The sequence below is a fragment of the Dyadobacter koreensis genome (assembly GCF_900108855.1).
Classification (GTDB): Bacteria; Bacteroidota; Bacteroidia; order Cytophagales; family Spirosomataceae; genus Dyadobacter; species Dyadobacter koreensis.
On record NZ_FNXY01000011.1, the window covers coordinates 115343 to 173013 of the forward strand.

At 40.9% G+C, this 57671-nt stretch carries 54 protein-coding genes and 1 tRNA gene (1 of these 55 cut by a window edge); 26 read left to right on the forward strand and 29 right to left on the reverse strand.

What is annotated here, in order from left to right:
* Positions 1-584, forward strand: the 3' portion of a protein-coding gene (pgl, locus tag BMY70_RS28980; protein WP_090341691.1) for a 6-phosphogluconolactonase. The gene continues 145 nt to the left of window position 1, outside the view; the window shows 584 of its 729 coding nt (coding positions 146-729); its start codon lies beyond the left edge, outside the window; it ends in the stop codon at positions 582-584.
* 140 nt (positions 585-724) lie between these two features.
* A complete protein-coding gene (locus tag BMY70_RS28985; RefSeq protein ID WP_090341692.1) occupies positions 725-2065 on the forward strand; it encodes a sigma-54-dependent transcriptional regulator in 1341 nt (446 codons plus the stop codon).
* Between the two features lie 88 nt (positions 2066-2153).
* Here the strand turns inward: BMY70_RS28985 and BMY70_RS28990 are convergent, their stop codons facing one another.
* From BMY70_RS28990 to BMY70_RS29005, 4 genes are all read right to left on the reverse strand, one after another.
* Positions 2154-2834 carry a hypothetical protein gene (locus BMY70_RS28990; protein WP_090341695.1) on the reverse strand — a complete coding sequence of 227 codons (681 nt, stop codon included), beginning with the start codon at positions 2832-2834 and terminating at the stop codon, positions 2154-2156.
* An 11-nt stretch (positions 2835-2845) separates the two neighbouring features.
* Positions 2846-3226, reverse strand: coding sequence for a GntR family transcriptional regulator (locus BMY70_RS28995; protein WP_090341697.1), 381 nt, complete (start codon positions 3224-3226; stop codon positions 2846-2848).
* 11 nt (positions 3227-3237) lie between these two features.
* Complete coding sequence (locus BMY70_RS29000) at positions 3238-4008, reverse strand: hypothetical protein (protein ID WP_090341699.1); 771 nt, start codon at positions 4006-4008, stop codon at positions 3238-3240.
* A 93-nt stretch (positions 4009-4101) separates the two neighbouring features.
* Positions 4102-4941: an ABC transporter ATP-binding protein gene (locus tag BMY70_RS29005; protein WP_090341701.1), complete on the reverse strand. Its 840-nt coding sequence runs from the start codon at positions 4939-4941 to the stop codon at positions 4102-4104.
* Positions 4942-5511: 570 nt separating this feature from the next.
* On the opposite strand from BMY70_RS29005, the gene BMY70_RS29010 reads away from it, so the two are divergent.
* Positions 5512-6147 carry a peroxiredoxin gene (locus BMY70_RS29010; protein WP_090341703.1) on the forward strand — a complete coding sequence of 212 codons (636 nt, stop codon included), beginning with the start codon at positions 5512-5514 and terminating at the stop codon, positions 6145-6147.
* Positions 6148-6234: 87 nt separating this feature from the next.
* Here the strand turns inward: BMY70_RS29010 and BMY70_RS29015 are convergent, their stop codons facing one another.
* Positions 6235-6996 carry a DUF6962 family protein gene (locus BMY70_RS29015; protein ID WP_090341705.1) on the reverse strand — a complete coding sequence of 254 codons (762 nt, stop codon included), beginning with the start codon at positions 6994-6996 and terminating at the stop codon, positions 6235-6237.
* Positions 6997-7317: 321 nt separating this feature from the next.
* On the opposite strand from BMY70_RS29015, the gene BMY70_RS29020 reads away from it, so the two are divergent.
* Both BMY70_RS29020 and BMY70_RS29025 read left to right on the forward strand, forming a co-directional pair.
* Positions 7318-9834: a TonB-dependent receptor gene (locus tag BMY70_RS29020; RefSeq protein ID WP_090341707.1), complete on the forward strand. Its 2517-nt coding sequence runs from the start codon at positions 7318-7320 to the stop codon at positions 9832-9834.
* A gap of 166 nt (positions 9835-10000) precedes the next feature.
* Positions 10001-10705 carry an MCP four helix bundle domain-containing protein gene (locus tag BMY70_RS29025; RefSeq protein ID WP_090341709.1) on the forward strand — a complete coding sequence of 235 codons (705 nt, stop codon included), beginning with the start codon at positions 10001-10003 and terminating at the stop codon, positions 10703-10705.
* 53 nt (positions 10706-10758) lie between these two features.
* Here BMY70_RS29025 and BMY70_RS29030 read toward each other — a convergent pair whose 3' ends face one another.
* Positions 10759-11310 (reverse strand): hypothetical protein, encoded by a 552-nt coding sequence (locus BMY70_RS29030; RefSeq protein WP_090341711.1) that lies wholly within the window; start codon positions 11308-11310, stop codon positions 10759-10761.
* 248 nt (positions 11311-11558) lie between these two features.
* On the opposite strand from BMY70_RS29030, the gene htpG reads away from it, so the two are divergent.
* The gene (gene htpG, locus BMY70_RS29035) at positions 11559-13397 is read left to right on the forward strand and encodes a molecular chaperone HtpG (RefSeq protein WP_090341713.1); all 1839 of its coding nucleotides are present in this window, start codon (positions 11559-11561) and stop codon (positions 13395-13397) included.
* A gap of 69 nt (positions 13398-13466) precedes the next feature.
* Here htpG and BMY70_RS29040 read toward each other — a convergent pair whose 3' ends face one another.
* The 4 genes from BMY70_RS29040 to rho form a co-directional block, all read right to left on the reverse strand.
* The gene (locus tag BMY70_RS29040; protein ID WP_090341715.1) at positions 13467-14000 is read right to left on the reverse strand and encodes a helix-hairpin-helix domain-containing protein; all 534 of its coding nucleotides are present in this window, start codon (positions 13998-14000) and stop codon (positions 13467-13469) included.
* 42 nt (positions 14001-14042) lie between these two features.
* The gene (locus tag BMY70_RS29045; protein ID WP_090341717.1) at positions 14043-14564 is read right to left on the reverse strand and encodes a helix-hairpin-helix domain-containing protein; all 522 of its coding nucleotides are present in this window, start codon (positions 14562-14564) and stop codon (positions 14043-14045) included.
* Positions 14565-14593: 29 nt separating this feature from the next.
* Positions 14594-15496 carry an OmpA family protein gene (locus BMY70_RS29050; RefSeq protein ID WP_090341719.1) on the reverse strand — a complete coding sequence of 301 codons (903 nt, stop codon included), beginning with the start codon at positions 15494-15496 and terminating at the stop codon, positions 14594-14596.
* A gap of 133 nt (positions 15497-15629) precedes the next feature.
* Complete coding sequence (rho, locus tag BMY70_RS29055; protein ID WP_090341721.1) at positions 15630-17543, reverse strand: transcription termination factor Rho; 1914 nt, start codon at positions 17541-17543, stop codon at positions 15630-15632.
* Positions 17544-18000: 457 nt separating this feature from the next.
* On the opposite strand from rho, the gene BMY70_RS29060 reads away from it, so the two are divergent.
* Genes BMY70_RS29060 through lptC form a run of 3 tightly spaced genes read left to right on the forward strand, consistent with a single transcriptional unit; the run spans position 18001 to position 20612 of the window.
* A complete protein-coding gene (locus tag BMY70_RS29060; RefSeq protein WP_090341723.1) occupies positions 18001-18723 on the forward strand; it encodes a type III pantothenate kinase in 723 nt (240 codons plus the stop codon).
* Positions 18707-20008, forward strand: a complete 1302-nt coding sequence (gene bamG / locus BMY70_RS29065; protein ID WP_229209821.1) for a BamG family beta-barrel-assembly machinery protein — start codon at positions 18707-18709, stop codon at positions 20006-20008. Before BMY70_RS29060 ends, bamG begins: the two co-directional genes overlap by 17 nt.
* 19 nt (positions 20009-20027) lie before the next feature.
* Positions 20028-20612 carry an LPS export ABC transporter periplasmic protein LptC gene (gene lptC, locus BMY70_RS29070; protein ID WP_229209822.1) on the forward strand — a complete coding sequence of 195 codons (585 nt, stop codon included), beginning with the start codon at positions 20028-20030 and terminating at the stop codon, positions 20610-20612.
* Here the strand turns inward: lptC and BMY70_RS29075 are convergent.
* The 11 genes from BMY70_RS29075 to BMY70_RS29125 all read right to left on the reverse strand — a co-directional run bounded on the left by BMY70_RS29075 (position 20609) and on the right by BMY70_RS29125 (position 30269).
* Positions 20609-21022 (reverse strand): c-type cytochrome, encoded by a 414-nt coding sequence (locus BMY70_RS29075; RefSeq protein ID WP_090341727.1) that lies wholly within the window; start codon positions 21020-21022, stop codon positions 20609-20611. The two genes, lptC and BMY70_RS29075, sit on opposite strands and share 4 nt — an antisense overlap.
* A 23-nt stretch (positions 21023-21045) precedes the next feature.
* The gene (locus BMY70_RS29080; RefSeq protein WP_090342024.1) at positions 21046-21711 is read right to left on the reverse strand and encodes an SCO family protein; all 666 of its coding nucleotides are present in this window, start codon (positions 21709-21711) and stop codon (positions 21046-21048) included.
* Positions 21712-21716: 5 nt separating this feature from the next.
* Entirely contained in the window at positions 21717-22148 is a 432-nt protein-coding gene (locus BMY70_RS29085; protein ID WP_090341729.1) for a viral A-type inclusion protein, read from the reverse strand.
* Positions 22149-22175: 27 nt separating this feature from the next.
* Complete coding sequence (gene recN / locus BMY70_RS29090) at positions 22176-23831, reverse strand: DNA repair protein RecN (protein ID WP_090341731.1); 1656 nt, start codon at positions 23829-23831, stop codon at positions 22176-22178.
* A 155-nt stretch (positions 23832-23986) separates the two neighbouring features.
* On the reverse strand, positions 23987-24217 hold the full coding sequence (locus BMY70_RS29095) for a hypothetical protein (protein ID WP_090341733.1): 231 nt from the start codon (positions 24215-24217) through the stop codon (positions 23987-23989).
* A 37-nt stretch (positions 24218-24254) separates the two neighbouring features.
* Positions 24255-25178, reverse strand: a complete 924-nt coding sequence (gene porD / locus BMY70_RS29100) for a type IX secretion system protein PorD (RefSeq protein ID WP_229209823.1) — start codon at positions 25176-25178, stop codon at positions 24255-24257.
* The gene (gene coaBC / locus BMY70_RS29105) at positions 25175-26383 is read right to left on the reverse strand and encodes a bifunctional phosphopantothenoylcysteine decarboxylase/phosphopantothenate--cysteine ligase CoaBC (RefSeq protein ID WP_090341735.1); all 1209 of its coding nucleotides are present in this window, start codon (positions 26381-26383) and stop codon (positions 25175-25177) included. The genes porD and coaBC overlap by 4 nt, the downstream gene beginning before the upstream one ends.
* Before the next feature lie 125 nt (positions 26384-26508).
* Positions 26509-26820, reverse strand: a complete 312-nt coding sequence (locus BMY70_RS29110) for a DNA-directed RNA polymerase subunit omega (protein ID WP_090341736.1) — start codon at positions 26818-26820, stop codon at positions 26509-26511.
* 55 nt (positions 26821-26875) lie between these two features.
* Entirely contained in the window at positions 26876-27799 is a 924-nt protein-coding gene (locus tag BMY70_RS29115; RefSeq protein ID WP_090341738.1) for an outer membrane protein assembly factor BamD, read from the reverse strand.
* A 75-nt stretch (positions 27800-27874) separates the two neighbouring features.
* Positions 27875-28489: a T9SS type A sorting domain-containing protein gene (locus BMY70_RS29120; RefSeq protein ID WP_090341740.1), complete on the reverse strand. Its 615-nt coding sequence runs from the start codon at positions 28487-28489 to the stop codon at positions 27875-27877.
* A gap of 172 nt (positions 28490-28661) precedes the next feature.
* Positions 28662-30269 (reverse strand): OstA-like protein, encoded by a 1608-nt coding sequence (locus tag BMY70_RS29125; RefSeq protein WP_090341742.1) that lies wholly within the window; start codon positions 30267-30269, stop codon positions 28662-28664.
* 117 nt (positions 30270-30386) lie between these two features.
* On the opposite strand from BMY70_RS29125, the gene tilS reads away from it, so the two are divergent.
* The 10 genes from tilS to BMY70_RS29175 all read left to right on the forward strand — a co-directional run bounded on the left by tilS (position 30387) and on the right by BMY70_RS29175 (position 38898).
* Positions 30387-31736, forward strand: coding sequence for a tRNA lysidine(34) synthetase TilS (gene tilS / locus BMY70_RS29130; RefSeq protein WP_090341744.1), 1350 nt, complete (start codon positions 30387-30389; stop codon positions 31734-31736).
* A 172-nt stretch (positions 31737-31908) separates the two neighbouring features.
* Positions 31909-31996: transfer RNA gene (locus tag BMY70_RS29135), tRNA-Ser, on the forward strand.
* A gap of 248 nt (positions 31997-32244) precedes the next feature.
* Entirely contained in the window at positions 32245-33459 is a 1215-nt protein-coding gene (locus tag BMY70_RS29140; RefSeq protein ID WP_090341746.1) for a site-specific integrase, read from the forward strand.
* A 166-nt stretch (positions 33460-33625) separates the two neighbouring features.
* Positions 33626-34078 carry a hypothetical protein gene (locus tag BMY70_RS29145; RefSeq protein ID WP_143072167.1) on the forward strand — a complete coding sequence of 151 codons (453 nt, stop codon included), beginning with the start codon at positions 33626-33628 and terminating at the stop codon, positions 34076-34078.
* Positions 34068-34586 (forward strand): hypothetical protein, encoded by a 519-nt coding sequence (locus BMY70_RS29150; RefSeq protein ID WP_090341750.1) that lies wholly within the window; start codon positions 34068-34070, stop codon positions 34584-34586. The genes BMY70_RS29145 and BMY70_RS29150 overlap by 11 nt, the downstream gene beginning before the upstream one ends.
* A 336-nt stretch (positions 34587-34922) precedes the next feature.
* A complete protein-coding gene (locus BMY70_RS29155; RefSeq protein ID WP_090341753.1) occupies positions 34923-35459 on the forward strand; it encodes an Arm DNA-binding domain-containing protein in 537 nt (178 codons plus the stop codon).
* Complete coding sequence (locus tag BMY70_RS29160; protein WP_090341757.1) at positions 35459-35653, forward strand: site-specific integrase; 195 nt, start codon at positions 35459-35461, stop codon at positions 35651-35653. The genes BMY70_RS29155 and BMY70_RS29160 overlap by 1 nt, the downstream gene beginning before the upstream one ends.
* A 78-nt stretch (positions 35654-35731) precedes the next feature.
* Positions 35732-36112: a hypothetical protein gene (locus BMY70_RS29165; protein WP_090341759.1), complete on the forward strand. Its 381-nt coding sequence runs from the start codon at positions 35732-35734 to the stop codon at positions 36110-36112.
* 213 nt (positions 36113-36325) lie between these two features.
* Entirely contained in the window at positions 36326-38272 is a 1947-nt protein-coding gene (locus BMY70_RS29170) for an LTA synthase family protein (protein WP_090341761.1), read from the forward strand.
* 11 nt (positions 38273-38283) lie between these two features.
* Positions 38284-38898: an HD domain-containing protein gene (locus BMY70_RS29175; RefSeq protein ID WP_177197155.1), complete on the forward strand. Its 615-nt coding sequence runs from the start codon at positions 38284-38286 to the stop codon at positions 38896-38898.
* Here the strand turns inward: BMY70_RS29175 and BMY70_RS29180 are convergent.
* The 5 genes from BMY70_RS29180 to BMY70_RS31040 form a co-directional block, all read right to left on the reverse strand.
* Positions 38892-39569: a phosphatase PAP2 family protein gene (locus BMY70_RS29180; protein ID WP_090341765.1), complete on the reverse strand. Its 678-nt coding sequence runs from the start codon at positions 39567-39569 to the stop codon at positions 38892-38894. The two genes, BMY70_RS29175 and BMY70_RS29180, sit on opposite strands and share 7 nt — an antisense overlap.
* A gap of 28 nt (positions 39570-39597) precedes the next feature.
* Positions 39598-42006, reverse strand: a complete 2409-nt coding sequence (locus tag BMY70_RS29185; RefSeq protein ID WP_090341767.1) for an outer membrane beta-barrel family protein — start codon at positions 42004-42006, stop codon at positions 39598-39600.
* 60 nt (positions 42007-42066) lie between these two features.
* Positions 42067-43338, reverse strand: a complete 1272-nt coding sequence (locus BMY70_RS29190) for a sensor histidine kinase (protein ID WP_177197156.1) — start codon at positions 43336-43338, stop codon at positions 42067-42069.
* Entirely contained in the window at positions 43335-44057 is a 723-nt protein-coding gene (locus tag BMY70_RS29195) for a response regulator transcription factor (RefSeq protein ID WP_310590664.1), read from the reverse strand. The genes BMY70_RS29190 and BMY70_RS29195 overlap by 4 nt, the downstream gene beginning before the upstream one ends.
* Before the next feature lie 341 nt (positions 44058-44398).
* On the reverse strand, positions 44399-44539 hold the full coding sequence (locus BMY70_RS31040; RefSeq protein ID WP_177197157.1) for a hypothetical protein: 141 nt from the start codon (positions 44537-44539) through the stop codon (positions 44399-44401).
* Between the two features lie 448 nt (positions 44540-44987).
* Here BMY70_RS31040 and BMY70_RS29205 point away from each other — a divergent pair, with 448 nt between their 5' ends.
* The 5 genes from BMY70_RS29205 (at position 44988) to BMY70_RS29225 (ending at position 52711) form a co-directional block, all read left to right on the forward strand.
* Positions 44988-48143 (forward strand): SusC/RagA family TonB-linked outer membrane protein, encoded by a 3156-nt coding sequence (locus BMY70_RS29205; protein WP_090341770.1) that lies wholly within the window; start codon positions 44988-44990, stop codon positions 48141-48143.
* An 11-nt stretch (positions 48144-48154) separates the two neighbouring features.
* A complete protein-coding gene (locus BMY70_RS29210) occupies positions 48155-49633 on the forward strand; it encodes a SusD/RagB family nutrient-binding outer membrane lipoprotein (RefSeq protein ID WP_090341772.1) in 1479 nt (492 codons plus the stop codon).
* A gap of 16 nt (positions 49634-49649) precedes the next feature.
* Complete coding sequence (locus BMY70_RS29215; protein ID WP_090341776.1) at positions 49650-50510, forward strand: glycerophosphodiester phosphodiesterase; 861 nt, start codon at positions 49650-49652, stop codon at positions 50508-50510.
* A 37-nt stretch (positions 50511-50547) separates the two neighbouring features.
* Positions 50548-52092 (forward strand): alkaline phosphatase family protein, encoded by a 1545-nt coding sequence (locus BMY70_RS29220; RefSeq protein WP_090341778.1) that lies wholly within the window; start codon positions 50548-50550, stop codon positions 52090-52092.
* Between the two features lie 313 nt (positions 52093-52405).
* The gene (locus tag BMY70_RS29225; RefSeq protein ID WP_090341781.1) at positions 52406-52711 is read left to right on the forward strand and encodes a hypothetical protein; all 306 of its coding nucleotides are present in this window, start codon (positions 52406-52408) and stop codon (positions 52709-52711) included.
* On the opposite strand, the gene BMY70_RS29230 is transcribed toward BMY70_RS29225, so the two are convergent.
* A complete protein-coding gene (locus tag BMY70_RS29230) occupies positions 52704-52937 on the reverse strand; it encodes a hypothetical protein (protein ID WP_090341784.1) in 234 nt (77 codons plus the stop codon). The genes BMY70_RS29225 and BMY70_RS29230 overlap by 8 nt on opposite strands.
* 164 nt (positions 52938-53101) lie before the next feature.
* On the opposite strand from BMY70_RS29230, the gene BMY70_RS29235 reads away from it, so the two are divergent.
* Complete coding sequence (locus tag BMY70_RS29235) at positions 53102-54004, forward strand: NAD-dependent epimerase/dehydratase family protein (RefSeq protein WP_090341787.1); 903 nt, start codon at positions 53102-53104, stop codon at positions 54002-54004.
* 281 nt (positions 54005-54285) lie between these two features.
* The gene (locus tag BMY70_RS31045) at positions 54286-54426 is read left to right on the forward strand and encodes a hypothetical protein (protein ID WP_177197158.1); all 141 of its coding nucleotides are present in this window, start codon (positions 54286-54288) and stop codon (positions 54424-54426) included.
* Between the two features lie 570 nt (positions 54427-54996).
* On the opposite strand, the gene BMY70_RS31050 is transcribed toward BMY70_RS31045, so the two are convergent.
* On the reverse strand, positions 54997-55161 hold the full coding sequence (locus BMY70_RS31050; protein WP_177197159.1) for a hypothetical protein: 165 nt from the start codon (positions 55159-55161) through the stop codon (positions 54997-54999).
* Between the two features lie 258 nt (positions 55162-55419).
* Entirely contained in the window at positions 55420-56535 is a 1116-nt protein-coding gene (locus BMY70_RS29245; protein WP_090341789.1) for an alpha/beta hydrolase-fold protein, read from the reverse strand.
* Positions 56536-57671 lie beyond the last annotated feature (1136 nt).

Sequence of the window (57671 nt, forward strand, 5' to 3'; positions counted from 1 at the left end):
ATACATTGCTTGCTGCTAAGCCATATAGCGAAAGCATTTCCTGGGAAAAAATTCATTTTTTTTGGGGTGACGAAAGAGCGGTACCTTTTGAAGATTCTCGTAATAATGCTAAAATGGCATACGATGAATTGCTGGACAAGGTAGGTGCAAAAGCAGAGAATATTCATGTAATGCAGACGGATGTCAGTGCGGAGGAATCTGCTGCTGCGTACGAAAAAATCTTGAAGCAATATTTTGACGGAGAAGAAACCACCTTCGATTTTGTATTACTTGGTATGGGCGATGATGGGCACACATTGTCATTATTTCCTGGAACATCTGTGATCCATGAAAAAGATGCTTGGGCAACTTCCTTCTTTTTACCTGCACAGGATATGTACCGTATCACTTTGACGGCACCGGTTGTTAATCATGCTGCATGTGTCGCATTTCTGGCAGTGGGATCAGGCAAGGCAGAAACTTTGAAACATGTTCTCGAGGGCGAATTTCAGCCGGATACTTACCCGTCGCAGGTGATCAAACCTTCAAAAGGTGAACTTCACTGGTTCATCGATGAAGCTGCTGCAAGTGCTCTGACCGCATAAAATTTTATTAATAAGAGTGAAAAGGGACAATTTCGATTCGATATTGTCCCTTTTTCTGTTTTGAAAAGAACGTTTGAATTTTATATGTGCTCAGTCAAATTACCCTTACATTTACAGTAACATTAGTCATAAGATAAAAATTGAAAACGATACTAATTATTGATGACGAAGAAAAGCTCCGCGCACTTTTAGCAAGGATTTTGAAGTCGGAGGGCTTTGACGTGATTGAAGCAGGAGATTGTAAAACAGGATTAAAAAGCGTTGAGCAGAATGATATAGACGTCGTTTTGTGTGACGTCAAGTTGCCCGATGGCAGTGGTGTTGACATGGTTTCCAAAATCAAACAAAAAAAACCGCAGCTTGAAGTGATTCTGTTGACTGCCTATGGAAACATTACAGACGGAGTTCAGGCGATGAAAAGCGGTGCATTTGATTATATCGTAAAAGGTGACGACAACGATAAAATCATTCCGCTTCTTCATCGTGCTATCGAAAAAGTACAATTACAGAAACGGGTTAAAGAACTGGAAAAACGGGTTGATGATAAGTTCTCATTTCAGGCCATTATTGGTAAGTCGAAGTCAATTCAGCAAGCAATCGACCTGGCTCAAAAGGTCGCTCCGAATGATACGAATGTACTTTTAACCGGAGAGACAGGAACCGGAAAGGAAGTTTTTGCACAAGGAATTCATTTGGCTAGCCAACGTTCGGGAAAAACTTTTGTGGCTCTGAATTGCAGTGCTTTTGGCAAAGATATTCTTGAAAGTGAGTTGTTCGGTTACAAACAAGGCGCATTTACAGGAGCCAATAAAGATAAAAAAGGCTTGATCGAAGAAGCAAATAACGGAACACTTTTTCTGGATGAAATTGGAGAGATGCCTTTGGAATTACAGGCAAAATTATTGCGTGTGCTGGAAACGAATGAATTTATCAAGCTAGGTGATACCAAACCAACAAAATCAAATTTTCGATTAATAGCCGCTACGAACAGGGATTTGAAAGTGGAGAGTGAAGAAAAACGTTTTCGATCGGATTTGTATTTTCGTTTGAATGTATTTCAGATCACACTCCCGCCTTTGCGGGAACGCGTTAAGGATATTGAGCCACTACTTCAATTTTTTGTTGCACAATTTTCTGCAAAAATGAATAAGAAAACGCTGACTTATTCGGATGAGTTTCTTAAAAAACTGGAAACATATAAGTGGGTGGGGAATATTCGTGAGTTGAAAAACGTCATTGAACGCGCCGTGATTTTAAGTGATGACCAGCTGGAAATTGATAGTCTGCCTTTTGAAATTCAGCAGTCTGAACCTACTGCTAAAAATGGCCAGCTTTCTGCTTTTTCAATGGAAAGTATAGAAAAATTACATATTCAGAAAGTGTTGAATTATGCGCGGGGCAACAAGGCGGAAACAGCGAGATTACTGGAAATCGGTATTGCCACGCTTTACAGAAAATTGGAAGAATACAATATTCATTAGATATCGGAAATATTTCAAGCTAAAATGAGGACCGGACGCAGATCAATTGATCCGCGTCCGGTCACATTTCATGGCTAATGGATTTTTGTTATTTTTTCATCAGTTTGTAAAACATATTTCCCGGCATTGTGACACGTGCCGCGCTGTCAATATCCATATTCAAAGAGCTGAAAATATCTTTCTCAACATTGAGCTCGCTTTTATCCTGAACTTTGATCTCCGTCTGACCCAATCTATTATTATCAGCGATTTTCAGCATAGCTTCTTTTTTGTATACCGCGGTAACCTGGCCGATATCAGTACTATCCAAAAGTGTGTAGCCTCCGCTGGCCTGTAATTTCAATTGAGTTGTTTTAAGCCCTTTGATTTTATAAGAAACGTCTGTTGAAATAACTTCTGCGAGATTAGTAACATCTATATGCACCGTCGGTCCATAATAAGGCACGTTGGTCTCGGTAAAATTATTTCGCTTCGGATATATCAAACTCACTTCAAGCGTATCACCATGCATTGTTGACTTGGCTTGTTTTGTGAATGTCGGGTGAATTTTCACATCATTCGTTTTCCCTGACTGAATTTCTACGAATCCATTCAAATTTCCTTCCAAAACGATCACACGAATCGGTTTTACCGTAGTAGAAATGTAGCCTGGTAACAGATCATCCGACTTCATTTTTTTATATTTTGCCTGTATTTCCAAATTACTCCCAAGCATCGCGATCAGTGTAATAAAGGTTATGACGATAAGAAGTTTATTGCTTGTTTTCATGTTAATTATAATTAAAGTGTTGCGGGATAAGCCGTTTCAATAAATGTTTTGTATCGCCGTTGCAATTCTTCAATACTGATGTCGAGCAAATAAAGTGTCCGGAAAAATTCTGGAAGTTCACTATCCAAAAATCTTTCTTTTCTGTATTCCCTGATTCGGCTCGTAGCTTGTTCGTCCGTAAAATAGCCGACTCCACGCTTATTGAAAATGATATTTTTTCCTTGCAGATATTCGTAAGTACGCATGACAGTATTTGGATTGACCTCCAGCGTCCCGGCCAAATCTCTGACCGAAGGAATTCTATCCCCGGGCGGCCATTTACCAAGCAGCAGCTGTTCACAGATATAATCTGCGATCTGCAAATAGATTGATTGTTTATCTTTAAATTCCATAATTCACCGGGTTAAATTTCCTTTTCTTTTAGTCTTACGAATGCGATGTACCAGAGCGCAAGGACGAAGAACACCAGAAATATTTTTATTAATAGAAAAGTGGATTGACTGTACTCAATTAGGAACATGGAATTCCTGCCCATTACGTTCCATTGCCCAAATGGTACAGCGCTGACAGACGGATCCTCGTTTGTAAAATTTCTAACGTATGTTCTGTTTATTAAAGAAAAGACAATCAATGCGGAAAAAAATACTGTGGCAGTTTTGATGTAGGCAGCTTTTTTGAAATAAATTGATCCTAAAAAACACACACTCTGAATGAGGAAAAATGTATATACCAAAAGCTGGATAAATGATGGATGGAATTTTTTGTTAATTATTCCCGGTATTTCTTTCTCCAAAATTTCCACAAACCAGATGTGCATACCAACATAGAGTGCAATTAGAGCTGTTGCAAATGTTAGATTTGCTGCCAGCGCTGCCAGATATTTTTCTGTTTGAGATGCGGGGATTAATATTGCATTTATCCCAGTATTTGAAGATGCATATTTATCAAAAACCAGACTTGTAAATAGGCTGGTGCAAAAGGTTATCATGAAATAAGCGAGCACATGGAAAACAATTGGGTCGAAGCCAAATTTTCTATAATCGATTACAGGGCTCATCATAATTAGCATAAGACCAAAAAGGACTCCGAAGATAAGCGCATTTCTTCTCCCATTCTCAGCGAAATCCAGTTTGAGAAGCAGCCAGTAGCGTTGAAAACTAAAAACCTGATTCATATAAGTAAGTTTTAATGTTAGACATGGGAGATGGTTTTGGGATAGATTTCAGGATCAGAAAACCCAAAATCAAAAGGAGTTGGATTAATATTTTCATGGCCTGTGAAAGATTTTTCTGATACGTGCGGGGTTGTTCATTACTGCGTTGAACAGGCGTTCCAGGTCAACACGGCTTTCTTCCTGTTCCCAATTTTCCATCACCACGGTATAGCCCTTCAGGGAAGGTTCCGAATAAAGCACTCGGTTATCATCTTCGGCAGTGACCAACGTCGTAAAGCGTAGCTTTTCACTTATTTCATCAAGACTGTGGTGCACAAGAATTTTGCTGTCATCCAAGATAATGATAGAATCAATAAGGTTGTCCAGATCCCGAACCTGGTGCGTGGATATAAGAATAATACGATGCGGGTCAAGAGCGGAGGAGACAACCTTACGAAACTGACTTTTTGAAGGAATATCAAGTCCGTTGGTAGGTTCATCCATGATCAAATGTTTGGTATTCGTAGCCAAACCAAAACTGATAAGAACTTTTTTCTTTTGTCCGTAAGAGAGGTCGGTGATCTTATTACCTTCCGGCATATCGAATTCCCTTAAATATTTTCTAAACTGGCTTTCATCGAAGTTAGGGTAGAAAGGAGAGAGCGTTTCTATGTATTTCTCAACCGTGACGGACGGTAGGTGAATTTCCTCAGGAATCAGAAAGAAATCCTGCAAAAAAGACGGTTGCCGTTTTCTTGGCTCACAACCGTCAATTTCAATTCTCCCTGCAATCGGATACAAAAGTCCAGCAATGTTTCTTAGCAGACTGGATTTCCCAGCTCCGTTTTTTCCCAGTAATCCATAAATATTTCCGGGATGGAGCTTAAGAGACAGATTTTCGAAGAGCAGTTTATTAGAACTATATCCAAATGATACTCCGTCTACGTGAATCATAAAATACTTATTTAGTGTTCTAGTGTAATAGTACACTTCAAATGTATGTTATTATTTTTTCAAACTCTAGCAATCAAAAAAAAAATAAAAAAAGAAGGCCTCTAAGCAGAGGCCCCCTTTAAGGATAACTTGTTGCATTTTAATCTTAATGAATCATATATAGGTTAATAATAATAAGATATGAGCCAAATATCAGGGAAGGGGCTCGACGCAAAGAGTTTTGAAAGTTCTTATTCTTATGTCCCAGGCACTTCTAAAATAAAATCTTATTCTTGTATCAAAGAAGCTATATTCCAATTAAAACGCTGTTAAACTAGCCTTAAAAGGAGGTTAAAATCATGGGATTTGTGGGGAAAAAAGGGAGTAAAGCTGCTGTTGTTCACAAGACTTTTGAAAAAAATGGGCTAAATAATTTTAAAACATTCTGGAACTAGCCTCTGTGTTTTAGTTTGTTAGAGGATTAATAAACCGTCAGGCGGAAAAACCGTTACAACTGTGAAACTATTTGACTAAATTTACGTTAAGTCTACAATATCAGTAGATTAGGCGTTTCATTTAAACCTTTAAGTTATGTCACTTCGATTAGGAGATATTGCCCCCGATTTTGAGGCAAATACCACACAAGGACCTATTAAATTTCATGAATGGCTGGGCGATAGCTGGGGATTATTATTTTCTCATCCGGCAGACTTTACACCTGTTTGTACAACGGAGCTAGGGAAAACTGCTCTTTTACAAGGGGAGTTTCAAAAACGTAATGTAAAAGTTTTGGCTGTTAGCGTTGATGATATCGATTCGCACAACCGCTGGATCCCGGACATTAACGAGGTAAATGATACAGAAGTTAACTTTCCAATCATTGCGGATGAAGGACGCAAAGTTGCTGAGTTATACGATATGATCCACCCGAACGCAAGCGAAAAAGCAACTGTTCGCTCGGTGTTCATTATCGGGCCTGACAAAAAGATAAAATTGACATTGACTTATCCAGCTTCTACAGGACGTAATTTTAATGAAATCCTTCGTGTAGTTGATTCTCTTCAATTGACTGCTAATTATTCAGTAGCGACACCTGCTGACTGGAAAGATGGGGAAGATGTAATTGTTGTTCCGGCGGTAAGTACGGAAGACGCTGAGAAGAAGTTTACAAAAGGCCTGCGTATCGTCAAACCATATCTTCGTTATACTCCACAGCCTAATAAGTAATCAAGAGAGCTTTCAATAACGCAAAATCCCCTGATCATCTCTTCTGTCAGACAGCGACGATCAGGGGATTTTCTTTGTATTTATTTTCTAATTCTCTTTCTCAACTTCCGACTTTTCAGTTTCTTCTTCCGCTTTTTCGATTACTTCAGGTTGTATAAATGGTTCGCCATAATAGGTCATATGTCTCGCTCCCTGATAATAATACCATATTGACAATCCCATCGGAATGTGACTTATGTCATTATAATTAAACCAGGGTCCAAAGCTGAATTTTAATGCATGGAATCCGGCAGCCACTGCGCCCAATGCGGTGGCAATAAAAATATTTACACTTCCAGGATCTTTCCTTTTCTTGTAAACATAAATTTCGATCATAAATAACATCAAAAACAAGCCATATACCGCATGGATTTCAACCACGATAAAATTCAGCGTTATAAAAGTTAAAACGAAGAACGTAGTTAGCTCGATGTAATTCAGATATCCCAGCCAGGATCCCCATTTGGGTTTAAGAAGTGGTTTTATATGCCATATTGCAGCTCTTTCAAACAGCGCGACAGCAATCATACTGGCGAACCACCCTGGAATTTTTCCTCTCTGCCCGGTAATATATAAGAAGCCATGTCCGAGAACTCCGCCGATAACCGTGGCAATTCCCATGAACAGGAAAAAATATTGAATCTGGCGGTACATTCTGTGCACGCGTCCGAGTCTTCCTAAATGTACAAAAGCATAAAAGCATACGATTGCCATCAATAGGCTGGATATCACAGTCGACGGTTCCAGAATGGTAATGCCAAACAATTTTATCTGATGTACTTTGTCGAAATCTATGGCAATCTCATTCATTGGGTGAAATTTCTTTTAGGAGTTAGTCCGGGTTGGTAATTTTTTTCAAAGTAACAACAAATGCAGGCTTGTTTGCAACATTCCAACCTTCGAATCACTCTTTATTAAAACTATGCCAATTGTGGAAAAATTGCTTACCAGCATTTCTTTGCTAATGGCTTCCGGAGAAAATGAAGTTTATCCGGTTAAAAGTGCCAGTCCGTAGATAAATTCCGGGCGCTGGTCTATTTCCAAAATTGTTGTGAGAAACATATTATTCCTTTGTATCAGGAAATGTGTTCGAAGATACGGCTCACCCTCATGACCATTAATCAATTCACCATGAACAAAATATTTGTAAAAAGTTTTAAAGTTACGATGCTGACAGGCGCATTGTTTCTTCAATCGCAATTTATTCAGGCACAGGCACCTATCGCTCCTGTTGCCGGGTCTGCTGTTGTCTCAACCCCAAAAGGTAATTCAAAAATTTCAGGTATCGTTTCAGATTCAGCCGCCGCAAAACCGGTAGAATTTGCGAGCGTTGCATTGGTTAACGCTTCGGACAACAAAGTGATCGACGGAACGGTAGCGGACGTTGATGGCAAATTTGAAATTACAAGCGTCGCACCAGGAAAATATAAACTGCTGATTTCATTTTTAGGTTTTAAAGACAAGTCTGTAAGTAATATCTCGGTTGAAAAAGGGAAAGATATAAATCTGGGTAAGATTCAAATGGCTGCCAACACGAAAACCCTAGACGAAGTGACGATCACGGGAGAAAAATCGATGGTTGAAGAGAAAGTTGATCGTTTGGTTTATAACGCAGAAAAAGACATTACTTCAAAAGGAGGTGATGCGTCAGATCTGCTTCGCAAAGTTCCGATGTTATCTGTCGACCTTGACGGAAATGTTTCTTTAAGAGGAAGTTCTAATATTCGCGTTTTAATTAACAATAAACCTTCCACTATCATTGCGAGTAATGTAGCTGATGCATTAAAGCAGATTCCTGCTGATATGATCAAATCAGTTGAAGTAATTACTTCTCCGTCAGCTAAATACGATGCGGAAGGTTCTGGAGGTATTATCAATATTATCACCAAGAAAAATAATCTGCAGGGATTGACTCTAAATGTCGATTCAGGCGTTGGTAACCGCGGTACGAACCTGGGTTTGAATGGTAGCTACCGTAAGGGGAAAATGGGCTTTACACTGGGCGGATTCGGTCGGGCTTTTTATAATAAAGCTACGTCGGAACTGGATCAGGAAACAAAATCAGGAAGTGATATTTTCGGAACAAAACAAAGTTCGGATGCTAAAGATCGTGGGCTGTTCGGTCAATATTCTTTGGGCTTTGATTATGATTTAGGGAAAAATCAGGCGCTCTCGGCCGGTGTTCGCTATGGAACCCGAAATTTTATACAGAAACAAAATCTGACCATCGACCAATTTTTGAATTCGGAGCTGACTTCAAATTCGCAGCGTAAGGTAGACCGCAAAGATCTATCAGGAACGGTGGACGTGAACGTCGACTACGTACGAACTTTTAAACCCCAGCAGGAATGGAGCTTTTCGACGCTTTACAGCAGAACAAATCTGACCAATAATTTCAATACAGACTTGCTGACGTCGAGTGGAAGTGTCGGAAGCAGATTGAAAAACGTAAATGAAAACTTTAATACGGAATTTACATTACAAACCGATTATCAAACACCTATCAAGAAAAATCAGCTTCTCGAATTTGGCGCAAAAGGAATTTTCCGGACTGTCAATAGTGAGTACAAGTATCTGATGGCTGGTGAATCCGGTGATTTTACGGTAAATCCGGATAATCCATCAGGCGCTTTGAATTATAATCAGAACGTTGCGGCAGGTTATGCATCCTACACGCTTACAACGAAAAATAAATACACATTCAAGTTAGGAACTCGGTATGAGTATACCGGCATCAATGCAGATATGGGAGCGGAGGGAAAAGTGAACATTCCAAGTTACGGAAATCTTGTTCCAAGCATTAACGTATCTAAAAACCTGACGGATGCAACAACGATCAAAGCTGCTTATAACCGTAGAATTCAGCGTCCGGGAATCCAACAACTAAATCCAAACGTTAACCTGGCGAATCCTCAAAGCATTAGTACGGGAAATCCGTTGCTTAATCCTGAATTGACGGATAATTTTGAAGTGGGGTTGAGTACCAATATCAAAAAAACATATCTGAATGTTTCTGCTTTTGCCCGCAATACAAATAATTCCATCACGCAGATCCGCACAACGGTTGATACCCTGGCCGGTGCAATTGTTACAACATTTGAGAATATCGGAAAGCAAAGTGCATACGGGATGAATGTTTTTGCCAATGTATATCTTACTTCAAAATGGACGATAAACGGAAGCATCGATCTTTTGCAATCGCACATGGAAGGCCAAACGGTTAATGAAGCGGGAGTTTCACAGCCGGTGAGTAATTCCGGTTTCAATTATGGCGGTCGTCTGATGTCTCAGTTGTCGCTTAAAAAGGGCTGGGGATTGCAGGCGTTTGGTTTTTACCGCGGAAGAGAAGTGCAGTTGCAGGGAACGAGAACCGGCTTTTATATGTATTCACTGGGTTTCAAAAAGGATTTTGCAAACAAGAAAGGAAGTATCGGCTTTGGAGCCGAAAACTTCCTGACTAAGGGTGTTAAATTTACTTCTGATTTGAAATCACCGATTCTCGCGCAGTCAAGTCAGACTCAGTTATATAACCGTAACTTCAAAATTACTTTCAGCTACTCAATTGGAAAAATGAGTTTTGATGCGCCAAAACGCAAGACGCGTTCGGTATCAAACTCGGATGTCAAAGGCGGTGGAGAAAACAATTAGAATGATCGGGTAATGGAAATTTTTTAAGGGCTAGCTTTTCGGCTAGTCCTTTTTATTTACAACTGTAACTGCTCAGATATTTCTGATTTACCCGCTGAATACAAGTTAATTTCGTTATTTTTATAATAAGTTAGTATATATTATAATTAAACAAAGTTAGCTAGTCATGAAATGGTCCTTTGTTATTCAGCAAAAATTGAAGGCGACTTTACTTCTTGGTGGAATTATGGTTGTAATTGTTTCAGGGACAATCGTTTCCCGCAGAAACATAAACGGAATTGACAAATCCTTCTCGTCCATTTATCAGGACCGGCTAATACCGGCGACAACAATCATTTATCTCACGGAAAACCTGTATGGAAAGCGTCTTTTACTGGAAAAATTTCTATTAACACCGCCCAGTGAAATGCGCAGTGAAAAAATAGCCGAATTGCTTTCTCAACATGACAAAAGTATCGATTCTTTGATACATTTGTTTGAAAAAACTTATCTGGTGGACCAGGAAGCCAATAGCTTGTCTGTTTTTAAAAACAGAGTTGATGAGTATGCGCTGTTAGAGAAGATGATACTTAATCTTTACAACTCAGGCCACCTGGAGGCGGGAAAGGAAATTTTTGAAGGGGCAGGTGCCAGGACTTTTCAGAGCACAATCAGTAATTTGAACGATCTGACAAAAATTCAATCTATTGTTGGAAAGGAACTGATCAAAGAATCGCAGGGAGATTTTGCGAGTTATGCCATGATTTCATTTCTGCAGGTCGGACTGGCAATTGTCATCGGATTGATCATTCTTGTATTTATTCAGAATTCTCGGACGGTAAACACACCAAAGGCGATGAAAGATAAGGGCCAGCATTTTCATTTGAATTGAAACAAAAATAGCCAGGAAATTTCCTGGCTATTTTTGTTTCAATGTATATACTCTTACTGACCAACCTTACGGCCCTTCAAAGTTTCACGCTGATTGTTCACCTGTTTCAACAAATCCTTATTTACAAAAAGACGGCTGCCATTTCCTGCCTGCAAATCAAACGTACGTTCCTTGTACGAGAATTTGTTGTTAGGCAATACATCAAGGAAGTAATTTTGACCGCTCAAATTAAACTGCATACCTTTTTTATCCTGCTGTGTATCGTCCCATGATACATTAATTGTTCCGCTTGCGGAGCCCAGAGAAACACCCGGAGTGAAGGGACGGACGTTGATCGTCTGAATACTTTTTCCGTTGCTGATACTGATCTGTCCTTCAGGATTTACTTTGATATCATTAGGGTCCGAGACTTCGCGACGGATCGTAATCGCTTTGTCATTGAAAAACTGAACCTTGCTCAATGGAATTCCTGCGCTTTCAAGATCACGACGCAAATCTTCTGTAAACACAGTGTAGTTAGTAAAAGGTATAGAATTCGTGGTGGTACAGGCTGATACGCCAACGAAAAGTGCCAGACCGGCAAAAAGTTTTTTAATTAGATTCATGGGTTGTAATTCGTGTTTCACTATTAACTAAGTCTCAAAATCTTCACGCTTCTTTTTCATGTAGAGAACGCAATATTACTAAAAAGCCTTGCACTAACCAACTCGAAATATACTTCTCTATTAATCGGAAAGCTGCTGACAATCTGTCAGACATGTCTGCTGATAATTCTTATTGGAACGCAAATTTTTATGTGGTATTGCAAAGCAGAAAATAATTCTAAAATATAAATTCAATAAACAGAAAAATTATGGAATCAGTGATTCAGGAAAAAGGAAATCTTAGCATTCACACCGAAAACATATTTCCGATTATTAAAAAATTCCTTTACTCGGACCACGAAATATTTTTGAGAGAATTAGTTTCAAACGCTGTCGATGCAAGCCAGAAAATTAAAAAGCTTGCTTCTTATGGCGAATTTAACGGAGAGCTGGGAGACCTGAAAGTGACTGTGAAATTGGATAAAGAGGCCAAGACAATCACTATCAGCGATAATGGTATCGGTATGACTGCCGATGAAATAAAAAAATATATCAATCAGATTGCTTTTTCCGGAGCCACTGAATTTGTTGAAAAATATAAAGACAAAGGTGAAGATGGAAAAGGCGACAAGGGAATTATCGGTCATTTCGGTCTTGGATTTTACTCTGCTTACATGGTGGCGGATAATGTTGAGATCATCACAAAATCTTACAAAGAAGGTTCGGAAGCTGTTCGCTGGATATGTGACGGATCGACAGAATATGAATTGACATCGGCGGAAAAGGCGGAACGTGGGTCAGATATTATTCTTCATGTAGCAGCTGACTCTGAAGAATTTTTGGATGAAAACAGGTTAAGAGGAATTCTTGAAAAATACGGTAAATTCCTTCCAATTCAGATTGAATTTGAAGATAAGGTGATCAATAATCCGAGTCCGATCTGGACAAAAAATCCTTCGGATCTGACAGATGAAGATTATCTTTCTTTCTACAAAGAACTTTATCCGTTCAGCGAAGATCCATTGTTCTGGATTCATTTGAATGTTGATTATCCTTTCAATCTGACGGGTGTTCTTTATTTCCCGAAACTGAAAAACGATTTCCAGGGGCAGCGTGAAAAAATTCAGCTTTACAGTCGTCAGGTATTTATTACGGATGAAGTAAAAGATATTGTTCCTGATTTCCTTCAATTATTGCATGGTGTGATCGATTCTCCGGACATTCCGTTGAACGTTTCTAGAAGTTATCTTCAGGCAGATGGAAATGTGAAGAAGATCAATGGTTATATCACGCGTAAAGTAGCTGACAAACTTTCAGAAATCTTCAAAAATGACCGTGAAGGATTTGAAAAGAAATTTGACGATATCGGGTTGTTCGTAAAATACGGAATTATCAGCGACGAAAAATTCTATGACAAAGCGAAAGATTTCTGCCTTTTGAAAAATGTTGACGGAAAATATTTCACATTCGAAGAATACCGTGAAGCGGTAAAGGAAAACCAGACTGATAAGAATGATACGCAGGTTTGGTTGTATACTACCGATGTTAAAAAACAAGATGCCTTCATTGAGTCAGCAAAAAAACGTAGCTATGATGTGCTGGAACTAACCAGCGTTATTGATTCTCACTTTATCAATACGTTGGAGCAGAAAGTAGAAAAAATCCAGGTAAAACGTGTCGACGCGGATACGCTCGACAAACTGATCGAAAAAGATATCACGCTAGAAAGCATCATCTCAAAAGAAGAGGAAGAAAAAGCTCAGAAACTTTTTGAAGAAGTGGTAAACAGCAAGGCAGGAACGGTGAAAATTGAAGCAATGCCGGTTGACGAATTACCAGTTGTCATTACTTTTCCTGAATTCATGCGTCGTATGACGGATATGCAGGCTTCCTCAGGCCAACGTTCAATGTTTGGAGACATGCCGTTGATGTACACGATTTCTGTCAATGCCAACCATCCGGTTTTAGGACGTATTCTCAGTACAGAAAGTGAAGACGAACAAAAAACACTTGCAAAACAAGTTTATGATCTTGCTTTATTGTCACAAGGATTATTGACAGGCAAAGATCTGACGCAATTTATTCAGCGTACCGTAGTGAATCTATAATTTTGATAACAGTAAATAAAAAATCCGCTCTTCAGATGAGCGGATTTTTTTATGCAGTGTTATCAAAAATTACTGTCTTCCCGAAATTAATTTATCCTTCAATATTTGCAGTTCCTCCCATTTGCCCTCTTTTGCCAACAGGGCTTGTCTTGGCCAGGAAGTCGGGTCGTGCATCTGAAAACGCGGGCCTGCATTTTTAAGGATATGAGAAATTCGGATTGGCGAAGTGTTTGCTAACTGCTCATAGGTATATATCCCTTCCTTATTTATCAGCTCCTCAATTTTCGGCCCGATTCCTTCAACCAGTTTTAAATTATCTGCTTTTTTAATGTCAGATGTTTTAACAACTGGCTCGATTTCAGGATATACTGTTTTAGAAGCCTTCCCAACCAATTGCTGGGATGCCTTGTATTCAATCTTTTGCAAACGGCAGTCTGCCAGGTCTAATTTTCTGTCTTCAATTGCTTCACGTAGTACCCTTATACGTCCGCTTGTCATCAGACGCGCAAGAAGCCAGCCGGCTATGGCAGCAATAACCAAAAGAATTATTATTTCAGAAATCGCGACAGGCTTGCTGAATGGATTAAGTTGTAAGAATATCATAATGTGTTAGTTGTCTAGAATAAAAGATATCAAATGCCATGGTTATTCCACGCGGCCTCCGTTTAACTCGTCTTGCCAGGTCTTTAATCTGTCCCAGTCTCCGTTGGCAGCAAGCTCTGCCTGACGAGGCCAGGTAGCAGGATCGTGAACTTGAAAACGGGAGTCAGAATTGGCAAGGATTACTGATATCTGTTCAGCGCTTTTCTGGCTCAACTGACGGAAGGAATAAATTCCTGCATCTTTTAAAACACTTTCTATTTTAGGCCCGATACCTTCAATTACTTTTAAGTCGTCTTGCTGTATCTTTTCAGCAACCGGCATTACCGGAAGGACCTCGCGAACATTATTTACCTGCACTCGTTCATCAGCACTTTTTAGTACAATTTTCTGATCCTGGCAATATTTAAGATCACTGTCCAGTCTGGATAATTCGATCTCCATATCTGAAATCACGCTTTTTCTTGAAATGTAGCCGATGATATATCCGAGAATCAACGCTACGGCCAACATCAAAATGTGTTGCCAAAAGGCGTCGGGATTGGCAAGAGGATTTAATTCAAACATTTTATAATGTGTTTATTAGATTTAATAAGCTATTGAACAATAATGGTAACCCTGCGGTTGGCACGTTTTCCTGCCGGACTATCGTTGGAAGCCTTAGGCTCTGCTTCGCCTTTTCCGTTGGTTATGATCCTGTCAGCAGGCATGCCCAGAGCTACAAATTTTGCTTTTACAATATTAGCGCGTTTTTTAGAAAGTTTAAGATTCCATTCTGCACTATCGTCACTATCCGTATGCCCGGTCAGCAATAATTTCTTATCATTATTATCAGACAGAAACTTTTTGGCTTCTTTCAGGAACTTTTCATTTTCAGCAGTTTTGATATATTCAGCACTGGCCGCCGGGAAGTAAAGATCCAGTGGTTTGAATATACTTTCATACTTCTGTTCATTGGCCAGATCGGTTTCGGTTACCGCAATACGTTTAGCAAAGGTAAAGTCTATCCCGCCGCTCATGGAGTCAGGATCGAATACAATGCCATCGCTAAGTTTCCCATTCAAAACAAATAAGGAATCAGGCAAACCTTTTCCGGTCAGATATTTTTTGATCCCCGCCGCGCGCGCTACACCCAAATTTGGGAAAGTAGTACTATTGGTCTCCTCAGAGGTGTACAGACCTGTGATTGTAATAATTTTACCCGGATTAGCAGCTGCGAAAGAGGCGAGTGAATCAATTTCGGCTTGAACGCCGGATAAGTTAGCATCTGCACCGGATTTGGCGAAACCGAAATTTCCTGGTGATTGAAGATTGAATTCAGTACCGTCAGCAATAGTTAACGGCGTAATTGAGATTGTTGGTGTGTTAGTGTCGGTATCTACCGTGGACGTTGAGAGTGGCGCATCGCATAGCTGCTTTATTTTACATACGTGCCAATAGGTTGAGCCTCCCATCCAGCCAATAAGTAAAATCCACCAAAGTGTTTTGTTGTTTGACATAAGTATTTAAGGATTAATTTATTAGTTGACTGGAATTTTGTCATTCGGTCACATAAATTTAATCCCTAAATAATAGTTTCCAAGAAATATTTAAAGCAAAAAGCCCGGATAGTCAATATCCGGGCTTTCAGTTTTATCGGTTCATCGAGATCAGGAATTCCTCGTTGTTCCGGGTGCCTTTCATATGATCTAGCAAGAAATCCATTGACTCCATTGCGTTCATATCTGACATATGTTTTCTTAAAATCCAGACCTTTTTCAATGTCTCTTTATCCAGAAGCAGATCCTCGCGGCGAGTCCCGGAGGCCATAACATCAATAGCAGGGAATACGCGTTTATTTGAAAGTTTACGATCCAGCTGAAGTTCCATGTTACCAGTTCCTTTGAATTCTTCGAAGATAACTTCGTCCATTTTCGAACCTGTGTCGATCAAAGCTGTTGCGATAATGGTTAAAGAACCACCATTTTCGACATTTCTTGCAGCACCGAAGAATCGTTTTGGTTTGTGTAATGCATTCGCATCAACACCACCGGAAAGTATTTTTCCGGATGAAGGAACCACTGTATTATAGGCACGAGCCAGACGTGTGATCGAATCCAGAAGAATAACCACATCATGACCGCACTCAACCATTCTTTTTGCTTTTTCCAGAACGATACTTGCAACCTTCACGTGGCGGTCGGCTTGCTCATCAAATGTCGATGCGATAACCTCCGCACGAACACTCCGCTGCATATCTGTAACCTCTTCCGGACGTTCGTCGATCAGAAGAATCAACAAAAATACTTCTGGGTGGTTACGCGTGATTGCATTCGCAATTTCTTTCAGGAGAACCGTCTTACCAGTTTTCGGCTGCGCAACGATCATCCCGCGTTGCCCTTTTCCTATTGGCGCGAACAAATCAAGGATACGGGTCGAATATTGGTCAGGACGGCCGCTCAATCTTAGACATTCTTCCGGAAAAAGGGGAGTAAGATACTCAAAAGGAATCCGATCTCTGATTTCTTCAGTTGTTTTACCATTCACTGTTTCAACACGAAGAAGTGCAAAATATTTTTCACCTTCTTTCGGCGGACGGATCTGGCCTTTAACCGTGTCGCCTGTTTTTAAGCCAAATAATTTTATTTGGGACGGCGATACATAAATATCATCCGGACTTGCCAGATAATTGTAATCCGCTGATCTTAAAAAGCCGTAACCTCCATCCTGCATAATCTCAAGAACTCCTTCATTGACGATCAAGCCGTCGAATTCACGGACGTAATTATTGTAATTACGTTTGATCTTATTTGATGGATCTTCTCTCTGTTGAGATGGATTGTTACTTGGAACGCTGCGTTCCGAATTTTCGGCTGGCTGCTGCGTTGGCCTTTCCTCGGAAGCCGTTACCGGATTATTTTGAGATGTTTCGGTATTGTCAGCTTGTGTGTTTGAATCATTTTGTGCAGGGATGTCGGTTGGTGCACTAACTTCTTCACGGCCCAAATCGTCACTTGTATCTCCATCCTCATCGTGTTGAGGGGTTGGGTCTATATTTTTTGAAAAAATTTCTTTTTTCGGAGCTTCAAATTTTTTCGCAGGTCTCTCGAAATTCCTAGCCGGTGCCTCACGTCGTGCTGAAGTCTCTGTTCTGGCGGGCGCTTCGCGGCGTACAGGATTTTCATTTGTTACGGCAGGAGTATCATTCTTTTCTACCGGAGCTTCAACAACTCTTGGTGCTGTATCAAAAAGTGGAGACTGAGTGCCGGCAGTAGTTTCCTTTCTCGGCTTTCCGGTACGAACGTTGATAGGTTTCGCAGGAACGGAAGTTTCGTTAGCTACTGTACGTCGAGCTCTTTTTTTCTTAGGTTCGTCGCCATCAGCAGCTTCAGCTTCAGTAACGGTATCAAGCGATGGCGCAGCATTTTGCTGTGCTTCCTGCTGGGCAATAATTCTAGATACTAGTTCTTTTTTAGGAAGTTTAGCATAATCTTGAATGCCAGTGTTTCCCGCTATTTCTTTCAGCTCAGACAGAAGCTTAAGGTTTAATTCATCAATTGTAAGCATACAGAAAATATACAGTAAAGAAAACTTTACCAGATGATTAATGGGATAGTGAATATAGATGGATAATGATGGGAGAACGCAGGTCTCGGGTCACGTGTTGGTCATTGATGCGTGAAATTCTATTTTTCTTGCGCAAGTCTAAACAGACCTTGCAATACGATAAACTAAGATGGATCAACTGGAAAAGTTCGCAATTTGTTGGAAATGAAGTGTGTAATTAAACTTATTGAGTATTTTTCTATCGTTAGTTTTGAGAGCTAACGAACGTTGGACTTACTGAATAATACAGGGGTGCTTTTTTAACTAAAACGAAGGTACAAAACCATTTAATAAAATGCAAACACAATGTTATTGTTTTATTAAAAAGTGTTAAATTATTTTTGCAGAGGCATATTCTGGCTCACTGTTTCCGGGAAAGTTAGTATTTCTCCCAATAAAAGGAGACTTTTGTGAAATTATGAATATTGTCGTTGATTCAGGCAACACGTACGCAAAAATTGGTTGGTTTTCAGGGGATAACTTGCTTCGGTATCAAACGATGTTAAGCTTCCCGGATCTTATTCAATTAATAAAAGCTGAATTGCCCGAACGGATTATGTACTCTTCGGTAAGTCGTTCAACAGCAGAGTTTTTGGAGGCATTAGACGAAGAAATTCCGGTTTTGAACTTATCTGGTGAAACTCCTGTGCCTATTCGAAAGGAATATGAAACTCCTCAGACACTAGGCGCAGACAGGGTTGCCGGAGCAGTCGGAGCAAACTGGCTTTTTCCGGAATCCGATGTGCTGGTTATCGACATGGGTACTTGTATAACATACGATCTTATTGATCGCGAAGGTGCTTTTCAGGGAGGGTTAATTTCTCCGGGCGTTCGAATGCGATTTAACGCGCTTCATACGTTTACTAAAAGACTCCCGCTGTTTGATCCTGAAAATAATCCGGAATTCATAGGAAAGAGTACAAAACAAGCGATGCAAAGTGGTGTTATGAACGGCATGCTTGCGGAGATTGAAGGAATAATTGAAAGGTATCGTAACAAAATGCCGGATTTGCGCGTAGTTATATGTGGCGGTGACATACCTTTTTTTGAAAGTAGCCTGAAACCGCCCATATTTGCAGTGCCGGAACTGGTATTAATTGGACTGAACAGAATTTTAACATATAATGTCGCTTTACAATAGAATAGGATTACTCACGATAGCAATTACGCTCGGATGCAATTGTTCGGTCTTAATATCAAAGGTTAATGCACAAGGATTAGGAAATGCTCCTTATTCCTCTCTCGGAATGGGAGAGCTTTACACGGATGCATTTACTGCGTCTAATGGAATGGGGCAAGCAGGTGTCAGTACGGCCAGCAGTTTCGAAATTAATAATCTCAATCCTGCCTTATGGATCAGAAACAAGTTTACAACGCTTGATTTTGGTGTTATCGGACAATATAAAAAGATCGATACAGGAAATGCTAAGCAAACAAACTCGGGAGGAAATCTTGGTTACGTAGCTTTGTCATTCCCTGTTGCAAAAAGGTGGACACTGGGAGTGAGTATCAAGCCATACAGTTTCGTTGATTTTACTAATACCACTACAAGAAATGTTGCAGGCACTCCGTATAACGCATATTATTACAATAGTGGAAAAGGCGGGATTAACAAAGTTGCGTTTACAAATGCCTTTCAGGTTGGTAAATATCTGAGTCTGGGCTTGGAAACTTCTTATTTCTTCGGTAATGTGAGAAGATCGACTGAAGCAATGATTCCTTTCGGAGATGGCAGTGATTATCTTGCAAGCATCAACGATCGTACCACATACAGCGATTTTGCTTTTCGCGGAGGAGCTGCTCTACGACTTCCTGTAAAAAAGGATAATAAACTTTTTCTGAATCTTGGCGGTGCCTACACCTTAGGTACTAAATTGAATGCTATCCACACGACCTCATTTGAGCTGACGCAAGGTTCTTTTCCTGTAATTGAACCCGATACGCTGGTTAATCAAAGTAATGGTAATATGACTTTGCCGTCACAATTTCAGGTAGGTTTCAGCTTTGAATGGCCTTATAAGTTGACACTGGCTGCTGATTATAGCCATGAGTCGTGGACAGAATACAGAAGCTTCGGAAGTAATAATCCTTCCAGCGGTTTGAAAGATGTAAACCGTTTACATTTAGGCTTTGAATACACGCCGAAATTTGGTTCGCTTAGCTATTTTGATAACGTCCGGTACCGAGCTGGTTTTAGTGCGGGAAATACGCCATACGTAGTAAAAGAGACAAATGTCAAGGATACCAATTTTAGTCTTGGATTCACTTTCCCGATGGGTAGAGGATATCAGAACTTTATCTCTGTGTCTTTTATTGGCGGACAGCGAGGCGTGATGGGTACAGGGCAGCTGCGTGAGCGATATGGGCGAATCTCTCTTGGATTGACGTTGAGAGAAACCTGGTTCGTTAAACAAAAAATTGATTAATAAATTAAGACCTGGACGAATGTTAGGTATTAAAAAGATATTCAGGGTAAAGCAAAAAGGAGATAAATTTATATCTCCTTTTTGCTTTCTTATGCTTTGTGGAATTTTGTTCAGTGCTTGTGAACAAAATAAAAATAAAGTCGGGAAACCCTATACCGGACCTATTGAAACGGTTAATGGTGTGGAAGTAAAATATAGTGAACAAGGTGCTTTAAAGGTATTATTGAAAACGCCAAAACAGCTTCGTTTTCAAAATGAAGACAAGGTTTTTCCTGATACTGTCAATATACATTTCTATGATCCGACAGGAACCAACGTGATTACCCGTCTCCGTGCGGATTCAGGTCGGTTTGATCAGCGAAAAAATGTCTATGTCGTAAAGGGAAATGTTCGCGTTGTTAAGTCACAAACGCAGGAAATATTGACAACAACTGAGCTCAATTGGAGCCCGGAGACGAGAAAAGTCTTCACTGACAAATTTGTTACTGTGAAAAATCTGGTAACAAAAGACGTTATTAACGGAAACGGAATGGATGCAGAGCAAGACTTTTCACACATCAAATTCAGAAAAGGAACCTTCAAAATGAAGTTTAACGAACTTTAAAATTCCTTGCAGTTTTCCAACGCTTTGGTCACCGTGGCAATGGGAGTATATAAACTGTCTTTTCCCCATTTCATATTCACATACGTTATAATCTCAGCAATTTCCAGTTCCTGTAATTTTGGATTGGCTGGCATAGGTCTGTGAAATGGTTTGCCATTCACTATGATTGTATCTTTCATGCCATTTCTGATGATACAAGCCATCGCCGATTTGTCCTGAATTATTTTTGAGCCGAAAAGCGGCGGATACAGATTTGCCATTCCTTTGCCATCTGCCTGGTGGCAATTAGCACAATTCATTGTGTAAATCTGATACCCTTCCGCGAAGTATTGTTCGGTTTTTAGTTCTTCTGCACTCTGACAAGAAAATGCTGCAAGAGCAGTTAAGATTGCTAATCCTTTTTTGATCATTTAATTCAATGTCTTACGACACACTATTTTTTATATTCTTCAAGTAATATTGTCATGTCCCGCATCAGTTTCTGAGTACCTTCGTCGGTCGTTCCATCGTACATGCCTCTGATATGTTTGTCCTTATCTATCAAAATAAAAGCGCCGCTGTGAAGAAAGCCACCCTCGGCGGTTTTATCTTCCTGTGCAGCTGATAAATAGCTTCTCTGGCCCAGGGCATAAATATCTTCTTTGGGGCCTGTCAGAAACTGCCACTGCTGTCCCTCGACACCAAGATCTTTCGCAAACGTGTTCAGAACTTTTGGAGTATCATGTTCCGGATCAATTGTATGGGATAAAATCATCACGTCCGGGTTGTCTTTAAATTCTTTGTAGACTTTCACCATCTGCCGCTTCATCACCGGGCATATTGTAGGGCAGGAGGTAAAGAAAAAATCGGTTACGTAAATTTTTCCTTCCACGATCTTTTCACTTATCGTATCGCCATACTGATTTGTGAAAGAAAAAGGGGGGATAGTATTGTATATTGTATCAACCACTTCTTCTCCATTAACTATTTTTTTTACGGCATCTCGTTCTCCTAAAATCGGCAATTTTTTACCGCCGCCATTGCATGCGGATAAAACCGCTGCGAACACAAATACCAAAAGGAAAATTTTGTTAAAATCTTTTAATTTCAAGCAACTCATAATCATTAATCTAAAAATGCTTTTGCTTCCTGGATATTTTTGGAAGTAATTTCTTTCACCTCTACAATCTTATCTTTCTGAACTTCAAAATATTGAATGGCTTCGGACGGTTTTAGCTTTTTTGCTGAATCGCCGCGGTATGCGTGCATCCAGTCCATCATTAATTTGTCCGACTCGTTTAGTTTCTGGTTAATCTCAGTGGCTTTTATACGCTCCTGAGCAAGGCTATTGCCTGCAATTCCTTCATTTTGAAGGCTGTCCATTTGTATTATTTTCCTGGATAATTTTGATTTGAGCGTCATGATGTCGTCCATTTGAGGCATCACGTCATCGTGAATACGCATCACTTCGCTTTCCAGTTCCAATACTTTGTCAGCGTCTTTATTACAAGAAAAAAGCGCAGAGCTTATCCCAAGTATTAATACATATTGTTTCATAGTTAATGAGGGTTATTCAGTTTATTATTATTCTTTGGCGATCATCTCGCGCGCATTTTCAATCACCGATTCCGTTGGATTATGGCCTCCAATCATTTGGGCAATTTCCATAATACGTTCCTCGTTCGTTAGTTTTTTTATCTTACTTACTGTCTTCTCCGACGAATGATCCTTATATACAAAATAGTGTGCCTTACCGCTGCTGGCAATTTGATGCAAGTGCGTTATGGCAATAATCTGATGATTATCAGACATTTTAATCATCATTTTCCCCATTTTCTTGGCGATTTCTCCTGATACACCTGTATCAATCTCGTCAAAAATAATAGTTGGCAGCTTTCTTTTATCCGCGAGGATATACTTGATAACCATCATGAGGCGGGAAAATTCGCCACCGGAAGCAACTTGTCTGAGCTCCTGAAGTGCAAGCCCCTTGTTGCCGCTAAACAGAAAAGCAATGGAATCGATTCCGTCACTTGTTGGTGCGATTTCGGTAATCCTAATAGAAAGAGATGCGTTGGGTATGCCGAGCTCAATAAGACGCTCGATAATGGCAGTCTCAATTGCCTTTATCACTTTGTGTCTTTCCTTTGACAAAGTCTGGGCGCTTTTCAGCATTACCTCTTCGCTTTTAGAAGCTTTTTGCTGCGCTTTCAAAAGTGCCTCGTCGAGGTTTAGAACCGTACCAACCTTGTTTTCAAGTGCATCCTGGATGGATATCAATTCCTCTACCGTAGAAACATGATGTTTTTTCTGAAGTTGATAAATCAGATCGAGGCGTTCGCGGACTATTTCTGTCCGGCCTTCATCGATATCGACCGAGGAGCTTACTGAATCAATTTCATCTGCAAGATCCCGCAACTCAATCAAACTGCTTTGTGCCCTTTCGCGCAAAGGCTCATAGGCGGAAACCAACCGGCTAGCCTGACCGATTGCGGATACTGCACTTTTCAGAAATTCAAGGATTGAATTATCAGGATTGTCCAGATAAGCATAAGCTAGTTGAAGACGCTCCCGGATTTCTACTGCGTTTTCCAGAATAACGAGTTCCTGTTCCAGCTGGTTTTGCTCGTCGCTTTGCAGGTTGGCATTACTTAATTCCTGAAATAAAAACTGATCGTAATCAAAGGCTTTTCGTAGTTTGACAGCTTCTTCTTTCAGATTTTCGTAGGCTCTTGAAGCTTCTTTGTAAGCATTGAAATTTTTCCTGTACGCATGAAGCAAAGAGAAATTCTGAGCGTAGGTATCAACTACCTGTAACTGAAATTCATTGCTGCCTAGTAAGATCGAATCATGTTGGGAATGAATATCCAGAAGTTGGCCACTGATTTTTTTTAAAGTATCCAGATTTACTGGGGTATCGTTGATGAACGCCCTGGATTTTCCTGCAACCGAAATTTCTCTTCTGACAATGCATTCCTCCGAAAAATCAAGATTTTCTTCTTCAAAATTAGGCGCAAGATCATAGCCGGACAGATCAAAACTTCCTTCTATTACGCACTTTTCGGTTGGGTCATAAAGCGATTTTACATCTGCCCTGTTCCCCAGCAAAAGGCCTATCGCACCGAGCATAATCGATTTACCAGCGCCAGTTTCACCTGTAATTATATTTAATCCCGGATCAGGCGACATTTCGAGTTGCTTGATCAGGGCGTAATTTTTAATAAGTAAATTTGAGAGCATGCCTTAAGTAAGCAGATAGTCAAGGTTGGTAAGAATCGCTGATGAATAAATCAGGTCATTCGTCTTGGACACGAATATAGCTATGTTATCAACAAATAGGAAACGTAACTGGTTCTTTAATGGCAGTTGTCATTTTCCAAAAGAGAATTCAAGAGTTAAAATTTGCTTTTTTCATCATACACAACTTCGAAAATATCCGATAGTGCGAATTTGTGTTTATGTTGTCTTGTATCAAGTATGGTTAAAAAATCGGATGTGACAGATATTAGTTTTCCAAAACAAGTATTTCCTGACCGGGAAATTGCGTTAAGTTCCAACCCTTCCGAGGTAGTGCCAAGTTCTGTCAAAATATTTTTTGAAGCGATGCGAATCAGGCGTTTGCTCATAATTTAGAGAGAAATGCAAGTTTATTTTGATTGGAATTTATTGTGAAAGTCGCTGGTATAATTGTGTTTTAGAAGGGTCCAGGTTAACCAGAATAGTCTGAGCAGCTCTTTTTTCCTCTGGTGTGGCTTCCTTCATTATTTGAAAAATCTCATCGGATTTTGCATCAAAAAATGAATTGATGACAACACTTCCAGGCCGTAGTTGGGCAACAGCCTTGGCAGAATTCAAAAGGTCCAGTGTTTTGGTGCGTGTTTGCGCCGGATTCTGCGTGGCAACATCAAGTCCCTGGCGATAATAATTATAAAGGCTTTCGCGGAATGGAATAAATTGCTGGCTCATCAGATTTTCAATCAGCCAATACCGGTTTCGGGAGTCGCCGTTTCCTTTTCTCTGATCCCAGCCCTTCGCACCAGCTCCTGCAGTGCTTGCAAGGTTTGCAATATTAAAAGCTCTTTGCAGATAAGGAGTACCTCCTAAGTTACTGAAAGAATCAAAATCAAAAATCAGCGCAGTGTAAGCGTAGAACGCCAAAACGTATGGTAATTCGTCTGTATAACTGTTTTCATTAAAATACATCTGAGTAGTCGGAAGGTAGTTGAAGTTAAAATTCCTGTCAACATAACTTAAAAGTACAGTTTCATATGCTGAATTAAATACGGGCCGTGCAATAACGAGTTGGGCCGTTCCCTCATAACTCCCCTGCGCAACAGAACGTGTAAGGTTAATATTTAATTTACATTTTACGCGCTCATCCTTTCCAAATGTTTCTCTTGTCCAGCTTGTATTATTTAAAAAATCAGAAATATATGACTGCAATTTAGTCATAGATTGTGGATCTGTTTTTTGCTGTGCAACCAACTGATCGTAATTAAGGCTCACGGTAAATTGAAGCTCCTGAGCCAAAGAAGTTTTCGCGAAAGCCACCGTAAAACATAAGATGAGGATGATAAAACTTTTCATGCTTCGCTCCATTTATCAAGAATAATATGTAGAATATCGTGTGCAACTTCGTGTTTCGACTTTAAAGAATATCGATTCACATTTTCCTGTTTGTCAATAACGGTAATTTTATTCGTATCGTGTGCAAAACCAGAGCCAGCATCATTTAAAGAATTTAAGATAATGTAGTCCAAGTTTTTGCGGCGCAATTTGTCCAGTGCATAGTCAAGCTCGCGTTCGGTTTCCAAAGCAAAGCCAACCAGGAGTTGCCCTTCTTTTTTTTGCTGACCCAGCGTTCCTGCGATATCATCCGTTTTTAGAAGTTCCAGTTTCATCTCATTTCCCAGCTTTTTAATTTTCTGATCAGCTACAAGGGCAGGGGTATAATCAGCCACGGCTGCAGAAAATATAACAAGGTCGCTTGCAGAAAAATGTTCCTTAGTCACATTAAACATTTGTTTGGCAGTTTCCACATTAAAACGTTTAATATTTCCGTCCGGAGTTGACAAGCTTGTAGGACCACTTACCAAAGTTACCTCGGCACCTGCTTGTGCAAATGCTTTTGCCAGTGCATATCCCATTTTTCCTGAAGAGCGGTTGCTAATGTACCGTACCGGGTCTATGGGTTCAGCGGTTGGTCCAGCTGTGATTAAAACTCTTTTATTTCTGGCAACCGAATTGGCTGCAAAATGTCTGATGATCTGAGAAACAATTTTCTCTGGCTCTGCAAGTCTTCCTTCACCAATTAAGCCACTTGCCAGTTCTCCAAATTCTGCCTCAATTATTTTGTTTCCAAAACTGAGCAGATTTTTTAGATTGTTTTGTGTTGAAGGGTGGCGATACATATCCACATCCATTGCAGGCGCAAAAAATACCGGACAACGTGCGGAAAGATATACAGCAGTCAATAAGTCATCACAATTTCCTGTTGCACATTTAGAAAGTGTCCTCGCAGAGGCAGGAGCGATAATCATGAGATCAGCCCACAAACCCAGATCGACATGATTGTTCCAGGTACCGTTTTCAGATTGAGTAAACAATGTGTAAACCGGCTGTTTGGATAGCGTGCTAAGTGTTAGAGCCGTAATAAACTGATGTGCAGACTCAGTCATAATAACCTGAACTTCGGCACCTTCCTTGATTAACAACCTAACAAGTAAAGCTGATTTGTACGCAGCAATGCTGCCTGAAACCCCAAGCAATATCTTTTTACCTTTCAGATTCAATCTTGTAAATGCAAATGCACGTTTAAAAGTGACAATTCAGGGCAGGGATCCTGAAAAAAGTAAACCAGTCGTAAGAACAAAATTAATGTTTACGACTGGTTTTTTTATTAAAAGAATAACCGGAACTATTCTTCAGTTGTATCTCTGTATCCGTGATAAGTTTTACCTTCGATAAACTCATCGATTGCGATACTGCCAGCCTTAGGCATACGCTCATAAAATTTAGAGATCTCAATTTGCTCACGGTTTTCAAAAACCTCTTCCAAATTGTCAACTCCGGAAGCAAACTCAGCAAGCTTGTTATTGAGTTCCTCTTTCATTTTGCTTGATATCTGACGCGCTCTCTTGGAGATTACCGATACCGACTCATATAAATTCCCTGTTACGTCAGCTATTTTGTCCGTATCGCGGGTAATGATGGATGGATTCGTTGCCATGCTTACTTTGATGATATAGTTAAAAGTCTTTATTTATAACCGGAAAACCGGCTTATTAATTTTGTTTCTGATCGGCACTTGTTGACGCCGTGACCTTGGTCGGTTTCGAGCCCGAATCTGGCTGGGCTTCCAATTGTTTCTGGCGCTCTTTTTCCGCCTGAGCCATTATTTCCAGTTCTTTCTGGCTGTTCTCAAACATTTTTTCAGCATCACGCAAATACTTTCCTGTTGGATACTTATCTACCATTTCTTTATAAAACTTTACAACATCAAGATATCTGTCTTTCTGTTTTACACTGAAACTGTTTGAAGCGAGGTTATACTGAGATTCAACTTTCAGATATGCAAGCTCTTCATTGAACTTTGAATCAGGAAAATCTTTACGGAAATTGTCGATTGATATCACTGCCGATTTAAGCGACATCATATTGAAGTCACTGATCTTGTAATACAGCTTCGCTTTGTCGTAAGCTTTCAACTCAAGTTTTTCACGAAGTTCAAGAATATAACGGGTACACTCGTCACGAAAAGTACTTTGAGGGTAAGTATTGATAAAATCCTGCATCGCAGAAATTGCGGTGAAAGTACTCGCCTGATCTAAATTGTGAGGGGCCGAATCTTTGTACAATGAAAAAGCGTGCATGTATAATGCTTCCTGGGCATAATCGCTTCTTGCATAAGTATCGTAAAACTTCTTAAACAAGAATTGGCTGGTATTATATTGACCCTGCTGGTATTGCGTATAGGCATAATAAAACTGAGCAAGCTCCGATTCATTACTTCCTTTCAGTAAAGGAATAAGTTCTTCAAACAACAGCCCTGACCTATAGAAGTCACCCTTCTTGTAATAAGTCATGGCAGCATCATACTTCTGCTGGTCTGTTCCAGTTTTCTGCAACTTAGAAAATTTGCTGCAGGAAGTAATAATAAGTACGGCAAAAAATAGCAAGAAGTAACTTGCACGGTTGTTTTTTAACATATAGCTGCAAAGATAATAAAAAAAAGCTACACCATTCCTAACGAACGCGTAGCTAATAATAGTATTGTAAAAAATCTATTGTTGGTGGCGTACAAGCATTTTCTTCGTAGCAACTTTTTTTCCATCCAAAGCCAGCTGGTAAAAGTACAATCCTGTTGACATCTCACGGGTATTTATCCGAAGCTTGGTTTGATTTTTTGATAAGGAATATTCTTGCATCTGTGAACCCAGAACGTTGTAAAAGATCAATTTCGCATCTCTGATATCTGCTGACATTGCATAATCCAGTTCGGCATATTCACTTGCCGGGTTAGGATAAATGTTCGAAACTGTAATTTTTTCACTTGTATAAAGTTGTTCCTCAACACGCGTTGCCGCTTCAACTGATAGATTTCGTTTTTCAGCGCTTTTTTCAACAATTTCTCCGGCCGAAACGGCGGTGCTTTCAGCAGTTGACGCGTTGGAAAACAGGAGTGTACGATAAAATTTATTCAAAGCCATCGGCTTTTGCACAGAAAGCGGCTTGTAGTTAAGCACATCCGGGACATTGGAAAACTTCATGTTTCCAGTTGGCATTGGTTTCTTTTTAGGCGTGATATTTAAGCGGCTCCCGTTCGTGACGGTCTGCGCTTGGATTCCGGTCCAGGCAAAGAAAGTGCATATAATAAGATAAAGTATAGTTTTCTTCATAGCAATTATTCGTAATACTTTTAGCAACTCCTACTAGCCACATTCAAAAAGTACTTTACAAAAATATAGAGAAAAAATTGGAACTTCAAAATATATTGTGTGAATGGGCGTTTTTATTTTTAACCATAAAATAACCGTGCCTGAATGGCCTTAATCGCACAAAATCTTCAATTTATTCCAACCATAATGTCTTCAAGCGTGTGGGTTTATCCGAAACCCGCCAATTGAAACCGTCAAGCTGTCTTTCGACCGGTTTAATTTGCCTAGGCGGGATTAATCTTCCATCTGGTTTCCCAATAAACGCGATTCTGTTTACCCGGTTATCCACAAAAAGAAGGTTCATTCTTCCACACTCTACACGGTTTAAACCAATCATTTTTTCTTTGTCATCAATGGCGTAATAAACGCTTTCACCATTTCCGTCTACCAGAACCTGCCGGAGCTTGCTCTCAGCGGCAAAATAGGCATTGATTGTCCGCCCTTTTACTTGATTAAACTGATTAACTAATGTATCCTCGGTTATCACAAACGCCTTACTTCTCAACAGCATTCTGTTAATTGCATTGTTTACCAAAAACGCACTTATTGTATCACCCTCCATCTGATAATGCTGATTGCTCCAAAGTATCGGCTTTTTAAAAAACAAAATTGTTGAGTCTGCCGTATTATAACTTATCGAATCACATTTTCCCTGAAAATCAGATTTATAGATAAACACATTTCGATCTCCAACAAGCCTTCTGGTACTGTCACGCATGTTTTCGAAAGAGTATAAAGTATCAGCTCTGATATATAAAGTGTCGTTCGAGACAACATTCCGTACGTAAGCGTGACCATATATTTTTGAAAAACCTTCTGCTTTTCGATAAAATCCGTGGTCGCCGTTTAAAATTGTATTATCCTTCTTAGCAACAATTACTACATTTCCTTTACCCTGTCCATTATTCTTCTGGCCCTCCACAAACAACGAGTCGGCCGTTAGGGTGTATGTATCATTATCAACAGTGGTTCTTGTTTTAAATACAGATTCCCCTGTCAGCGAGTTATATTGCCCTCTTGTGCTCAAAAGTGTTCCATCCTTATTTACAATCTTACTGGGACCATTAAAATACGACCACTTTGTGACGGAATTATAGAGCAAAGTATCGGTCGTTAACGTATATTTTTTATTGACCAGCTTTACTTTTTTGTAATAGGTAAACTCCTTCGTGTTCGTATTATATATCCCTTCATTACTTGTCAAAACATTTTCCACATCAACCGTGCGGCCCGGAACTTTATAATAGGCAATCCCGGAAGCCATATTATATTCCATTTTTCTGGTTGTCAATGTTTTAACTTTGTCCTTTAAAACCGTTTTTCTTCCACTTACAATCGCGATTCTGGAATTTCCAAAATAATGCAGAGTGTCACCGGTAACTGTAATAGTATCTCCCTGAAGGATCCTGACATTTCCGTAGGCTTCAATAATATTTGTGCTGACATTTTGTATGGCCAGATCACTATATAAAAGCGCACCTTTATGTTTGAAAATGCCATTAATCACACGACGGCTATCCACACCGTTTTCACTGATTAATTCCAGTTCGTCTGATTTTAAAAGTTCAACAATGTCACTTGTAGCTCCCGGTTGCTGAGATGGCGTAACTTGTTGAGCCATAATATATGGCGAGGCAAACAGTATGGTAAAGAACGTCAGTTTTAATATAATGTCTTTGATTAATATGACGCGTAAAAGTTTAAAAGGGTTGCAAACTTTTATAAATAATTTTTTCTTCATCTTGCTATGGTTTCCTTTACCTTTGAAACGGGTAGATTTACCTCGTTTTCCTGCACCCGGTAAAAGTAATCTGTTGATATATTTGCCAAAATTACATCAATTACAACTCTTCATAGTATGTTGGAAGCTTTTTTAACTTTTATTAACCAACAAAAATTAGATCTTCATAAAAAGTCGACGCTGTTAACCGTTAGTGGGGGAGTTGATTCGATTGTTCTTGCTCATTTATTTTTTCAGGCAGGTTTTCGGGCCGGAATTGCTCATTGCAATTTCGGTTTGCGGGGCGAGGAGTCGGATGGCGATGAGGCGTTTGTCAAAGCACTTGCGGCAGAATACAAATTTCCATTTTTTGTCAGGGATTTTTCGACGAGAGATCATGCAGAAAAAGAGGGGATTTCAACGCAGATGGCTGCAAGGGATCTGCGTTACCGGTGGTTTGAAGAAATCAGGGCAGAAAATGGTTTTGACTGGATTGCCACCGCACATCATGCTAATGATTCTTTCGAGACCGTTATTTTAAATATCGTAAGGGGTACCGGCCTGGCAGGGTTTCATGGAATTGCAGCGCAAAACAAAACACTCATCAGGCCTTTAATTTTTGCCTCGCGGGCGGAAATTCAGGATTATCTACGGCAGCATCAATTAAGTTGGCGGGAAGACAGCTCTAATGAAAGCACTAGATATAAGCGTAATTTGATTAGGCATGAGATCGTTCCGGTTTTAAAACGAATAAATCCCTCTCTGGAAAATACTTTTAGAACGACTACGAAGCGTGTCGGAGCAGCGGAGAATTTGCTGAATGATTTTTTAAACCAATGGAAAAAGGAGCATCTTCGAAATGAGGGTGATGAATATTATATTTCAATTCCTGCTTTGACATCTGTTTCCGAGCCTACATATCGTTTATGGTTTATTTTACAGGATTTTGGGTTTAGCTATATTCAGACAGAGGAGATTTACACATCTGCTGAGGGTATTTCCGGTAAAATATTTAAATCTCGAACGCACCAGGTTCTTAAAGACAGAGACTATTTTATCATTTCTCACGCTGGAAGTGAAAGGTATACGTCATGCGAAATCAGCAAGCCTTCGGGAGAGTATATTATAGATAATTCAGTTTTCTTGTTCAAAATAGTTTATAAAAATCCTGATTTTTTGTTTGAAGTAGATAATTCGATAGCATATTTGAACATAAGTAATTTGAAGTTTCCTTTGCTTATCAGAACCTGGGAAATAGGAGACAGTTTCTGTCCATTTGGCATGAAAGGAAAGCGAAAAAAGGTAAGCGACTTATTGATCGACTTAAAATTAAACCGAAATCAAAAAAAGCAAGTAAAAGTTCTTGTGAACGGAAACGGAGATATCATTTGGGTGATAGGATATAGGACGGACGAGAGATATAGGGTTGGGGATAATTGTGAAGAAATTGTATTGATAACTCAGAAATTGATGGGAATTTTGTCATGAAAATTCAGAATTTTTTGAAATTTTTTTTCTTTGGAAACTATTAGAAAACAAGTATTTAGCATATTTGGATGTCTTTCTGTTTAAAAAATCTCCAAAATATTTTTCATCAACTATTGCATGTATAACATTTCTTTCTACCTTTGCACCACGTTTCGGATACGCCGAAGCATACAGAGAGATGGCAGAGTGGTCGAATGCGGCGGTCTTGAAAACCGTTGTAGGGCAACCTACCGGGGGTTCGAATCCCTCTCTCTCTGCCAAATACAGTAACAAAAAGCATCAAAACCCTGTAAATCAAACATTTACAGGGTTTTTTGTTTTTGAAAATGACCAAAAAATGCATATATTCTCAATGTTGAAGTGAGCTTCTGGTGAGCACTTTTTCTGAAAACCAAAGTGCTCACCAGAATGCTCATAACTTTCTGAATATAAGCCTGTTCAGAGGATAAACATCTTGATTTTTGAAGGACTGCAGTTGTATTTTTAATCACTTAAAAACGCAAATGTTATGCTTACAAAAAACTTTTCACTGCTTTTCTATCTAAAAAGACGCAGCAACTATGTCAGCGGAAACCTTCCCATCTACATCCGCATCACCATCAATGGCCAGCGCGTTGAGATTACCGCCCAACGTGAATGCGAACCCGAAAAATGGAATATTGCAGCGGGACGCAAGAACGGCACCAAGGAGGATGTAAGAATTCTGAATGCTTATCTGGATACTCTTCAGGCGAAGATCTATGAGATTCACCGTAGACTGGTGGAGGCCGATGAAGAGATCACAGCAGAGATCATCCGAAACCATCTGAACGGAACGGCAGCTAAATCAAGGTTCATTATAGCGCTTTTCCAGGAGCACAATGACCGCGTAGCAAACCTTGTCAACAAGGATTTCGCCCCGGGAACATTGTCGCGCTACAAGACGACACTGGACCACAGCCGCGATTTTATCAGCTGGAAATACAAAGCCGATGACATTGATATTTTCAAGCTCAATCATGAGTTTATAACTGATTTTGAATACTGGCTTAAAAGCGTCAGAAATATCGGCCATAACACGGCAATTAAGTATCTGGCTACTTTTAAAAAGATCGTGATTATTTGCATAAAAAATGGCTGGCTTCCAAGGGATCCTTTTCACGCCTATAAAATGAGCAAAAGAGAGGTGGACAGAACAGCCTTAACCGCAGAGGAGCTTTCAAAAATCTCGAAAAAGAAATTTGATCATGAAAGGCTTGGCCAGGTGCGTGATATCTTTCTTTTCTGCTGCTACACCGGTCTTGCTTACATTGATGTATTCAAAATGAGCCGCTCTGAAATTATAACCGGAATTGACGGAGAAAAATGGCTTGTAATCAAAAGGCAGAAAACTGATTCTCCTTCGCGCATCCCGCTGCTTCCTCAGGCGCTTTCCATTCTTAAAAAATATGATAAGGATCCTCAGTGCGAAATCAAAGGGCAGCTTCTGCCTGTCCTTTCCAACCAGAAAATGAATTCCTATTTGAAGGAAATTGCCGTGCTCTGCCGGATCAACAAGGTAATCACTTTTCATTTGGCACGGCATACATTTGCCACGACAGTCACACTGACCAACGGGGTTCCTATGGAAAGTGTTTCGAAAATGCTTGGTCATAGGAATCTAAAAACGACTCAGCAGTATGCCAAGATTGTGGATGTAAAGGTGAGTGAGGATATGAAAAAGTTGAAGCAGATATTGAAGTAGTTTCATTGAGACAGCACCGGAGTTCAGCTCTGGTGCTGCTCATGACTTTGGTAGGGATGACTACCGGTTGGTCTTCTTTCGAAGGTACTTCCACGCTATAGCCTCAAATATCTGACAGGTAAAAGTTAACATATTTTGTTAATTTTTCGTATCTTTATATGTGTTTGTGCAGGATAACAAACCTAATGCAAAACATATTGTAGCCGTTCCAGGTGTAAATAAATCTGAGCTTATTTTTCATAAGGGATTTAATTTCAAGTGGGAAATTATTGATCCCGAAAATGTGTTCAAACTGGCGTTGGTAGAAAATGATGAAGCCATTGGACTAATGGCACTCGATCGATTTGATTCGGAACAAAGAGTCGAAATAAAGCTTATAGAATTGTCAGCTAGAAATATTGGCAGTAATAAATACTACAGTAGAATCGCGGGTTTCCTTTTAGCGCACGCAGTGAGAATGGCAGTTGCCAGGTCTGTCGCTAGGGCGGCAATTTCGCTTAATCCGAAAACGAAACTCATCAACCATTATATAGGCGAATTTGGATTTCAATTTGCGGGTAAGAGTCTTTTTATGGAAGGTAAGTCGTTGATTAAACTAATAGATGAGTATGGCAGATGATAAATTGTTTGACGATCTTTTGAAACAACATGGCGCAGAAGAGCTTGCTCAAAGTCATGTTTTTCCAGTAATTATTGATGCCAGGGAAGAACAGGAGACAAATGCATCTTTACAGGAAACACTGAGTCTGAAAAGATCTTTGATTAGCCCAGAAGATGAACTTAAATTGACTTTGACGCAATTACGTTATCAGATTGAAGACTATTTAAATGAAGATAACTACGATCCCAAAAAGACAGTTGGTTTTTTCTTGACAGAGTATATCCGGAATTTAGGGAAGAAACAAAAAAGTCTGGCTTCGGAAATTAATGTTAGTGCGACGGAATTAAATCAATACGTTAAAAACTCAAGAGCCCTTCCAATGGAAATAATGGTTAGGCTGGAGCTTCATAGCCATGGTATCATACCAGCAGAAAATTGGCTGGCACTTATTTCAAAGGAAAAATTTCATTTATTAAAAGCAAATGAACCTCTTAGAGAGCAGCAGAAGCAGTTTGTCATTATTTAAGCTGTACTTGCTAAGTTTAATGATGCGTTAAGCCATTACCTGGTGGTTGAGGCCGGGCGGCCGGTGCCGTTCGAAGTCCTCCGTCTCCACTGAGAACGTTTTAAAAATAATCAAAACCCTGTTTAAATCATTTAGACAGGGTTTTTTGTTTGCTTAACCGACAAAACATTCAAATATTCCCAAAATTAAGCAGCGTCAATCGTTGCGTCTTTTTACTCTGATAAAATACGCGCCGAAAAGCTTGTAGCTTATTTGGGGACAACCTGTTAAATGGATTTACATCTTGATTTTAAAGCTTAACAATTCAATTTTTGTTCATCTTAAAACAATTAAGTTATGTTAGAAAAGAGCTTTGGATTGTTTTTCTTTTTGAAAAAGCCAAAAATCGAAAATGGAGATGGAACCTTCTACGTGTATTTAATAATTACGGTGGACGGCGATTCAAGAGAGATCTCAACGAAAAGCCTATGGCATCCTTCGAAATGGTCGAAAGATGTTGGGTGTGCTTCGGGAAAAGAGGAAAACTCAAAATCCTTGAACTCTTTTTTGGATACCTATAAGGAAAAAGCATACCAGGCAAAAAAGATGCTTTTAGATAATGATAGGGATATCACTGCCCAGGCTATGAAAGTTATTTTGACAGGCAAAGGGGAAGAGCGTAAAATGATAATCGAATTATTCCAGTACCATAACGATCAAATGCAGGCTTGGAATTGCAACTTTTTTATTACAGAATATTCATTTTGGTTTAAATCGATTAGAAATTGTAACCAAAATAAAACAGCAAAATACCTTGGTAATTTTAAGAAGATAGTTTTTGAATGTGTGAAAAAAAGTGGTTGCGAAGCGATCCTTTCGCAGAATTTAAATTAATGAAAAAGGAGGTATTGCGTCGACCGCTGACAGATGGGAAGTTAAAAGTTATTGAAAATAAAAAAATTGAAATTGAGAGAATTGCTCAGGTCAGAGACATTTTTCCTTTTAGTTGTTATACCGGTCTGGCTTATATTGATGTGAAACAATTAAGCCGTAACCAGATTGCAACAGGTATTGATGGCGTGTACTAGATATTTAGCAATCGGCAAAAGACGGAAAGCGCTACCAGCCGCAGTGGCTATAATATAACAGATCAGGACGCCAGTGCGATGATGATGAAAAATAAGGTTGAGGTATTGCCCGCATATAATGTGCTGGCGGGCTGTGAAGATCAGTTTATTACCGGCATAAGCCTGCACCAGAACACCAATGACGGCACCTGCTTCAAAGATCACTTGGATCAGCTGTCAGTTCAGCAGTCTGTGACCCCTGAAAACATCATTGCTGACAGCATCTTTGGTACCGAAGAGAATTATGAGCTACTGGAAAACAAGGGGATAAACAATTATTTGAAATTCCCCCAGTTCCATAATGAGCAAAAGAAATCCTATAAGAATAACCCTTTTTTAAAAGAGAACTTCTATTACGATCCCGCTGCCGATAGCTATACCTGCCCCAATAAGCAGCAGATTACTTTTCGAAGCAGCTAATTTCCACATAATACAAGTTGGCTTGATTTGAATATAGCTGAAAGATAACGTGTAATAATTTAGAATATACGCGCTAGGCAGAGACGCCATTCGACGCTGAGACAGAAGAATGCAACCATTTACAATTCAGAAAGAATTCGAAATTGCCTGATAGGTTTACCGTTTAGATGGGCTTAAAGTACCCATCAGGACACCTACAATGATTTTTACTGAATGGCATCTGCTTCCCTATTAGCGAACGAAACTCTCAAAAAGGGTTCCAAATTCAATTTCCGGGCCTATCCATTAGCCCTTGGTATTCTGCTAATTGCAGTTTCGAACCTGACGCGTATTGCATTGACGCTCAAGTCGGCGGGCACAGCTGAATATAACCTAAACAGCATCCTAGGGATATTTACAATAGGTCTTTTCTACGACTTGATTAATGCGCTGTATTTTGTTTTGCCGCTGATGTTGATGGGATGGCTTACACCTTGCCGGCTCACTATCAAGCCTGGCTACAAATTGCTAGCAAATGGTCTCTTGTTTATACTAATATTTCTTCTTTTGCTGGATGCGGTTTCGGAATGGATTTTCTGGGATGAGTTTGAATCGAGGTTCAATTTCATAGCTGTTGACTATCTGGTCTATACCAATGAAGTGCTGGGCAATATCCGTCAGTCTTATCCGGTTGAAATAATCATCACCTTTCTGCTAATTTTAACGATCCTATTGACGTGGATGATGACTACCGTACTTTCAAACCATACTATTTATCCATTCAGTTTCTGGAAGCGGTCTGTTATAACCGGCATCTATTCAGCGGTAATAATTGCAGCTTATTTTTTCGTCGACAACAAGGTCAGACAGTTTAGTAATAACAATTATGTTAACGAGCTTGCGGGCAACGGGATGTATGAGCTCTTCGCGGCTTATCGCAACAATGAACTGGATTACAACCAGTTCTATGCTACGTTAAGTAATCAAAAAGCCTTTGTTGATATTCATGCACTGATCAAAACCCGGGAAAGCCATTTCGTAGATCAAAATCCGTTCAGCATCCGGCGTGACATTGTGAATTTGGGGCCGGAATTGCGCAAAAACGTTGTTTTGATTAGTGTTGAGAGTTTGAGCGCTGATTTTCTAGGAAGCTTTGGCAACACCCAGCATATCACGCCGTTCCTGGATTCGCTGGCAGGGGTAAGTCTTTTATTTACCAATCTCTACGCGACTGGTACACGGACGGTGCGTGGATTGGAAGCATTGTCCATCGGCACACCACCTACACCAGGCCAGTCGATTGTACGACGTCCACATAATGAAGAACTGTTTACAATGGGAACTGTCTTCAAGCGAAAAGGTTATCAAACAAAGTTCATTTACGGTGGCTATGGTTATTTTGATAATATGGGCTATTTTTTTGAGCACAATGACTACCGTGTGGTGGATCGGAATGCTCTTAGCAAGAAAGAGATTGATTACGAAAACATCTGGGGTGTGGCCGATGAGAACCTATTTGAATTGGCGATGCGGGAAATTGATAACGGGACACAGGCTGGAAAACCGGTTTTTACGCACATCATGACTACTTCCAATCACCGTCCTTACACGTACCCTGATGGCAGGATTGACATTCCTTCCCACACCAGCAGGGAAGGTGCTGTTAAGTACACGGATTACGCCATCGGACAGTTCATCAAAAACGCTAGTCAAAAGCCTTGGTTTAAAAACACGTTGTTTCTCATTGTTGCAGATCACTGCGCGTCAAGCGCGGGCAAAACCGATTTGCCCATTGATCGTTACAAGATCCCGCTACTTGCCTACGCACCTGGCTTTGTAAAGCAAGGCACTATGCCCAGGCTTATGAGCCAGATTGATCTGGGGCCAACAATCCTGGGGTTGCTTCACTTTTCCTACCGCAGTCAGTTCTTCGGTTATGATATTTTTAAGCTTGAAGCTGGGCGCGAGCGGGCCTTTATCAGTACTTACCAGAGTTTAGGTTACATCAAGCATGACTCGTTAGTAATACTGAAACCGCAAAGAATCAGCGGCACATTCGTTCCAAACTTCGACGATGGTTCAAGGCGTGCTGTCACTTCGGATAATCGGCTCATTAATGAGGCCATTGCCTGGTATCAATCTGCCAGCTTTCAGTTCAAAAACGGATTATTGAAAAAGTAATGGAAACTAAAATGAATTATCAATCGGTGCTTGATCAAATTGAAGCTTTTGTATCAGCTCAATTATCCGCTTATGGTGAGCCGTTGGCGTATCACAACCTGAATCATACCCGGAATGTGGTATCAAATGCTGCGCAAATTGCTGCGCACTATCAATTGTCTGCTCCGGATCAATTTGTGGTTTTATCAGCCAGTTGGTTTCATGATCTGGGCTACGTAAATGGAGACCCTGCGGGCCACGAGCAGCGAGGTGCATTAATTTTCCGTGAATTCGCTAACAGTTTGTTAATTGAGGGTGATCTCATAGCACACGTAATAGGCTGCATTTTGGCAACGACGCTACCTCAAAAACCTACTAATCTATTAGAATCAATTGTCTGCGATGCAGACCTGTATCATTTTGGCACATCAGAGTTTGCGGGAAAAGACCTGTTAATGTTAGAAGAAACCAGCCATAGGTTGAAAACAGATTTCCCTGCTGCCAGCTGGCTGGCAGGATCCGCAAAGCTCTTACGGTCTCACCAGTTTTGCACTTCCTATTGTCAGGACAAACTTACAGACCAAAAGCAAGATAATCTCAGGCAATTGGAAGCCCGAATGGGCACCGCATCCAGAGCAGATCAATAAACCAGCTGGTGTTTGCGCACTGCTTTTCCCCATTTGTACTGATGCGTCCAGTATGCCACTTTCATTGATAGAAAACCAATACCTGCCCCCACAAGCACGTCGCTGATGTAATGCCGGTTATTGGCCACGCGCAGTAATCCTACGGACGAAGCCACTGTGTAAGACGCGTAAGGTATCCATGGATAGCGGTCTTTATACTCTTCATTCAAAAAGGTGGCTGCCGCAAAGGCCTGGGTGGTATGACCGGAGGGGAACGAATTGTAGCTGCTGCCATCAGGCCGGAGCGTATGGGTGGCAGATTTCAAAAGTGTAACAGTTGTCAGCGCCATTGCTTCCCCTTTAATCAGAATAACAGTCCGGTTAATAAGATCTGTTTTGGACTTGACGCCAAAGGCGTCAAGTCCAAAGGCCACTATTAGGGGTGAAAATTGAAGATAGTCATCAACATTAGTGCGGAACCGGGGAATGAGGTGGTTTCGTTCTTCGGCCACTTCGTTTCTAATTGCTTCTTCGGAATGCCCTGTTGACAACAAACCACCGATAATCAGCGAAGCAGGCGGATAAAATGACCGGCGTGTGATGGGTTTTTGGGTCGGCAGCGTATCACCTGGCATCATAGGTGAAGCACTCGCCCAGCTGCTAAATACAATAAGGATTATCAATGTACGCATGATCAGAAATAGAATATATGGATGCAAGTCAAAATTTGAAGCTGTAACCCGCCCGGATCAACTGGGTTTCGTAGTAATCGCGGCTTGTGTAATGAAAGCCTTCGCCGTAAACAGTTTTGCGAACGATGAGCGTTCCGAGAAGATCGGTTGCATTCACAAACAGCTCGCCTTTACGCAGCTGACGTTTTGCACCTGCATCAACGGAGAAGCGATAACCGGTTCGGCCCTGCGGTACGATGTCGGGTGCGTGATAGATAACTGCTACCTGCAACTCGGTCTTTTTTCCTTTTAATAACGCATTGATTTTCGCACTGCCTGAAGTAAGCTGCTGTTTGCCAGCACTGTATATTGAACGGACCGGATAGAGGTTTTCCACCGTAAATGCATCAATGCTACTGCGGTAAAGGTTAGCATTGACATTAAGCGAAAACCATGGGGCAAGATCTTGTTGCCAGACAAGTTCACCACCGATGTTATAGCTCTTACCTGCATTTTGGAAAAGATTGTAGATCAGTGTGCTACCAGGTATAGTAGTTCCAATGCGCGTAATAGTACCGTTAGTCTGCTTGTGATAAGCTGCCGCGTAAAGCGAACCGCGAGTCCAGTTGGATTTGTATCCTGCCTCAAAGGAGCTGGTAAATTGTGGTTTGAGCGCAGGATTTCCGATTTTAATGATTTCGGCATCGTCATATTTTGGGAAAATGCGGATATCCACTTCGTTAGGGCGGTCAACACGCCGGTTATAGAAAAGCGAAATTTTATCATGCTCATTGAGCTTAAAAGCCAGACGCACATTGGGGAAAGGCTTTGCGTAAAAATATCCATCACTCTTATAGGTGGGATGCGTTGGACTGACAGTATAACGCAGATTAATATACTCTACGCGCAGACCTGCTTCCAGATCGAACTTACGGTTTTCGAAAACATAGTTGCCGTACAAAGCAGGAATCGTTTCCTTGTAGTTGGCCCAGCCGCCTGCAAGACTATCAAGAGGTGAATTCAAGCCTGGAAAAAACTGCATATTTGCTGGAATAAACCTCCTTCGCAGTTTCATTCCGCCTTCAAAGCGCCCATAGCGCAGTGGCCGGATATAGTCAGCATTCAAATCGAAAACATTTTCATCCGAAAGTAGCTTAAATGCATCGTGACCAGTGAAATCGGGCATCATGTTGGTAAATAAATACTTCTCATCTTCCCGGTGAAATGTATAGTTAAAGCCAATATTCAGAAGGCGGCCCGGTTGTTGATATTTATGCTGGTAGGAGGCTGTCGCAGTGACCGTGGTTTTTAATTCATCTTCTAAAAACTGCCATAAGCGGCGGCGTTGCGTAAGATCTGCATTAAAAAACGGCTGATCTCCCCGGTCCAGGATTTTCTCGCTGCTGAATAGGACAGAAGCCGACAATGCATTGTGCTCATCCCAATTCCAGTCAGCGCCTGCTTTGGATGTGATCACATTCGTACTTCGGTTACGCTTTAACTGCTGCCGGATAGTGTCGCCCGAATCGTAGTAACGGTCTGTGAATTCATTCTTGTTAAGTGTCGGTGTGTGCAGGTAATCACCCTGAAAAAAGATGTTCAGTTTTTGTTTTTTGTAATTAAGGGCAAACGAAGGGTTCAGTTTGAGCGTGTTTCTGGATTGCGGGCGGATGTCAGGGAAATTATCTTTTCGTACCCACAATGCGCCTAATCCCATGGTCATGCCGACCTTGCCATTGAAGCCTTCCTGTTTATTCTTTTTGTAAATGATGTTGATAATTCCTGCATTACCATTTGCATCGTACCGGGCGGAAGGGTTATTGATGATCTCGATCCTTTCGATGGCAGATGCGGGGATATTATCAAGACTTGTCTGATTTCCAAAGCCGGTCAGCGCGGTCTGCTGACCATCTACCAACACTGCGACCTTGTCGCTTCCGCGCAGCATCACCTTCCCGTCTTCGCCAGCCGTAACACCTGGCAGGTTTTTCAGCGCTTGCAAGACAGATCCGCCACTTTGGCTCAGGTTTCTGCTGACGTCGAAGACTTTCCTGTCAAGCCGTGCATCTATGCCATCGGCCTGGGCTCCTTTGACGAGCACCTCTTGCAAAACCTGGGCGTCTTCGCGCATTTCAAGCACACCTAGGTCAAGGAAAGCGCTCAATGCGCCTACCGTTAAAGGTGTTTTCAATGTTTGAAACCCAAGGAAAGCACATTCTACCAAATAATTTCCTGGTACAATATCGGATAGTGTAAAACGTCCATCGGCAGCTGTGATCGTTCCGGTCACAAACGCGCTGTCCTTTTCAGTTTTCAAAATCACATTGACGAAAGGCAGCATTTCCTTCTTAGGAAGCGAAGAGACCTGTCCCGACATCGTGACCTTGCTTACCTGAGCGTGAACGCTATTGAGTGCCGCTATCAAAAATAACAGGATTAACGATTTTTGGAAAGCCATTCAGGTTCTTATTTGATCTGATGGTGAAAGTCGTAATCGATTTGGAAGAAATTTAGAATTTCAGAAGCTTACAGTAAAATGATGATGTCCGCAGTTGAAATGGTACGTGATCTGCCAGCCGTACCGCTCACAGATCTCACGGGCGATAGCAAGTCCAAGGCCACTACCGGCATGCTCGACAGATGCCTGTGCGAACCGCCGGAAAAGGTTTTGCTCATTAAGCGGTGAAATGCCCGTGTTGTCAAATATTAACTTGCGTTGGTCCGAGCGTACAGAAACGCTGCCGCCTGCCGGGGTGTAGCGCAGCGCATTCACAAGCAAATTGGTTAGCAGGATTTCTAAAAGGATAGGATTGGCTTGCAATGTCATTTCACTTACTTGCTGGGTACAGCGAATGCCGCTGCTTTCAAACCGATCGGCGAATTGCGCGCTCAATTCAGCAAGTAACCCGGGAACCGAAATGTCCAGCTGGTTGTCAAATTGGGCATGTTCGATTTTTGCCAGAAGTAAAAGGTTTTTATTAATCCTTGTCACGCGGTTAATGGCCTGATACGCATCTTCTAGGATCTGCATTTGCGGCTGATCCAGCAAGTGGCTTTGCAGCAGCAGGTCAAGCTTAGTTTTGACAACTGCTAACGGAGTTTGCAGCTCATGGGAGGCATTTTCAGTAAATTCTTTTTGCTGCCTGAAGGAGGCCAGGCTAGCATCAATGAGCCGGTCAAGGCTTTGGTTCAAATCACTAAATTCAGTAACTTGCGATACAGGGAATGCTACCGGTTTGCCGCCTTCCAATCTGAAAGCATTCAGACTGGCCAGTGTATCATAAAATGGCCGCCAAACGCGCAGCGATGTTCTGCGGTTAAGATAAATGAAGCCTGCAAATAGCACAATAAAGAAGAAAATGGTGACCGCCGCGATCGCCAGGATCGTTTCGTCGATTTCTTCCATATTGGTTTCAATCAGCACCCGTAGGAGTGTTCCATTCACACGGATATCGGTCGTCAGGCAACGAAACTGCTCACGGTCTTTCATGAAAGTATCAAACCGGATCAGCGTGTAACTGCTGTCTGCACTGGGCGCAGTAGCCTGGGTAAAAGAAAACCCTGGCTGCACTTTGTCCAGTACACCGATCATTTCAGTCACAGAGCTGTCGGGAAGATTCAGGCTGGTCAATCTTTTTTCAAGTTTTTCACGGATTGCATAATGGTGTTTATCCAATTCATTTTCCCAGATCCAGTTAATGGTTAGAAAATAAAAGGGAATACTCACGATCAGTACGACCAACGCATAAATCACCAGCGGGCGAAGGCTTTGGTCCAGTAATTTATTCATCCTTCCCATTTGTAGCCTGTTGCGTAGATCGTTTTGAGATAATTACCGTAACCAGCTTCGGTCAACTTCTTTTTCAGGTTTTTAACATGCGCATATACGAAGTCATGGTTATCAAACATATCGGCAATGTCTCCTGACAAATGCTCCGCCAAGGCGCTTTTAGCGATCACACGGTTTTTATTGCTGATAAAAAATAAAAGTAGGTCCAGCTCCTTGCGCGTTAATAAGACTACTGAACCATTCACAGTTACAACTCTTGAAGATAAATTTACTTTTAGCTCGTTTTGCAGGACATTGTTTTGGTTGGCAAAGCTCCTGCGACGGATCACTGAGTAAATGCGCGCTGCCAGTTCAGGCAAATGGAAGGGCTTAGCCAGATAATCGTCTGCACCCGCATGCAGGCCCCTAATTTTGTTTTTGTAGTCGTTATTGGCAGAAATAATGATCACGCCGTCCTGCTGCCCTTGTTCTTTAAGGATGTCAAGAATGTCCAGCCCATCACCACCAGGTAGCATTAAATCCAAGAGGATACATTCATAACGATACAGCTCGACTTTTTCTCTGGCCTGTGCCCATGTGCCGGCATATTCGCACAGATAATCCTGTGCGGATAAATAGGCACCAATGTCGGCAGCGAGTTCTGGTTCGTCTTCGATGATCAGGATTTTCATTTCGGAAATTACGTCGATGATTTGGAATTCTTTTAGATTAAGATACATAAATTGTTTTTAACCTCCGTACAAAATTTTATAAGTAAGATTTCTACGGAGGTTAAATGTTAATATTCGAATACTCCTACTGGTTAAGAAAATATTAGATACAGACTCCATTCCAGGCAGTTGCTGGTCTATATCCTCAGTAATTTTTGAGCTATGCTACTTTCCTATATCTTTTCACACTATTTTTTAATCCAGTTAGACAAAGTAGGCTCAGTAACCTGGTAACGGTCTGCTATGTACTTCTGACTTGAACCCTTCAAAAGCAATGCTTCAATCTCGGGTCTGTACTGATCAAGTTTACTTTTACCAGGGCCAGTGGGCCCACCTAATTTTATCCCCGATCATTTTTTAGGCGCAAGTGACTCTTTCGTCCACTTACTGATCAGGTCTCTTTCAATTTCTGATACCATTGCAAAAACCATCGCCATTACTTTACTCTGAATTGAGTCGTCTAGTTGCCAGGCTGGAGAATTCGGAGCCACTGATCACCCAAATTCGGAAATTGAGGGCAGGGATTTTCGATTGGAATTGACCAGTGTAAGGGAATGATTGATAATTATTTAGCCTACGTTGAGTAATAGTCTCTTGATGGTCAATCTGCCACGGAATCATATGGTCAGCGCGTCAGAATTCTCCACAAAAAACTCCACAGCTTCCATTTCGCAAGCATCCAGGCCTATATTTTACCAGGGTCAAACTTTATAAAAAGTACTATTCGAGCATTCTGGAAGCGTTGACAGTACTTAACCCCTTTTTAATCCTAAATCAAAATATTCCCAAAAAAAACAACCCGCTCCTCACACCAATATAATAATTCCTTAACCCACAGGTAATACCACCTTTTTACTGTGCAACTACCTTTGTTGCCTTACAAACAACCAGTTGCATAACAGCCTTTACTAGTGCTGTTTTAAAGAACCGCTCATAAATATGAAAAAACGACTACTGCCGGCATTTTTTGCCTTGCTGCTGGGCCTCTTTGTGTCCTTTGTTTCAAATGGTCAGCTTATCCGAATTTCCGGTAGCGTAACCGCTCAGTCCGGAGACCCGATTCCGGGTGTAAATGTATTGATCAAAGGAACCAGTTCCGGAACTACAACGGATGCTCAGGGCAAGTATGCACTGGACACACCTTCACCGGGTCAAGCTGTAATTTTCTCCGCAATCGGGTTTATTTCCCAGGAGAAAATGATCGGAAAACAAAGCGTTATTAACATCGTTTTGCTTGAAGATACCAAAATGTTAAACGAGGTTATTGTGACCGCGCTTGGTATTAAGAGAGAGGAAAAATCGCTGGGCTTTGCTGCTCAGACAATCAGTGAAAATGCGGTGAAAGATGCCAAATCCAATAACTGGGTCAACACACTTTCCGGAAAAGTAGCGGGACTAAACATCCAGGGTGCAGGCGCGGGGCCGATGGGATCTGCGCGTATCACTTTGCGCGGTGAATCTTCTCTTAATCTGGACAATAACCAGGCTCTGATCGTGGTTGATGGTGTGCCGGTGAGCAGCAAAATCACGGGAACAGGATTTAATTCCCACCTTTCAGCAGACAGTCCGGTGGATTACGGGTCAAGTTTGTCTGATATCAATCCGGATGATATTGAGAAGGTTACCGTGCTGAAAGGGCCAGGGGCAACGGCACTTTACGGAAGCCGCGCTGCTGGTGGTGCCATTATTATTACGACAAAGTCAGGTGTCCGTAAAGACAAAGGAATCGGCGTAACAGTTAACTCAAATTTTAGTATTGAACAGATAAACCGCTATCCGGATTACCAGTTTGAATACGGAGAAGGCCGGACAAATAAATATTTTTCTTACCTGGATAGTGAAGATGGCCCTAACACGGCGACAACCGTTGCAGCAGGAAGAGCATGGGGACCGAAATTTGACGGTCAGTCCTATTTTCAATACAACCCTGACGCACCGGATGGAAAACCTACGGTTCGCACGCCATGGGTTCCCAACAAAGATTATATCTCAGGTTTTTTCCAGACCGGAACTACATTTTCAAACAGCGTTTCGCTGGAAGGCGGAACAGAAAAGGGCTCGGCAAGGCTGTCTTTAACGCATATGAAAAACAAATGGATCATTCCCAACACGGGTTTTGAACGTTTGAATGTTGCACTTTCTTTGAGTCAAAAAATTTCAGAACGACTGAAAATCAATGGGAAAGTTAACTATACCAACAAGAAAAGCGATAACCTTCCGATGGCGGGTTACAACAACCAGTCGCTGATGTACTTTTTGATTTTGGGGACAGCGCCGAATATAAAACCAGAGTGGTTTAAACCTTACTGGGTGCCGGGGAAAGAAAATATTCAGCAGAGAAATCCTTTTAATCCAACGCCGGACAATCCCTATCTGGGCATGTATGAAATGCTCAACAAAATGAACAAACATGGCGTGATTGGAAATATTTCGGCCGCTTATGAAATTTCAAGCAAATGGGATTTTCTCGTGCGTACCGGTCTGGATATGGCCTATGAGTTCCGCTCTCAGCAGCGTCCTTTCAGCATGACGCGTTATCCAAGAGGGATGTACCGCGAACAAAATGTGTTCAATTATGAATCCAACACGGATTTTCTTTTAAATTATAAAGACAAAATAGCTGGTCTGGTTGATATCACTGCTTCGGTAGGAGCCAACGCCATGCGCCAGTCCTATGACTTTGCAGGACTTTATGCTGATCAGCTCGCACAGCCGGGTATCTACCAGATATCCAACAGTTTGGATCAGGCTGTGGCAGATCCTTTAAAAACAAAGAAAGCGATCAACAGTATGTATGCTGCCACGCAGTTTTCATATGATGAAAAGATATTTCTGGATGTAACTGGCCGAAATGACTGGTCGAGTACGCTGCCTTACGGGAATAATTCCTTCTTTTATCCATCGGTAAGTTCCAGTTTTTTGCTGAATGAAATCTTCAAGCTTCCAGCCGCGGTTTCCTTTGCCAAAGTGAGGGCTTCTTGGGCACAGGTTGGAAATGATACTCGGCCGTACCAGACAGCACGGTATTATGACAGGGTATATGGCAATAGCTTCACGAATTCATCAACACTTTTTAATGCAGACTTAAAGCCTGAAATCACAGCAAGTTATGAATTCGGTCTTGATTTGCGTTTGTTGAAAAATCTCGTAGGACTGGACTTGGCTTACTATAACAACAACAGCCGTAACCAGATTCTTGCCATACCACTTGACCCGGTTTCAGGATATTCGAATGCGCTGATCAATGCCGGACTTATCAATAGTCGTGGTGTTGAAGTAAAACTGACTGGTAAACCTGTCACAAAAAGGAATTTCAGCTGGAACACCACACTGCTTTGGTCAAGAAACAGAAGTTTTGTGCGCGAACTTGCTTCGGGAATCACCAATCAGGTAATATATGCACATGACTCCAATGTTTCGGTTGAAGCCAGAGTGGGTGGTTTGATGGGTGATATGTATGGTCGCGGTTTTCAGCGCGCTCCTGATGGTCAGATCATTTATTCATCGGTAGGATTGCCGGCGGCACTGGATCCGACTACTAAAAAATGGGGGAATGCCTTTGCAGATTGGAAAGCGAGTATTTCCAACGAGTTTACAATCAGGAATGTACGTGTCAGTATCCTGCTTGACGGCCAGAAAGGTGGCAGTATGTTCTCTCAGACCAACCATAAAAATAATACACTTGGGAAAACAAAAGTTACCCTGCCGGGCAGGGAAGATGGAATTGTTGGTCAGGGTGTAGTAAAACAGCCTGATGGAAGTTTCATACCTAACACCACGAAAGTCGCCGCCAGCTCATACTACGACAATTACTACCAGATTGCAAATGCAGAAACCAATGTTTTTGACGCCTCATTCCTGAAAATCAGAGAAGCCCGGGTTGAATTTAATTTGCCTGCGGCATTGCTAAACAGGATTGGTGTACGCCAGACCAGCCTGGCGCTTTTTGGAAGAGACCTTTTCAACTTCACCAAATTTCCAGGATTTGATCCCGAAGGCGGCAACCTGAACAACGGGACACTCACGCCAGGAGTTGAACTTGCGCAGTTTCCATCCACAAGAACGATGGGTATGAACCTTACCCTTAAATTTTAACAATCATAGAAATGTTCAAAAAGATATATTTTCCGATTTTGCTGTTGGCAGGGCTGCTAATGGCCTGTAACGATGGTTTTGAAAAGCTCAATACAGATCCAAACCGTCCCAAGGAGATTACACCGGGCGTTATGCTGGGGCAGCTTCAATATAAAATCATTAACAGCACCGTAAATGCAAGCCGTAATTTTACCCATGAACTGATGCAGGTGGATGCGCCTCGCGCAAGTGCCGGCGGAGGTGGTTTGCACCGGTATCTGGTAAACCCGGGAACTGGCGTATGGACAAATTTTTATACTTATCTAAGTGACATTCAGGATATTTATGTTATTGCAGATAAGTTAAATGAGAATAACTACAAAGCCATTTCTCTGATCTACAAAAGCTGGAGTTATTCTATTCTGACGGATCTGTATGGGGATGTGCCTTTTTCACAGGCGACTAAGGCGCTTGAAGGAAATTTCAAACCTACGTTTGACAAACAGAAGGATATTTATATTCAAATACTGAAAGATCTTCAAGCGGCCAACAGCCTGCTGGATGATACCAAAGCACTGACCTATGGAGGTGACATGTTATACAGTGCAAATGCGCTTTCAGGCGGGAAAAATCCGGGCATTTTAAAATGGAAAAAGTTTTGTAACTCGTTGCGCTTACGGTTATTGATGCGGGTTTTAAATAGGGATGGTGAGGTGAACGCAAAAGAACAGATCAAAGCAATTCTTGCGGATCCGGCTGCTAATCCTGTTTTTACTGCAAACAGTGATGAGGCGATTTTCAGATATCCCGGCACTTTTCCCTTTTTCAATCCATTTTATAATGCCCGTCAGGTAGACTGGCGTGATGGTAGTTATTTTACCAAATTTTTCATCGGCAAAATGAATCAGATCAATGATCCCAGAAGAGCGGTGTGGGCTACTCAGGTGAAATCCGGAACTGAAAACGTTTACCAGGGAATTGAGAGCGGTTACCCAACAACGCTGGAATATCCGGTGGGCAGTAATTCAAGTTATTCAGATGGTTTGAAGACGTTACCGCAACTGGGTGTGATGATGACTTTGGCAGAGGTTGAATTTATCAAAGCAGAGCTTGCGCTGAAAGGATTTACGACAGGATCAACACCTGAGAAACATTATGAATCGGGTATCTCGGCATCCATGATCCAGTGGGGGGCAAGTATGCCCTCGGGTTTTACAAAACAGCCGGGCGTTCTGTATGATGCAAATGCCGCGGCAGAAAATCAGCTTGAACAGATCATGCTGCAAAAGTACTACGCTTATTTCTTTGTCGATTACCAGTCGTGGTTTGAAAAGAGAAGGACCGGATATCCGGTTTTGCCACGTGGCGCAGGGATTCCGGCAGAAAATAAATTTCCGTCCCGTGTACCTTACCCGACTTATCTGCAATCGCTTAATCCGGAGGCGTTGAAAACCGCAGTGACTTCTATGGGTGGTGATAACAGTGATATTAAAGTTTGGTGGGATAAATAATTTTTAAAAGTTGATCATGAACAGAACGATAAACGCTACCTGGATTGTAAGTTTAATAACTTTGAATTTAATGTTATTGACAAATGTTCAGGCCCAGCAGTCAAAAATAGAAATGCCGGAACGTGGGCTATGTGCACACCGTGGTTGTATGGACACGCATCCTGAAAATACATTACCTTCTTTACAGGAGGCTGCAAGACTGGGCGCCCAAATGATTGAGTTCGACATTCAGCTCACCAAAGACAGCGTGATGGTACTTATGCACGACGATAACGTTGAGCGGACGACCACTGGAAAAGGAAATGTTTCGGATTTGACGTATAACTACTTACGTTCTCTTGATGCCGGTGTAAAAAAGTCTGAGAAATTTAAAGGGACACTTATTCCAACCTTTGAAGAGGCATTGGCGGTGCTGCCGCAGAATGTCTGGCTCAACTGTCATTTGAAAGGAGATCAGGCGGTTGGAAAAGCCGCAGCTGCGATGCTTAAAAAATCAGGAAGGCTGCATCAGGCATTTCTGACCTGTTCAGAAAAAGCGGGCAAAGCGGCAAAAACGCAGGTTCCCGAAGTAATGATCTGTAATGGTGAAAACAGCTACCGGAAAAATAGTGCTACATATGTTGAGGCGACGATTAAAATGAAAGCGGAATTTATCCAGCTTCTGCGTCCGCAAGCAGGCGAAGACAGGAGTGTTTTGATTAAATCGTTGAAAGATAACCATGTCAAAATTAATTTTTTCTATGCTGAAAAGGCTCAGGAGCTCGCTGATTTGTATAAGCAAGGCGTAAATTTTATTTTGGTAAACAATGTGGGTGCTTTGCTGCCGGAAACTGAAAAGCTTGGTATCAAAACCCTGAAACCGGTATATAAGAATTAATAATTAAATAATTACTTTTAGAAGAAACTGATCTGAAATGAAGAAATATTTTTTAAAGATATCGGTAAATTTTTGCTTCATATTTTTTGCAGCAAACCTGGTGTTTTCAGCTGCCAATGGACAGTCAGATAAACCTGCCAAAAACAAAACGCTTATTTTCTTTTTTGATGGTTTAAGACCCGATTACATCACGGCCGAACTTATGCCGAATTTATTTGCCTTCAAGCAAAAATCTTCGGTTGGCGCTCATCATCATAGTGTTTTCCCAACTGTTACCCGCGTTAACTCAGCCTCATACGCAACAGGTTCTTATCCTGGAACGCATGGTCTTCTGGGCAATGGGATATACTTTCCGGCGGTCAGCTCAAAGGCTATCGGAACAACCTATGAAGATCTGATGAAAGTGCAGGCCACAGAATCCAATCAGCTGCTGACTGCTGTTTCGTTAGGAGAAGTGCTTGAATCAGCTGGTGAAAAAATGATGGTTTTCAGCTCGGGTACAACCGGTCAGGCTTTTTTGCAAAATCATAAAGTAGGCAAAGGTGCGATAATTAATCCTGATTTAATTTTGCCCGAATCATTTAAACCCGAAGTCATAGCAGCCATTGGTGAGCTTCCTGAAAAATCTGGAAACGGCGGTTTTGCCAAACATAGGTGGGTCACTGATGCGCTGATCAGTTTTGGTTTAAAAAATGATGGTCCGCTGGTGAGTGCTGCCTGGCTTTCTGATCCGGATGGTTCTGCTCATAAATATGGAATTGGTTCTACACAGGCTGTTTCGGCACTGGCATTTGTAGACCAGCAGTTTGGAAGGGTACTTGATTCATTAAAAACCAGAAATCTAACTGGCAGTTTCAATATCATTATTTCAACCGACCACGGATTTGTAACCCACAAGGGCAAACAAAGCCTGAGGGAATTTTTAATAAAAGAAGGTTTGAAAAAAGATAAAGACTCTGACGACGTGGTTTTAGCAGAAGGCGCAATTTATGTGAAAGACCATAATGAAGACAAGATCAAACAAATTGTAGCCGCACTTCACAAAGAGGAATGGGTCGGTGCTGTGTTTACCAAACCTAAGAGAAAAGATAATATGCAAGGTTGGGTTGAAGGAACGCTGTCATTTGAAGCCATTCATTATAACCATCCAAAACGATCAGGTGATATTCTGGTGGCAACCAACTGGAATGATGAGCGTAACGATAAGGGTTATGCAGGAACTGATTTATCGATGGGTGTCGCAGGTCATGGAGGATCAAGTCCTTATGAAATCAATATAACTTTAATGGTTTTTGGCCCGGATTTTAAAAAGGGTTACACTTGCTCATTGCCAACTTCCAATATTGATATTACGCCAACCGTGCTGGGAATATATAATCTGCCGGTGCCATCGAATATGGACGGAAGGATAATGACGGAATTTTTAGCCAAAACCACAAAGCCTGCTGGTAAGTTTAAGCAGGATCAAATAAAAACAGCAGTAAAATATCCCTGGGGCACTTACAAACTTTCTGCTGATATGTCTTTAATGGATCAGTACAGGTATTTTAATTTCAGTAAGGTAGAGAGAATTAATAAATGATTGGTAGAATAAAAGGTTTTCAGCTGACTTCTTCATAAGTCAGCTGAAAACCTTTTACAGTGGTGCAAATTGCAAAAATATAACCCAGGAGACACGTCTTATTAAAGCAAAAATCTCAGATTTGAACATCAAAAACGAAAATTAAGGGCGCCAAGAAATATAATGTGAAAATTAATGTGATACCTATTCAGTCCAATATATTAAATTCAGAATATTTGATAAATAAAAGTGCCGATTCAATTATAGCTAAGTATTTATATTCTGATGGATTTTTAAAATTATACTAAATGTTATTGAACTCAATAAAAATCTGATGTCATTAATTAAGTCAGGGGATTTATCATTTGATAGTTTTTATCTGGATAATAAAGAAGACCTACAAAGAACTTTCAGAATCGAAATTAAAGAGCTATCAAAAGTGCTTTCTGTGGAGAACGGAATTTACCTGCCATCTACCTCATTTGGTAAGATAATGCAAGCATCAAAGCCTAATTATACCTTAGCATATGGAAGGCAAAAATCAGAAGTAAACTATATATTTTCATTGATTGGTTATGGTAACCTAATTTCTTGTCTGATATTAGATACAAGCAGTATTGTAATTGAAGAATTTAGTTGAAAACAGGGTCCAGAAGTGAATAACCAGTCTCAAAAAACGGAGGAAAGTAAAAAACGATGTTAATTACGATCAATGCTGTAAGACGATAGAAGCCTCGATTAACAAAATGAACGTTTAAAGACACTTTTTGAACGTCGCCCGACGAGCTGCCGCTGGTAAATAAGCTACCTTTGGTCTCAGGTTTGTAAAACAGGAGAAGCAAAGAATTTTTGATGAAGCTTTCCATGCATGATGATCACTGATGGAAAAGAATATAGGTAAGCCTTTCCCGTCCTATAGCAGGCATGATTCTTTAAAATGATTTGCCATACAGTCGGAAAAACAGGGATTTGAAACGCACATACCTTCATTGCTGGCAAAAAATAAAACCATTATTAAACAGGACAATACATGACTAAAAAGCGAATATTTTTTACCGGGGGATCGGGAAAAGCAGGAAGGCACGTTATACCATATCTGCTTGACCAAGGACATAGCGTAATGAATGTAGATATGGTGGCCTTGGACTATCCTGGGGTAAATAATCTAATAGCTGATATAGCCGATTCGGGGCAAATGTTTAATGCCATGACTTCATATGCAGGTTTAAGTGACTTGGAAACTGGTAATGGCGTACAACCCTTTGATGCTGTTGTACATTTTGCCGCTGTGCCCAGGATCCTGATCAAACCTGATAATGAAACTTTTCGGGTTAACACCATAGGTACATACAATGTGATTGAAGCAGCTGTTAAGCTTGGGATTAAAAAGATTATTATTGCTTCTTCAGAGACTACCTATGGTATCTGTTTTTCAGACGGTAAAACCAACCCAAATGTGCTGCCTTTGGAGGAGGATTATGATGTTGACCCCATGGATAGCTATGGATTATCGAAGGTTGTGAATGAGAAAACGGCACGCAGCTTCCAGCGGCGGTCAGGCTATGATATTTATGCCCTTCGTATAGGCAATGTGATTGAGCCTCACGAATACGCTGAACTGTTTCCGCATTATTTTAAAAATCCCGAAGTGCGTCGCAGAAATGCGTTCTGTTATATTGATGCCCGAGATCTGGGACAGATCGTAGATTTATGTTTGAAAAAAGATGACCTTGGTTATCAGGTTTTTAATGCCGGAAACGATCATAACGGTGCGATCATCCCCAGTATGGAATTGGCTGAGCGTTTTTTTCCTGGTGTGCCTATTACACGTGAATTGGAAGAACATGAAGCATTGTTTTCAAATCGCAAGATCCGTGAAGTTTTGGGATTCAGAGAACAACATAACTGGCAGAAATATGTGAAATTAGAATGATTAAATCATAAGTATTACAGAAGTAAGCAGCCATTTATAAGACCTGGATTTAGGTAGAATAACATACAGGAAGCATTTGAGCTTTGGCTGTCCTTCTATTACATGCTCCTTAGCAGCGAATTCAATGCATCTTCATTCTCAATAAGGGAGTTTTTGTAGGCAGGAAAACATTTTAAGACCGGTAAGACAATTACTCTTAAAACGTCTGTAAATCGAACCGACGAAACGGCTGCTTTTCCGTTTCGTTAATATTCTTTTAGAGGTCATTGACAGACGACAGGATGGAAACTTTTAGCTTTGCTGCCACCGCAATGGCAGCCACCGCTGTGATTGAAATCCTTGAAAATAAAAAGATTGCCATTAACGGATCTGATTTGTCGGGATATGGATTTATTTCATTTAATCCTGCAAAAAATGTATGAAAAAAATCATTTATGCGTTAATCTTACCGCTGGTTGCGGTAAGCGGCTAGTCTTTGCAGATCGTGAAATTAAAAATTAAGCTTCTAAAAGGTCGACCTCAAAGCCACTCTCTGCTGATGAAAGAAAAGCTGCATGGAAAAAATGGGAAGCGTCTCCGGAAGGTAAAGAAGTGTATGACGATGAAGCTAAAATAAGGAAGCATATAAGTGCTTTTAGCAATATGGAGGCTGTTGTAACCTCTCTTTCTATTCCGCCAGGCTCACGATTAGGATTCGGAGTCATGGGCAGAATCAATGGTGACGATTATATTCTTAGTTTTGGGTCGGCAAAGTCTGACAGGATTTTTTTGAACTTTAACAATGAATTTAGGCATTTACATAGCCTAAAAGTTAACGACAAATAATAATAAGAAGCCATAGTGTATCGCACGCGCCCAAGTATTTATATCCAATAATATCTGGCGACCATGTTGAACAAGAAATTAAGATAAATTATAAACGTGCCCCTCGCAAAGGCGGTTGCTATTTAAATTGTCAAATACATATATGGTTTATTCTTAAAGGTGGATTTTTACCTCCTGTGGACAAAACCAAACAGAAGATAAAGAATATTATCAAGTTCGAAACCAAAGACGTATCCGCTTTCAGATGGATTGACACCAGATATGAGTTTACTGATCTTATCGGTAAGAGCCTGATCATACAAAACAGCTTGCCAAAAGGTGGAATTGTACATAGAACCCAATATTGATGAAATTACGTTTTAATTCTTCGGCTTTTACTGCTTTTCTTGGTAACTATAAAATCAACTATTTTGACAAAGATGGAAATTGCAGTCCTTGGAAATCAAACCGGTTTTAACAGCGATATGCTCTGAAATATTGAATACGGATGAAACCTCTTTTAATGGTGAGCAAAGAGAAGCCGACGAAGGTTGTTTCTCTGGTGGTTAGAGATATTTTAGCCGCTAATCACCTGAGAAACAAATCTACGTTTATTTAAATAAAAGCGGTGCCATCTGATACAGGCTTCGACGCCAGGTAAGAAATTCATGTGCTGTGCCCTCTGAAACATAAGAAACCGAATTATATCCGGCCGTTTTAAGCACATTAGCCGCATTCCTGACCCCATCGGGTTTCTCTTTACTACCTGCACTGAGAAAAATAAGCTTAGGCTTGGTTTTGTCTTTTAGATCTTCAGGTGAATATACACCTCCGCTGAGTAGTGCATAGTACCCGAAAACGTCTGGCTTGTTCACCGTAATTGTCCGGGTTTCCATTCCTCCCATGGAAAGGCCTGCCATGGCTCGCTTGTCACGGCTAGCTAATGTTTTGAAAGTGGCGTCCACATACGGGATCAGCTCGTCAACCAGTACGGTCTGGAAAGGTTCGATCTTAAATTCCCTTATCTTTCCCCATTTTACCTCGTTAGTCATTCCATACGTCATTACAATGATGAACGGCTCAATTTTGCCGTCTGCAATCAGGTTGTCCATAATCAGGTTTGCACGACCCTGATTGCTCCAGGCAGTTTCGTCTTCTCCCCATCCGTGCTGCAGGTACAGTACCGGGTAGCGTTTGTTTCCCTTTTCATATCCGGGCGGGGTATAAACAAATGCACGACGGGAAGTGCCTGTGCTTTTAGATGGGAATAAGATCTGTTGCACATGCCCGTGAGGTACACTCTTCAACTGATAAAAGTCCTGATCGTGAGCCGGAATTTCAATACCGCTTTCCCAGCGAATCGAGCCATAATAGTTCAGTGTACCCGGATCATTAAAGGTCCCTCCATCAACATTAAGGTGGTAATAGTGGAAGCCCTCGTCCATAGGGCCTTCGGTGGTTCCGGTAAAAAAACCTTCCGGATCTTTAGTGAGTCTGGTTCCGCCCCTTCCGCCCAGTCCAAGGCTTACCCTTACACTATCTGCCTGCGGTGCGTTGATCCGAAACCGGACATATCCCTGAGAATTCACCTTAGGATATTCCTGGCCGGGCTGATTAAGTTCTGAAGGCTTAAAGTCGTCTTTGATAGCGGACTTTTCCACCTGTGCCCAAGCGGCGCCTACAGTTAACGAAGCTGCGAGAATAAAGGTAAAACGTTGTTTGTTCATGTGCATTCAGTTAAAACCCGTTTTAGAATATAATGCTTTTTTTTATTATCCTACCTAGAAAAATGGGAACTTGCTACTTCTTAAAAGTGGTCAGATGGAAAACCTACTTTATATGAACGTCATTTATCGTCAATGCAGATTACAGCAATGGAATTTCCGGAAAACTGCATTTTTAATTTCAAATGACACGAGCCGGAACCAGCGTAAAAAGTTTGATAGGCGGCTGTGCAATACTTACCTCTGTTTATTGGTAACGAAAAACGGTCGTTTTGGTAAGAATCTCATTATAGAAATGGTATTTCAGACCTAATGTTATATGAGATTGAGTCTGAGACCAGTCAAATAGCATTTATGACTGGGTTGTTATTTTTACAGCTTATTTAGGAGTAAAAATTCATAGAATAGAACTTGGAGAGGAAACCAAAGTACTCAATTTCAACTATACAAGACTTAGTGGATCATGCAGTAAAGATCGTGTCTCGTCCGGATTTTACTTTATTATCCATGTTAACTAGATTTATGTATTTATTCAAATGAAACGGTTTCTATGGAAACTTTCCAGTTTTGAAAAATTCCAACAGGCCTTTTAATTCTTCGCCCTGCTAACTCGTTCGTTAATTTTTCACACAAGATATAACAACTAACGAAAAGATTTTTGATACATTAAGCAATTCATTTTTGTTGCTATGGATATCAATAACTACTCAATCGCCTCACATTTAATTCATTCACGACTCGAAATGATTCGTGAGCGTTTTGAATTTGAAAAGGGTATTTTCTCTGGATCTCTGATTTTTAAATACCGGCAATACTTTAATAAAGCGGCGGAGGCAATTCTGATTCATCACAACGTGACATCTGAATAAAGGGATCTTTGCGGGGCGGCTCAATTGTTGCATGACTCCTTCTATCCAAAACCTAGTGTGAAATATTATGTGGTGAACACCGCCTTGATAATCCCGAACGTTGGATTAAGATTAAATCCTGGAATAAAGACACTGGCTATAATGAAGCTTTATCATATGAAATGTTGACGCTTGAAGAAGCTAAGGCCAGGCTCGAAAGTTGTAATGTCAAAGGGATGGTTAATTTCAGAATTAAGGAGAAGTTTAAATTCGTCAGTCCCGATTTGAGCA

Bases quoted from the DNA above. Each gene is read 5' to 3' on its own strand.
- BMY70_RS29170 (WP_090341761.1), top strand. From the start codon at position 36,326: ATGGCATCTGCTTCCCTATTAGCGAACGAAACTCTCAAAAAGGGTTCC.
- BMY70_RS29150 (WP_090341750.1), top strand. From the start codon at position 34,068: ATGGCAGATGATAAATTGTTTGACGATCTTTTGAAACAACATGGCGCA.
- BMY70_RS29020 (WP_090341707.1), top strand. From the start codon at position 7,318: ATGAACAAAATATTTGTAAAAAGTTTTAAAGTTACGATGCTGACAGGC.
- BMY70_RS29205 (WP_090341770.1), top strand. From the start codon at position 44,988: ATGAAAAAACGACTACTGCCGGCATTTTTTGCCTTGCTGCTGGGCCTC.
- BMY70_RS31050 (WP_177197159.1), bottom strand. From the start codon at position 55,161: ATGTACAATTCCACCTTTTGGCAAGCTGTTTTGTATGATCAGGCTCTT.
- BMY70_RS29235 (WP_090341787.1), top strand. From the start codon at position 53,102: ATGACTAAAAAGCGAATATTTTTTACCGGGGGATCGGGAAAAGCAGGA.
- BMY70_RS31045 (WP_177197158.1), top strand. From the start codon at position 54,286: ATGGAAACTTTTAGCTTTGCTGCCACCGCAATGGCAGCCACCGCTGTG.
- BMY70_RS29120 (WP_090341740.1), bottom strand. From the start codon at position 28,489: ATGAAGAAAACTATACTTTATCTTATTATATGCACTTTCTTTGCCTGG.
- BMY70_RS29155 (WP_090341753.1), top strand. From the start codon at position 34,923: ATGTTAGAAAAGAGCTTTGGATTGTTTTTCTTTTTGAAAAAGCCAAAA.
- BMY70_RS29245 (WP_090341789.1), bottom strand. From the start codon at position 56,535: ATGAACAAACAACGTTTTACCTTTATTCTCGCAGCTTCGTTAACTGTA.
- BMY70_RS29125 (WP_090341742.1), bottom strand. From the start codon at position 30,269: ATGAAGAAAAAATTATTTATAAAAGTTTGCAACCCTTTTAAACTTTTA.
- BMY70_RS29185 (WP_090341767.1), bottom strand. From the start codon at position 42,006: ATGGCTTTCCAAAAATCGTTAATCCTGTTATTTTTGATAGCGGCACTC.
- BMY70_RS29180 (WP_090341765.1), bottom strand. From the start codon at position 39,569: ATGCGTACATTGATAATCCTTATTGTATTTAGCAGCTGGGCGAGTGCT.
- BMY70_RS29075 (WP_090341727.1), bottom strand. From the start codon at position 21,022: ATGATCAAAAAAGGATTAGCAATCTTAACTGCTCTTGCAGCATTTTCT.
- BMY70_RS29165 (WP_090341759.1), top strand. From the start codon at position 35,732: ATGATGATGAAAAATAAGGTTGAGGTATTGCCCGCATATAATGTGCTG.
- BMY70_RS29210 (WP_090341772.1), top strand. From the start codon at position 48,155: ATGTTCAAAAAGATATATTTTCCGATTTTGCTGTTGGCAGGGCTGCTA.
- BMY70_RS29095 (WP_090341733.1), bottom strand. From the start codon at position 24,217: ATGAGCAAACGCCTGATTCGCATCGCTTCAAAAAATATTTTGACAGAA.
- bamG (WP_229209821.1), top strand. From the start codon at position 18,707: ATGTCGCTTTACAATAGAATAGGATTACTCACGATAGCAATTACGCTC.
- porD (WP_229209823.1), bottom strand. From the start codon at position 25,178: ATGAAAAGTTTTATCATCCTCATCTTATGTTTTACGGTGGCTTTCGCG.
- BMY70_RS29195 (WP_310590664.1), bottom strand. From the start codon at position 44,057: ATGTATCTTAATCTAAAAGAATTCCAAATCATCGACGTAATTTCCGAA.
- BMY70_RS29225 (WP_090341781.1), top strand. From the start codon at position 52,406: ATGTCATTAATTAAGTCAGGGGATTTATCATTTGATAGTTTTTATCTG.
- BMY70_RS29110 (WP_090341736.1), bottom strand. From the start codon at position 26,820: ATGGCAACGAATCCATCCATCATTACCCGCGATACGGACAAAATAGCT.
- BMY70_RS29115 (WP_090341738.1), bottom strand. From the start codon at position 27,799: ATGTTAAAAAACAACCGTGCAAGTTACTTCTTGCTATTTTTTGCCGTA.
- BMY70_RS29215 (WP_090341776.1), top strand. From the start codon at position 49,650: ATGAACAGAACGATAAACGCTACCTGGATTGTAAGTTTAATAACTTTG.
- BMY70_RS29025 (WP_090341709.1), top strand. From the start codon at position 10,001: ATGAAATGGTCCTTTGTTATTCAGCAAAAATTGAAGGCGACTTTACTT.
- BMY70_RS29030 (WP_090341711.1), bottom strand. From the start codon at position 11,310: ATGAATCTAATTAAAAAACTTTTTGCCGGTCTGGCACTTTTCGTTGGC.
- BMY70_RS29045 (WP_090341717.1), bottom strand. From the start codon at position 14,564: ATGTTTGAATTAAATCCTCTTGCCAATCCCGACGCCTTTTGGCAACAC.
- BMY70_RS29060 (WP_090341723.1), top strand. From the start codon at position 18,001: ATGAATATTGTCGTTGATTCAGGCAACACGTACGCAAAAATTGGTTGG.
- tilS (WP_090341744.1), top strand. From the start codon at position 30,387: ATGTTGGAAGCTTTTTTAACTTTTATTAACCAACAAAAATTAGATCTT.
- BMY70_RS29010 (WP_090341703.1), top strand. From the start codon at position 5,512: ATGTCACTTCGATTAGGAGATATTGCCCCCGATTTTGAGGCAAATACC.
- BMY70_RS29015 (WP_090341705.1), bottom strand. From the start codon at position 6,996: ATGAATGAGATTGCCATAGATTTCGACAAAGTACATCAGATAAAATTG.
- BMY70_RS28995 (WP_090341697.1), bottom strand. From the start codon at position 3,226: ATGGAATTTAAAGATAAACAATCAATCTATTTGCAGATCGCAGATTAT.
- BMY70_RS29040 (WP_090341715.1), bottom strand. From the start codon at position 14,000: ATGATATTCTTACAACTTAATCCATTCAGCAAGCCTGTCGCGATTTCT.
- BMY70_RS29080 (WP_090342024.1), bottom strand. From the start codon at position 21,711: ATGAGTTGCTTGAAATTAAAAGATTTTAACAAAATTTTCCTTTTGGTA.
- BMY70_RS28990 (WP_090341695.1), bottom strand. From the start codon at position 2,834: ATGAAAACAAGCAATAAACTTCTTATCGTCATAACCTTTATTACACTG.
- BMY70_RS29085 (WP_090341729.1), bottom strand. From the start codon at position 22,148: ATGAAACAATATGTATTAATACTTGGGATAAGCTCTGCGCTTTTTTCT.
- rho (WP_090341721.1), bottom strand. From the start codon at position 17,543: ATGCTTACAATTGATGAATTAAACCTTAAGCTTCTGTCTGAGCTGAAA.
- lptC (WP_229209822.1), top strand. From the start codon at position 20,028: ATGTTAGGTATTAAAAAGATATTCAGGGTAAAGCAAAAAGGAGATAAA.
- htpG (WP_090341713.1), top strand. From the start codon at position 11,559: ATGGAATCAGTGATTCAGGAAAAAGGAAATCTTAGCATTCACACCGAA.
- BMY70_RS29160 (WP_090341757.1), top strand. From the start codon at position 35,459: ATGAAAAAGGAGGTATTGCGTCGACCGCTGACAGATGGGAAGTTAAAA.
- BMY70_RS29000 (WP_090341699.1), bottom strand. From the start codon at position 4,008: ATGAATCAGGTTTTTAGTTTTCAACGCTACTGGCTGCTTCTCAAACTG.
- BMY70_RS29005 (WP_090341701.1), bottom strand. From the start codon at position 4,941: ATGATTCACGTAGACGGAGTATCATTTGGATATAGTTCTAATAAACTG.
- BMY70_RS29175 (WP_177197155.1), top strand. From the start codon at position 38,284: ATGAATTATCAATCGGTGCTTGATCAAATTGAAGCTTTTGTATCAGCT.
- BMY70_RS29140 (WP_090341746.1), top strand. From the start codon at position 32,245: ATGCTTACAAAAAACTTTTCACTGCTTTTCTATCTAAAAAGACGCAGC.
- BMY70_RS29050 (WP_090341719.1), bottom strand. From the start codon at position 15,496: ATGTCAAACAACAAAACACTTTGGTGGATTTTACTTATTGGCTGGATG.
- BMY70_RS29230 (WP_090341784.1), bottom strand. From the start codon at position 52,937: ATGGAAAGCTTCATCAAAAATTCTTTGCTTCTCCTGTTTTACAAACCT.
- recN (WP_090341731.1), bottom strand. From the start codon at position 23,831: ATGCTCTCAAATTTACTTATTAAAAATTACGCCCTGATCAAGCAACTC.
- BMY70_RS29190 (WP_177197156.1), bottom strand. From the start codon at position 43,338: ATGAATAAATTACTGGACCAAAGCCTTCGCCCGCTGGTGATTTATGCG.
- BMY70_RS29220 (WP_090341778.1), top strand. From the start codon at position 50,548: ATGAAGAAATATTTTTTAAAGATATCGGTAAATTTTTGCTTCATATTT.